The sequence below is a fragment of the Cohnella rhizoplanae genome (genome assembly GCF_948329515.1).
Lineage (GTDB): Bacteria > Bacillota > Bacilli > Paenibacillales > Paenibacillaceae > Cohnella > Cohnella rhizoplanae.
The window spans coordinates 1-54,734 of the sequence record NZ_CAOJCN010000009.1; the positions used below are offsets into that span (position 1 = coordinate 1).

The 54,734-nt window shown below is 60.7% G+C and carries 62 protein-coding genes; 17 read left to right on the plus strand and 45 right to left on the minus strand.

From position 1 onward, the window contains the following. Window positions 1-363 precede the first annotated feature (363 nt). Both PQG80_RS14650 and PQG80_RS14655 read right to left on the minus strand, forming a co-directional pair. On the minus strand, window positions 364-1,029 hold the full coding sequence (locus tag PQG80_RS14650) for a hypothetical protein (protein ID WP_271752127.1): 666 nt from the start codon (window positions 1,027-1,029) through the stop codon (window positions 364-366). Between the two features lie 346 nt (window positions 1,030-1,375). Then, window positions 1,376-2,275, minus strand: coding sequence for a nucleotidyltransferase-like protein (locus PQG80_RS14655; protein ID WP_271752128.1), 900 nt, complete (start codon window positions 2,273-2,275; stop codon window positions 1,376-1,378). A gap of 163 nt (window positions 2,276-2,438) precedes the next feature. Here PQG80_RS14655 and PQG80_RS14660 point away from each other — a divergent pair, with 163 nt between their 5' ends. After that, a complete protein-coding gene (locus PQG80_RS14660; RefSeq protein WP_271752129.1) occupies window positions 2,439-2,813 on the plus strand; it encodes a DUF2614 family zinc ribbon-containing protein in 375 nt (124 codons plus the stop codon). 59 nt (window positions 2,814-2,872) lie between these two features. On the opposite strand, the gene PQG80_RS14665 is transcribed toward PQG80_RS14660, so the two are convergent. The 8 genes from PQG80_RS14665 to gatC form a co-directional block, all read right to left on the minus strand. Further along, a complete protein-coding gene (locus PQG80_RS14665; protein ID WP_271752130.1) occupies window positions 2,873-4,465 on the minus strand; it encodes a glycosyl hydrolase family 18 protein in 1,593 nt (530 codons plus the stop codon). Window positions 4,466-4,759: 294 nt separating this feature from the next. Further along, window positions 4,760-5,191, minus strand: a complete 432-nt coding sequence (locus PQG80_RS14670; protein WP_271752313.1) for a Fur family transcriptional regulator — start codon at window positions 5,189-5,191, stop codon at window positions 4,760-4,762. A 101-nt stretch (window positions 5,192-5,292) separates the two neighbouring features. Continuing rightward, complete coding sequence (locus PQG80_RS14675) at window positions 5,293-5,952, minus strand: hypothetical protein (RefSeq protein WP_271752131.1); 660 nt, start codon at window positions 5,950-5,952, stop codon at window positions 5,293-5,295. Window positions 5,953-5,982: 30 nt separating this feature from the next. Next, window positions 5,983-6,681 (minus strand): MgtC/SapB family protein, encoded by a 699-nt coding sequence (locus tag PQG80_RS14680; protein ID WP_271752132.1) that lies wholly within the window; start codon window positions 6,679-6,681, stop codon window positions 5,983-5,985. A gap of 83 nt (window positions 6,682-6,764) precedes the next feature. Then, on the minus strand, window positions 6,765-7,232 hold the full coding sequence (locus tag PQG80_RS14685; protein WP_271752133.1) for a GNAT family N-acetyltransferase: 468 nt from the start codon (window positions 7,230-7,232) through the stop codon (window positions 6,765-6,767). Between the two features lie 75 nt (window positions 7,233-7,307). After that, window positions 7,308-8,753: an Asp-tRNA(Asn)/Glu-tRNA(Gln) amidotransferase subunit GatB gene (gatB, locus tag PQG80_RS14690; RefSeq protein ID WP_271752134.1), complete on the minus strand. Its 1,446-nt coding sequence runs from the start codon at window positions 8,751-8,753 to the stop codon at window positions 7,308-7,310. A gap of 18 nt (window positions 8,754-8,771) precedes the next feature. Next, complete coding sequence (gene gatA, locus PQG80_RS14695) at window positions 8,772-10,223, minus strand: Asp-tRNA(Asn)/Glu-tRNA(Gln) amidotransferase subunit GatA (RefSeq protein WP_271752135.1); 1,452 nt, start codon at window positions 10,221-10,223, stop codon at window positions 8,772-8,774. A 24-nt stretch (window positions 10,224-10,247) separates the two neighbouring features. Beyond that, complete coding sequence (gatC, locus tag PQG80_RS14700) at window positions 10,248-10,535, minus strand: Asp-tRNA(Asn)/Glu-tRNA(Gln) amidotransferase subunit GatC (protein ID WP_271752136.1); 288 nt, start codon at window positions 10,533-10,535, stop codon at window positions 10,248-10,250. Window positions 10,536-10,718: 183 nt separating this feature from the next. Here gatC and PQG80_RS14705 point away from each other — a divergent pair, with 183 nt between their 5' ends. Both PQG80_RS14705 and PQG80_RS14710 read left to right on the plus strand, forming a co-directional pair. Next, window positions 10,719-11,816: an EAL domain-containing protein gene (locus PQG80_RS14705; protein WP_271752137.1), complete on the plus strand. Its 1,098-nt coding sequence runs from the start codon at window positions 10,719-10,721 to the stop codon at window positions 11,814-11,816. Between the two features lie 28 nt (window positions 11,817-11,844). Next, the gene (locus PQG80_RS14710) at window positions 11,845-12,264 is read left to right on the plus strand and encodes an organic hydroperoxide resistance protein (protein WP_271752138.1); all 420 of its coding nucleotides are present in this window, start codon (window positions 11,845-11,847) and stop codon (window positions 12,262-12,264) included. 81 nt (window positions 12,265-12,345) lie between these two features. On the opposite strand, the gene PQG80_RS14715 is transcribed toward PQG80_RS14710, so the two are convergent. The 14 genes from PQG80_RS14715 to uptA form a co-directional block, all read right to left on the minus strand. Continuing rightward, window positions 12,346-12,723, minus strand: coding sequence for an ATPase (locus PQG80_RS14715; protein WP_271752139.1), 378 nt, complete (start codon window positions 12,721-12,723; stop codon window positions 12,346-12,348). 100 nt (window positions 12,724-12,823) lie between these two features. Next, a complete protein-coding gene (locus PQG80_RS14720; RefSeq protein WP_271752140.1) occupies window positions 12,824-14,038 on the minus strand; it encodes a M24 family metallopeptidase in 1,215 nt (404 codons plus the stop codon). A 108-nt stretch (window positions 14,039-14,146) separates the two neighbouring features. After that, on the minus strand, window positions 14,147-14,632 hold the full coding sequence (locus tag PQG80_RS14725; RefSeq protein WP_271752141.1) for a hypothetical protein: 486 nt from the start codon (window positions 14,630-14,632) through the stop codon (window positions 14,147-14,149). Window positions 14,633-14,649: 17 nt separating this feature from the next. Continuing rightward, the gene (locus PQG80_RS14730; protein WP_271752142.1) at window positions 14,650-15,075 is read right to left on the minus strand and encodes a hypothetical protein; all 426 of its coding nucleotides are present in this window, start codon (window positions 15,073-15,075) and stop codon (window positions 14,650-14,652) included. After that, window positions 15,072-15,218, minus strand: coding sequence for a hypothetical protein (locus PQG80_RS14735; RefSeq protein WP_271752143.1), 147 nt, complete (start codon window positions 15,216-15,218; stop codon window positions 15,072-15,074). The genes PQG80_RS14730 and PQG80_RS14735 overlap by 4 nt, the downstream gene beginning before the upstream one ends. A gap of 26 nt (window positions 15,219-15,244) precedes the next feature. Further along, window positions 15,245-15,394, minus strand: a complete 150-nt coding sequence (locus PQG80_RS14740; protein WP_271752144.1) for a hypothetical protein — start codon at window positions 15,392-15,394, stop codon at window positions 15,245-15,247. Between the two features lie 68 nt (window positions 15,395-15,462). Continuing rightward, window positions 15,463-16,356, minus strand: coding sequence for a hypothetical protein (locus PQG80_RS14745; protein WP_271752145.1), 894 nt, complete (start codon window positions 16,354-16,356; stop codon window positions 15,463-15,465). A 62-nt stretch (window positions 16,357-16,418) separates the two neighbouring features. Further along, window positions 16,419-17,381: a hypothetical protein gene (locus tag PQG80_RS14750; protein WP_271752146.1), complete on the minus strand. Its 963-nt coding sequence runs from the start codon at window positions 17,379-17,381 to the stop codon at window positions 16,419-16,421. Further along, window positions 17,342-18,802 carry an ATPase, T2SS/T4P/T4SS family gene (locus tag PQG80_RS14755; protein ID WP_271752147.1) on the minus strand — a complete coding sequence of 487 codons (1,461 nt, stop codon included), beginning with the start codon at window positions 18,800-18,802 and terminating at the stop codon, window positions 17,342-17,344. The genes PQG80_RS14750 and PQG80_RS14755 overlap by 40 nt, the downstream gene beginning before the upstream one ends. After that, on the minus strand, window positions 18,799-19,644 hold the full coding sequence (locus PQG80_RS14760; RefSeq protein ID WP_271752148.1) for a CpaE/TadZ family protein: 846 nt from the start codon (window positions 19,642-19,644) through the stop codon (window positions 18,799-18,801). The genes PQG80_RS14755 and PQG80_RS14760 overlap by 4 nt, the downstream gene beginning before the upstream one ends. Beyond that, entirely contained in the window at window positions 19,641-20,357 is a 717-nt protein-coding gene (locus tag PQG80_RS14765; RefSeq protein ID WP_271752149.1) for an SAF domain-containing protein, read from the minus strand. The genes PQG80_RS14760 and PQG80_RS14765 overlap by 4 nt, the downstream gene beginning before the upstream one ends. 200 nt (window positions 20,358-20,557) lie before the next feature. Next, window positions 20,558-21,187: an MBL fold metallo-hydrolase gene (locus PQG80_RS14770; protein ID WP_271752150.1), complete on the minus strand. Its 630-nt coding sequence runs from the start codon at window positions 21,185-21,187 to the stop codon at window positions 20,558-20,560. Between the two features lie 10 nt (window positions 21,188-21,197). Further along, a complete protein-coding gene (locus tag PQG80_RS14775) occupies window positions 21,198-21,764 on the minus strand; it encodes a thioredoxin family protein (RefSeq protein ID WP_271752151.1) in 567 nt (188 codons plus the stop codon). Between the two features lie 103 nt (window positions 21,765-21,867). Then, window positions 21,868-22,476 (minus strand): undecaprenyl phosphate transporter UptA, encoded by a 609-nt coding sequence (gene uptA, locus PQG80_RS14780; protein WP_271752314.1) that lies wholly within the window; start codon window positions 22,474-22,476, stop codon window positions 21,868-21,870. 209 nt (window positions 22,477-22,685) lie between these two features. On the opposite strand from uptA, the gene PQG80_RS14785 reads away from it, so the two are divergent. Continuing rightward, entirely contained in the window at window positions 22,686-23,135 is a 450-nt protein-coding gene (locus PQG80_RS14785; RefSeq protein ID WP_271752152.1) for a cupredoxin domain-containing protein, read from the plus strand. 86 nt (window positions 23,136-23,221) lie between these two features. After that, entirely contained in the window at window positions 23,222-23,533 is a 312-nt protein-coding gene (locus PQG80_RS14790; protein ID WP_271752153.1) for a dehydrogenase, read from the plus strand. Between the two features lie 75 nt (window positions 23,534-23,608). Here PQG80_RS14790 and PQG80_RS14795 read toward each other — a convergent pair whose 3' ends face one another. The 7 genes from PQG80_RS14795 to yyaC form a co-directional block, all read right to left on the minus strand. Next, a complete protein-coding gene (locus PQG80_RS14795; protein ID WP_271752154.1) occupies window positions 23,609-25,783 on the minus strand; it encodes an O-antigen ligase family protein in 2,175 nt (724 codons plus the stop codon). A 244-nt stretch (window positions 25,784-26,027) separates the two neighbouring features. Further along, window positions 26,028-26,714, minus strand: coding sequence for a GGDEF domain-containing protein (locus PQG80_RS14800; RefSeq protein ID WP_271752155.1), 687 nt, complete (start codon window positions 26,712-26,714; stop codon window positions 26,028-26,030). A 36-nt stretch (window positions 26,715-26,750) separates the two neighbouring features. Continuing rightward, the gene (locus PQG80_RS14805) at window positions 26,751-28,433 is read right to left on the minus strand and encodes a histidine kinase N-terminal 7TM domain-containing diguanylate cyclase (RefSeq protein ID WP_271752156.1); all 1,683 of its coding nucleotides are present in this window, start codon (window positions 28,431-28,433) and stop codon (window positions 26,751-26,753) included. Between the two features lie 137 nt (window positions 28,434-28,570). Further along, window positions 28,571-29,791, minus strand: coding sequence for a class I SAM-dependent methyltransferase (locus tag PQG80_RS14810; RefSeq protein ID WP_432432759.1), 1,221 nt, complete (start codon window positions 29,789-29,791; stop codon window positions 28,571-28,573). After that, window positions 29,758-30,420, minus strand: coding sequence for a DUF6483 family protein (locus tag PQG80_RS14815; RefSeq protein WP_271752157.1), 663 nt, complete (start codon window positions 30,418-30,420; stop codon window positions 29,758-29,760). Before PQG80_RS14815 ends, PQG80_RS14810 begins: the two co-directional genes overlap by 34 nt. Then, on the minus strand, window positions 30,413-31,237 hold the full coding sequence (locus PQG80_RS14820) for an alpha/beta fold hydrolase (RefSeq protein ID WP_271752158.1): 825 nt from the start codon (window positions 31,235-31,237) through the stop codon (window positions 30,413-30,415). The genes PQG80_RS14815 and PQG80_RS14820 overlap by 8 nt, the downstream gene beginning before the upstream one ends. Window positions 31,238-31,354: 117 nt before the next feature. Then, a complete protein-coding gene (yyaC, locus tag PQG80_RS14825; RefSeq protein WP_271752159.1) occupies window positions 31,355-31,897 on the minus strand; it encodes a spore protease YyaC in 543 nt (180 codons plus the stop codon). A 131-nt stretch (window positions 31,898-32,028) separates the two neighbouring features. Here yyaC and PQG80_RS14830 point away from each other — a divergent pair, with 131 nt between their 5' ends. Next, window positions 32,029-32,250 carry a DUF1128 domain-containing protein gene (locus PQG80_RS14830; RefSeq protein ID WP_271752160.1) on the plus strand — a complete coding sequence of 74 codons (222 nt, stop codon included), beginning with the start codon at window positions 32,029-32,031 and terminating at the stop codon, window positions 32,248-32,250. Between the two features lie 405 nt (window positions 32,251-32,655). Here PQG80_RS14830 and PQG80_RS14835 read toward each other — a convergent pair whose 3' ends face one another. The 3 genes from PQG80_RS14835 to PQG80_RS14845 all read right to left on the minus strand — a co-directional run bounded on the left by PQG80_RS14835 (window position 32,656) and on the right by PQG80_RS14845 (window position 36,582). After that, window positions 32,656-34,263, minus strand: coding sequence for a UDP-glucose--hexose-1-phosphate uridylyltransferase (locus tag PQG80_RS14835; RefSeq protein ID WP_271752161.1), 1,608 nt, complete (start codon window positions 34,261-34,263; stop codon window positions 32,656-32,658). Window positions 34,264-34,412: 149 nt separating this feature from the next. Beyond that, entirely contained in the window at window positions 34,413-35,399 is a 987-nt protein-coding gene (gene galE, locus PQG80_RS14840; protein WP_271752162.1) for a UDP-glucose 4-epimerase GalE, read from the minus strand. Between the two features lies 1 nt (window position 35,400). Continuing rightward, on the minus strand, window positions 35,401-36,582 hold the full coding sequence (locus tag PQG80_RS14845) for a galactokinase (protein WP_271752163.1): 1,182 nt from the start codon (window positions 36,580-36,582) through the stop codon (window positions 35,401-35,403). A 153-nt stretch (window positions 36,583-36,735) separates the two neighbouring features. On the opposite strand from PQG80_RS14845, the gene PQG80_RS14850 reads away from it, so the two are divergent. The 3 genes from PQG80_RS14850 (at window position 36,736) to PQG80_RS14860 (ending at window position 38,865) form a co-directional block, all read left to right on the plus strand. Next, window positions 36,736-37,593 (plus strand): AraC family transcriptional regulator, encoded by an 858-nt coding sequence (locus tag PQG80_RS14850; protein WP_271752164.1) that lies wholly within the window; start codon window positions 36,736-36,738, stop codon window positions 37,591-37,593. Window positions 37,594-37,758: 165 nt separating this feature from the next. Continuing rightward, a complete protein-coding gene (locus tag PQG80_RS14855) occupies window positions 37,759-37,926 on the plus strand; it encodes a hypothetical protein (protein ID WP_271752165.1) in 168 nt (55 codons plus the stop codon). Window positions 37,927-37,953: 27 nt separating this feature from the next. Further along, window positions 37,954-38,865, plus strand: a complete 912-nt coding sequence (locus PQG80_RS14860) for a LysR family transcriptional regulator (protein ID WP_271752166.1) — start codon at window positions 37,954-37,956, stop codon at window positions 38,863-38,865. A 55-nt stretch (window positions 38,866-38,920) separates the two neighbouring features. Here the strand turns inward: PQG80_RS14860 and PQG80_RS14865 are convergent, their stop codons facing one another. Further along, window positions 38,921-39,916: a glycosyltransferase family 2 protein gene (locus tag PQG80_RS14865; protein ID WP_271752167.1), complete on the minus strand. Its 996-nt coding sequence runs from the start codon at window positions 39,914-39,916 to the stop codon at window positions 38,921-38,923. Window positions 39,917-39,960: 44 nt separating this feature from the next. Beyond that, entirely contained in the window at window positions 39,961-41,754 is a 1,794-nt protein-coding gene (locus PQG80_RS14870; protein ID WP_271752168.1) for a glycosyltransferase family 39 protein, read from the minus strand. Between the two features lie 163 nt (window positions 41,755-41,917). Here PQG80_RS14870 and PQG80_RS14875 point away from each other — a divergent pair, with 163 nt between their 5' ends. Continuing rightward, a complete protein-coding gene (locus tag PQG80_RS14875; RefSeq protein ID WP_271752169.1) occupies window positions 41,918-42,229 on the plus strand; it encodes a YtxH domain-containing protein in 312 nt (103 codons plus the stop codon). An 80-nt stretch (window positions 42,230-42,309) separates the two neighbouring features. Then, window positions 42,310-42,564, plus strand: a complete 255-nt coding sequence (locus PQG80_RS14880) for a hypothetical protein (protein WP_271752170.1) — start codon at window positions 42,310-42,312, stop codon at window positions 42,562-42,564. A gap of 52 nt (window positions 42,565-42,616) precedes the next feature. On the opposite strand, the gene PQG80_RS14885 is transcribed toward PQG80_RS14880, so the two are convergent. The 4 genes from PQG80_RS14885 to PQG80_RS14900 form a co-directional block, all read right to left on the minus strand. Continuing rightward, window positions 42,617-42,967, minus strand: coding sequence for a hypothetical protein (locus PQG80_RS14885; protein WP_271752171.1), 351 nt, complete (start codon window positions 42,965-42,967; stop codon window positions 42,617-42,619). Between the two features lie 86 nt (window positions 42,968-43,053). Next, window positions 43,054-43,833 carry a sigma-70 family RNA polymerase sigma factor gene (locus tag PQG80_RS14890; protein ID WP_271752172.1) on the minus strand — a complete coding sequence of 260 codons (780 nt, stop codon included), beginning with the start codon at window positions 43,831-43,833 and terminating at the stop codon, window positions 43,054-43,056. Further along, window positions 43,830-44,273 carry an anti-sigma B factor RsbW gene (rsbW, locus tag PQG80_RS14895; RefSeq protein WP_271752173.1) on the minus strand — a complete coding sequence of 148 codons (444 nt, stop codon included), beginning with the start codon at window positions 44,271-44,273 and terminating at the stop codon, window positions 43,830-43,832. Before rsbW ends, PQG80_RS14890 begins: the two co-directional genes overlap by 4 nt. 46 nt (window positions 44,274-44,319) lie before the next feature. Beyond that, entirely contained in the window at window positions 44,320-44,646 is a 327-nt protein-coding gene (locus PQG80_RS14900) for an STAS domain-containing protein (RefSeq protein ID WP_271752174.1), read from the minus strand. A gap of 156 nt (window positions 44,647-44,802) precedes the next feature. On the opposite strand from PQG80_RS14900, the gene PQG80_RS14905 reads away from it, so the two are divergent. Further along, on the plus strand, window positions 44,803-44,955 hold the full coding sequence (locus PQG80_RS14905; RefSeq protein ID WP_271752175.1) for a hypothetical protein: 153 nt from the start codon (window positions 44,803-44,805) through the stop codon (window positions 44,953-44,955). Between the two features lie 55 nt (window positions 44,956-45,010). Beyond that, window positions 45,011-46,240 (plus strand): NAD(P)/FAD-dependent oxidoreductase, encoded by a 1,230-nt coding sequence (locus PQG80_RS14910; RefSeq protein ID WP_271752176.1) that lies wholly within the window; start codon window positions 45,011-45,013, stop codon window positions 46,238-46,240. Between the two features lie 40 nt (window positions 46,241-46,280). Here the strand turns inward: PQG80_RS14910 and PQG80_RS14915 are convergent, their stop codons facing one another. The 5 genes from PQG80_RS14915 to PQG80_RS14935 form a co-directional block, all read right to left on the minus strand. Next, entirely contained in the window at window positions 46,281-46,829 is a 549-nt protein-coding gene (locus PQG80_RS14915) for a hypothetical protein (protein WP_271752177.1), read from the minus strand. 101 nt (window positions 46,830-46,930) lie between these two features. Continuing rightward, window positions 46,931-47,779, minus strand: a complete 849-nt coding sequence (locus PQG80_RS14920) for a CheR family methyltransferase (protein ID WP_271752178.1) — start codon at window positions 47,777-47,779, stop codon at window positions 46,931-46,933. Between the two features lie 113 nt (window positions 47,780-47,892). Beyond that, on the minus strand, window positions 47,893-49,041 hold the full coding sequence (locus PQG80_RS14925) for a PP2C family protein-serine/threonine phosphatase (protein WP_271752179.1): 1,149 nt from the start codon (window positions 49,039-49,041) through the stop codon (window positions 47,893-47,895). Window positions 49,042-49,210: 169 nt separating this feature from the next. Then, entirely contained in the window at window positions 49,211-49,537 is a 327-nt protein-coding gene (locus PQG80_RS14930; RefSeq protein WP_271752180.1) for a YflT domain-containing protein, read from the minus strand. 67 nt (window positions 49,538-49,604) lie between these two features. Then, window positions 49,605-50,183, minus strand: a complete 579-nt coding sequence (locus tag PQG80_RS14935) for a DUF948 domain-containing protein (protein WP_271752181.1) — start codon at window positions 50,181-50,183, stop codon at window positions 49,605-49,607. Window positions 50,184-50,550: 367 nt separating this feature from the next. On the opposite strand from PQG80_RS14935, the gene PQG80_RS14940 reads away from it, so the two are divergent. The 4 genes from PQG80_RS14940 to PQG80_RS14955 all read left to right on the plus strand — a co-directional run bounded on the left by PQG80_RS14940 (window position 50,551) and on the right by PQG80_RS14955 (window position 54,596). Further along, entirely contained in the window at window positions 50,551-50,715 is a 165-nt protein-coding gene (locus PQG80_RS14940) for a DUF1328 domain-containing protein (protein ID WP_090108542.1), read from the plus strand. Window positions 50,716-51,007: 292 nt separating this feature from the next. Then, window positions 51,008-52,036, plus strand: a complete 1,029-nt coding sequence (locus PQG80_RS14945) for a nucleotidyltransferase family protein (RefSeq protein ID WP_271752183.1) — start codon at window positions 51,008-51,010, stop codon at window positions 52,034-52,036. Continuing rightward, a complete protein-coding gene (locus PQG80_RS14950) occupies window positions 52,037-53,218 on the plus strand; it encodes a glycosyltransferase family 4 protein (protein WP_271752184.1) in 1,182 nt (393 codons plus the stop codon). A gap of 46 nt (window positions 53,219-53,264) precedes the next feature. Beyond that, window positions 53,265-54,596, plus strand: a complete 1,332-nt coding sequence (locus PQG80_RS14955) for a hypothetical protein (protein WP_271752185.1) — start codon at window positions 53,265-53,267, stop codon at window positions 54,594-54,596. Window positions 54,597-54,734: the final 138 nt, after the last annotated feature.

Genomic DNA, 54,734 nt, shown 5'->3' on the forward strand with positions numbered 1-54,734 from the left:
TTTCGTTAGAAACGACGAAAGTCAAAATGCACAGGTGGTAGTTCGACTTGCTCATTTCATTGCTGGTATAACTTTTGCTTCCGCCTCGAAAGGCTTCAGCGTCCGTTTGTTTTAACGCTCGATGTTCAGTTTTCAAGGAGCAATCTCGTCTTCGCTCTCGGCCTCTTGCTCGGCGGCCTCTCAGCGGCGACTTGAATAATATATCACAGCAGCCCAGTTCAATGCAAGCTTTTTTTTCGACCGCTCGGCATTTCCTTTTTCGCTGCCGTTCGCCGTACCCTTCTGTCGAAGGCGGCGAGAACTAATTTATCACAGATGTACAAGCTGCGTCAACACTAAATGTCGATTAATTTCGCGATTATTTTAGCTCCACGGGATCGTCTGGATGCCTTCGCTCAGCGTGGCCAAATGCAACTGTCCGTCGATCAGTTCCAGGTCGGTCACGGGACATCCAAGCGTCACGGACACGAACGACAACTGCCCGCGTAGCTTCGCCGCTCTATAGAGTCCCCGATCCGTGCAAAAGTGCAGGCTATGTCCGGAACGAACGGCGTTAAATACGAAGATCCCCGGCATGCGCAGCCGATTGAATCCGCCCCGCCCATCCCCCAATACGACCTCGCCGTCCTCGGTAATGCCTAAAAGCGCTCCGTCGAAGGCGGTCAGGCGCACGATAGCCGTCTTCATCGGGAACTGCTCCCACGTGCAGGTCAAACGATCGTACATCGCGATTCCCCAGGGTAGGGCCAGATATATGAACTGCGGGGTGATGAGCAGGTCGTAAACCGCGTTGCCGGTGGAAGCGATCGATTTCCAACCCTTCGGCGTATGGCACCACAAGCCGCGTTCGGTAGCAGCGAAGCCGATGTTGCCCTGTTCCCTGTACGCGTAACAGACGAGCGGCAATTGCATATCCGACCAGCGGTCATGACTAAGCCCGAATAAACCGTGATTCGTGCACGCGAATATGCGCCTTTCGGCGCCTTGCTCCAGACGGTTCACGTGGACCTTGGCCGGGATTCCTTCCATAAAGGCTTCCCAACCGCCTCCTTCTGCCGATCTCCAGAGGCCGCGCCCCGCAGGAGAGATCAATAGCCGGCGCTCATCCAGCGCACATACCGCAGAATGGTGGAATAGCAAATGATCCGTTCGGAAAGGCTGCAGCGACATAAGTAATCTCTCCTTTTCGATAATGATAATCGTTATCATTAAATTGATTATAGCGTTTCGTAGCGGTCTCACGCAAGTTGTCGTCTTCCTTTGAACAATATAAATCCCGCAGCCCTCCCATGGACATAACGCTATTCCGCAGCATTAACAAAAAGAGTCCTCCACAGAGGACTCCGGTTAAACTATAACTGTATCTGTATCTGTATCATTCTAAGCCAGCGGCGGTGTATCGCAGATCGAGCAAATGAAGGCCGTGCTCCCGGACTCCCCTCGTAATCTCCGCCACGTATCCTCGGTGCGCGAGCTTGCGCAGCAACGGGGACAACTCGAGATGAAGATCCGCCAGATCCGGATGGTGCTGCAGCTCGGAGAGGCTCCAAGGCTCGGAACGGCTCTGCAGGATGCGGAGCAGCAATGACGAGGACGACTTCATCTTGGTCAAAACGGCGAATTCAACCGCGAGAATCACGAGATTCACCCGCTGCTCCATCGTTTCCCCGCTCGAGGTCAACTCGTCGTACAATTTGAATATGCCCGGGTTAACGCGCCGCACCTGTTCCCAAACGCTTGGTTCGGGATGCTGCGTTTCTTCTATAATAACAATATGGGCCCAATGATTGAGCGCGGACAGAATATTCGAATAAGCGTCCAAGACATGCCGGTCCTTCAGGCTCTGCTTGGCTTGCAGGTAATCGCTCAGAAAACGCGAATATTCGGCAATCAGGCGCCTCTCGCGAAGCGGTACCGGCCATCGCCCGAGCAACTCGCGCGTTCTGGACAAATATCCGTCCCTGTCGAGCAGCACTTCGCCGAAGTCCATCCATTGCATGAATGGCTGCGCCCGCTCGCCGCCAGCGATCCAGGCGTTCAATCGCTCAGGCGTAGACCTGCGCACCATGATCGTCATATCGCTCCATTTCCAATGCTCCAAAAGGGCTTTGCCCTCGATATGTCCCTCGTCGTACAAAGCCAGAATCATACGGTCCATCCCGTCGATCAAGGAAGGAGACCCTTCGAGGTTCTTCACGAGCAGCAAGCCGCTGAGTCGCTCGTCCGGTCCGAACATCGCCGTATAAAATAGATTCGTGTCTTCGAGACGCTTCATGAAAATTCACCACCTAGTCAGGCATTGAAGTGGCTTGCCCGCTATTTGTAGGCTATAATGAGATATCTCTATTCGAGGAAAGCTCGACAGTTTATTTTAATTCTACGCCGGGCGCAAGTTTCCTGCCGACGGGCGAATTAAGATCATGGGGGCAATCAGGCAAATGAAAATGAAGGCCAGCAAAATATCGACGATGCGCACCTGGGGCCTGCTGCTGGTGCTCGGCGGCATGGGTCTGATGATACTCGGGACAAGCGGCATCATCCTTTTCGGTGAAGTCGGAAAGATCATCGCCGCGATCTTCATGGTCATTGGCATCTTGACCTGCGGAGCGAGCATGTTCATCTACTTCTGGGTCGGCATGCTCTCGACCAGCGCGCCTGTCATTGAATGTCCCGAGTGCGGCAAACGGACGAAAATGCTCGGCAAAACCGACCGCTGCATGTACTGCCACACGATTCTGACCTGGGATCCTTCGCAGGCGACGAAGTCGGGCATCGCGCAAGACAGCGAACCACCCGCAACAACGACCGTATAATGCAAAAGGGCGCTTCGCCGCATTCGTGCGGCAAGCGCCCTTTTCTATACGCGTGTAGCTTAAGGATAACTCTGCAGCGCCTTATCCAGAACGCTCCATATACTCTCCGCCGCAAACGCCCGATTCCAGGATGCGACGCCGGCCAGCTTGTACTTTTTCACAAGCTGCACCCGCGCTTGAACCGAACTCTCGTTTTCGAACCAGATGCGCTGGATCGTACCGTTTTCTTTGAACTCTGCGTAATGTTGGCCCGATTCGTCGGTAAGCGCCGGCTTCAGCTTTTTTTCTTCGATCAGCTTCCGAGCGGCGTCCATGCCGATTGCTTTGGACGATACTTCGACCTTCCCTTGAGCATCCGTTTTTTCCGTCCATACTCGGGTATAGAAGGGGATGCCCAAGATCAGCTTTTCTGGCGCTACGCCGTCTTCCTTGAGAATCTTGGACACCGCGTTCTCCGTCCATGGCAGCGACGCCACCGAACCCGACACCGGACTGGCAGCCCAGTGCTCGTCGTAAGCCATCAGGATCAGGTAATCTAGCGCCGCGGCAAGTCTGCCCCGATCCAAATAAGCCGACCACATCTCGCTGTTGGATTTCGGCGTGACATCGATCGAGACCGAGACGCCCTGCTCGTGCATGATCGGCGTAAGCTCGCGGACGAACTGGATCAAGTTGTCCTTGTCTTTGGTATACACGTTTTCGAAATCGAGATTGATGCCCTGCACCCTGAAGGTTCGCGCGTACGCGATCAACTGCTGAATCATCGTATTGCGGGAAGCGTACGAAGCAAGCGCTTCGTGCGTGCGGTCGGGCTCGAACGAATTGCTGAACATCGCCCACACCTGCATGCCTTTGTTCCTCGCCCATGCGGCATATGCCGCGTCCGCCTTGCTCTGAATGTTGCCCTTGCCGTCCGTAAGCGAGAACCAGCTGGGACTGACGACGTTGACGCCGCTCCAGTCGCCGATCTTCGCCGGGTCCGGCAGCACGTTATATATCGCGTCCCAGGTCAGATTGATGCGCTTGCCTGTCACCTTCCACGGAACGTAAGGCTCGTTCTGCTCGGTGACGGCACCCGAAGGGATTTCTTCGATTCCGCGAAGCGCGACATCCTTTTTGCTCATGTAACCCAGATGGCCTTCCGTCGACTGCACGCGGTACCAGCCTTTGTCTTCTCCCCATACGACGACCGTCGCCCCCGCCTTCAGATCCTGAACGATCGGCTGGGACTTGCCCGAACCTTGGCGCAGCTTGGCGCCTTTGTCGCCGGACGACACTTCGCCGCTCTGAATGGCAGTACCCGGCTTCAGCAAGCTGACGATGCCGGTCCCGGCATCCGTACGAGCCGCCAGGCCAAACAACTGCTGAATCGGAGCGAACGGCAGATACAAGGTCCCGTCCTCGGTCTTCTTCGCACCGAAGCTCATGTTAAAGGGTTTGCTGTTCAGCGTGGCGCTGAGCTTGCCCGTCTTAAAATGCATCACGCTCGTGTCCGAAGTCAAAATGACGGACTCCGTCGCAGCTTCGTATCGCACGCCGTCCCCGATCAGTTCCTTGGCGAGCGGCAGCGGTATCCACAACCCTTCGCCTTCGCCCAGCGCATAATCGCCCGTCCATTCCCCTTTTTCCATGATCGGGTGCGCATTTGCCATATACTCCGGCTCCACGTGATTTCTGTTAGGCTGCGAGGACCACCATGCGAAGGCGGCTGCTGCGGCGGAAAGACAGAACAACAGCAATAGGCCTAAATAAGGCGCCATTCTCCTGCGCTTCTTGCCGCGCCCGCCAATCATCGTCGTCTGCAATCTCTCACTCTCCCCTATCTATTCTATAAAAGGACGATGTAAACGCCCCATAGGTTTCGCCCAAAATTACCCGCGATAAAACAAACGCGCCGGGTTCTCCGGCGCGAGGCTAGCTGCTATTAAAAAGCGCGATATCCGTAGCTATGAAGTAAGCGTGCGGCATACAGGACATAAACCGTAGATCTCCATCCGATGCCCCTGCACAAGGAACCCCGTACGCTGGGCAGCCGCGCGTTCGACCTCCACGACGGGCTCGTGCTCGAAGTCGACCATTGCGCCGCAACCGGTGCAGATCGCATGATAATGGTCCGACAGATCCGCGTCAAAACGGCTGGAATCGTCGCCGTAGGTCAGCTCCCGGATTAATCCGGCATCTACGAACAGCTTTAGGTTGTTGTAGACGGTAGCCACGCTCAAGCTGGGATACGCCGGGGATAACGACTTGAAAATGTCGTCGGCCGTCGGGTGCGAAGTGGACTCCATCAGATACTTCAGGATCGCGTATCGCTGCGGCGTCATCCGGACGCCTCCGGATTTGAGCTGGTCCACGGCATGATAGATCCGGGTTTCCATGCTCCTCACAGCCTTTCCTTCGGGTTAAACTATATTTTAAGCGTTTTAAAAAGGCGCTGTCAATGGCAAAGGCCGCCCAGCTCGGCGGCCCTTCGGCATCATTAAGATTTGCGGCCCTGCTGGCCCCGATTCTCCCACAGCCAGAGCGCGACGCCCGCCCCGATCAGCACGAGCGCGCCGATCATCGCCCCCGCCGAGTGGAACAGCCAGCGGATGTTGGAGGAGCCGAGCAGAATGGCCGCTCCGGCTGCGAGCAGGACGATGCTGAGCGCAGGGACCGCGCGGGGATCGCTCTCGCTGCGGGTAGCCGGACGTCCGTCCCAGCCGTAAGGCGGCTGGCGGTAGTAGTATCCGCCCGATGCGATCCGATCGTTAACGGCATCGGCGCTCTGCAGCGTATCGAACAGGTTGTACAGATACAAGATAGGTAGAAGCAAGCTGACGAGCACGACGGTAAGCACGTTGCCGTCCATCTCTTGAACGACGAACACGACGCCGCAGATGTTAAGCGCGAGGAGCAGCATCATCATGACGCCCTTGCCCATGAGCCCCAGGTACATATAGCCCGAGCCCGGGAAGATAAAGGAGAGAAGTCCCGCGAGCCATTTGCTCTTCTTCTTGCGCGCGGACGCCGCTGCGCCCGGATCGTAGCCCGGCGGATACGGCAGCGTGCCTGCGTTCGTCCATACCGTCTCTCCCGAGGGGCCCTGCGCGGCTTCGGTTGGCTGTCCCTGCTGCCACTCGTTGTTTTCGTTGTTCATCGTTCATCCCCCGACCTTCAAATTTGGCTTCTACTCCGCGGATACGGCCCGTATGCCATCGAGCTTGCGCAGTTGCTCCGCGAGCGCGACCGCCAGCAGGGGATCGGGGAGCCGGATCGTCAGCCGGATCCGTATACCGCCTTCTCCCTTGGTTTCAAGCGCACTCTCATCGAATTGCACCTTGATCAGCTTGGCCTCCTTCGCCTCCAGCAGCATGCGGATCGGCTCCGTCACTTCGCGGTCGGCCCGGGCAGCTACGGTGAAGACGAATTCGCGCGGATGGGCCACGTATCGCTTTTCGACCACGTTCAAGCCCCACAGCACCGCTAGCGCCAGAAATACGGTGAACGACGCGCCTACGTAAAAGCCCGCGCCCACCGCAAGCCCGATCGCCATGACGACCCACAGCGACGCCGCCGTCGTCAGGCCTTTGATCGATTTGCCGGTGAAAAGAATGGTGCCTGCGCCCAGAAAACCGATGCCCGTAATCGCCTGGGCGGCCAGACGGGCCGGATCCCGATTGACGCCGTACTGTCCTACGAATTCGGAAAAGCCATAGATGGAAAGCACCATAATGAGGCAGGAACCCAAACTCACTAACGTATGCGTCCGCAAACCCGCGGCATGGTTCTTGCGCTCCCGTTCGTAGCCGATCAGGGCCCCGAGCAGGACGGATAGCAGAAGTCGAAGCATCAGATGCCAATCGTCGATTACCCATGGATTGTCCAAGTCAGTATCACGCCTTATAAGTCACATTGTAATTGCGAATCGATGCGGGCGGCAACGGCTTCCCGTCGGGGCAAATACCCGACTTAGGTCGTGGGCGGCCGCCTCATAGTAATCATTGTAATATCCTCTCGGGGGTGGAAGGTTTCTTCCGCCGCGAACCCGTGGCGCTCGTAAAGCGCGATCGCGGGCAGGTTGCGCGCTTCGGCCGTGACCTCCCATACCGAGACCTCGGGCCACGCTTGCATCATATGCGCGATCAGCGCGCCTGCGATTCCTCTGCGAAAGTAATCGGGATGCACCATCATCCTGCTGATAACGCCGGAACCGTCCTTGGCGCGCTCCGCCGCGATCGCGCCTGCAAGTTCGCCGTCGTCCATATACCCCCAGAACGTCTCTTCGGACGCCTGCAGCGATTCGATCGTATCGTGGAGCGGGGGCAGGTCGGGGACGCCGATCAGCTCCGCTTCGATCCGGTACGCGGCATGCTGCAGCCGCCAGAGCTCGCCTGCGTTATCCTTGCTGGTCAGGTCCAGCCGCTCGATCGTTGGCATACGCGCCCGCTCCTCTTGAACATCTTAAAAAAGGCGGCTCTCCCTGACTGCCGGGTATGCCGCCTCTCACCATTCTTATGAATTCTTCAGACGATCCATGAGCAGTTTGTTAACCAAGCCCGGATTGGCCTTGCCCTTGGTCTCCTTCATGATCTGGCCGACGAGGAAGCCTATCGCCTTGTCCTTGCCGCCGCGGAAATCCTCGACCGACTGCGGGTTGGCCTCGACGATCCGGTCGACGATGGCCAGGATGGCGCCTTCGTCGCTGATCTGTACGAGTCCCTGCTCCTCGACGATCTGCTGCGGCAGCTTGCCGGACTCCAGCATCGCCTTGAACACGGTCTTGGCGATCTTGGAGCTGATCGTACCCTTGGCGATGAGTTGGATCATCTCGCCAAGTGCCTGTCCCGTAATCGGCACCTGCTGGATCTCTAAGTTGTTCGCGTTCAAGTAGCCAAGCAGATCGCCCATGATCCAGTTCGCCGAAGCCTTGGCGTCTTCGGTATACTTGAGCGATTCTTCGAAGAAATCGGCGAGCTTCATCGACGACGTGATGACGCCCGCGTCGTAGGACGGCAAGCCGTATTCCTGCGTATACCGCGCCTGTCGCGCATCCGGAAGCTCGGGAATCGAGGCGCGAACGCGTTCTTTCCACTCGGCGCTGATCTCCACCCGAACCAGGTCCGGATCCGGGAAGTAGCGGTAATCATGCGCTTCTTCCTTGGAGCGCATGCTGAACGTCTTGCCTTGGGACTCGTCCCAACGGCGCGTCTCCTGCACGACCTTGCCGCCGCCGTCCAGCACGTCGGACTGGCGCATGACCTCGTACTCGAGGCCGCGCTGCACGCCGCGGAAGGAGTTCATGTTCTTCAGCTCGGTGCGCGTGCCGAACTTCTCCTGACCCCAGGGACGAATGCTGACATTGGCGTCGCAGCGCAGGCTGCCTTCCTCCATCTTGACGTCGGATACGTCGCAATATTGCATGATGGCCTTCAGCTTCTCGAGATAGGCCTTAGCCTCTTCGGGAGAGCGGATATCCGGCTCGGAGACGATCTCGACGAGCGGCGTGCCGACGCGGTTGAGATCGACGAGCGAGCCGAGGCCCCCGTCCATATGCGTCAGCTTGCCCGCGTCTTCCTCGAGATGAAGACGCGTGATGCCGATGCGCTTGGTCTGGCCGTTCACTTCGATGTCGATCCAGCCGTTCGAGCCGATCGGCTCGTCGTACTGCGAGATCTGGTATGCCTTCGGCGAATCGGGATAAAAATAGTTTTTGCGGTCGAACTTGCACCAGTCGGCGATCTCGCAGTTGATGGCCATGGCGGCCTTCATCGCGTATTCGACGGCCTGGCGGTTCAGGACGGGCAGTACGCCCGGATGGCCGAGACATACGGGGCAAGTATGGCTGTTGGGCGACGCCCCGAACGAGGTCTCGCAGCCGCAGAAGATCTTCGTCTTCGTGTGCAGCTCCACGTGCACCTCGAGGCCGACGACCGTCTCGTATGGGGATACGGTGGACATGAGTGGTTGTTCCTCCTATTAGAGCGCCGGGCGCAGCTTGTGGAATTCGGTCATGCCTTCGAAGGCATGGGCCGCGCGGAGCACGGTCGATTCGTCGAACGGTTTGCCTATGATCTGCAGGCCGACCGGCAATCCGTCCGCGAGCCCGCAGGGCACGCTGATCGCCGGCACGCCGGCCAGGCTCACCGGGATGGTGCAGATGTCGTTGAGATACATCGTAAGCGGATCGCCGACCTGCTCGCCGATGCGGAACGCCGTCGTCGGCGCCGTAGGTCCCACGATGAGGTCGAAGCGCTCGAACGCCTGGTCGAAGTCGCGCTTGATGAGCGTACGGACCTGCTGCGCCTTCTTATAATAAGCGTCATAGTAGCCGGAGCTGAGCGCGTACGTGCCCAGCATGATCCGCCGCTTGACCTCGGGGCCGAAGCCCTCGCTGCGGGACCTCTTGTACAGGTCCAGCAGGTTGGCCGGGTCCTCCGCGCGCACGCCGTAGCGGACGCCGTCGAACCTCGCCAGGTTCGAGGATGCTTCGGACGAAGCGAGCAGATAATAAGTGGCGATCGCATAATCGGTATGCGGCAGGGACACTTCTTCCCAAACCGCGCCGAGGGATTCGAAGGTCTTAAGCGCCTCCATCACGCGCGCTTTGACCTGAGGATCGATGCCCTCGCCAAGGTATTCCTTGGCTACTCCGATGCGCAGGCCCTTGATGTCGCCGGTCAGCGAAGCCGTATAGTCGGGAATCTCGACGTTCGCGGACGTCGTGTCGCGCTTGTCGTGGCCGGCGATCGCCTGAAGGACGTAAGCCGAGTCCTCCACGTTCTTGGTCAACGGTCCGATCTGGTCGAGCGACGAAGCGAAGGCGACTAGGCCGTAGCGGGACACGAGGCCGTAAGTCGGCTTCAGGCCGACGATCCCGCAGTAAGCGGCGGGCTGGCGAATCGAGCCGCCGGTGTCCGAACCGAGGGAGAAATAAACCTGTCCGGCCGCAACGGAAGCCGCCGAGCCGCCGCTGGAGCCGCCTGGCACGCGATCGGTGTCCCACGGGTTGCGGGTGAGCTGATACGCGGAGTTCTCGTTGGAGCCGCCCATGGCGAACTCGTCCATGTTGAGCTTGCCCATCGTGACGGACTGGGCCGTTTTTAGCTTCTCGACGACCGTCGCATCGTAAATGGGATCGTAATTGGCCAGAAATCGGCTCGCGCAAGTCGTGCGGAGCCCTTCGGTGACGATATTGTCCTTGATGCCGGCCGGGAGACCGTACAGCAGTCCCCGCTCCGCTGCGCCCGACGCGTCCATCGCGCTCGCCTGGGCGAGCGCGCCTTCTTCGTTCAAAGCCAGGAACGCGCCGATCTTGCCGTCGGTCTCGGCGATGCGGGCGGCCGAAGCTTCCACGAGTTCCCGAACCGACAAATCTTTATGATGAAGCCTATCGTGCACTTCGGATAATCTCAGGTTAAACAGCGACAATGCAGCTTCCTCCTCGGAGTTGTTCTATTCCAATACGGCCGGTACTTTGAATTGATCGTCCTCGGCCTCCGGCGCATTGCGAAGCACCTTCTCGATCGGCAGCGAGGACCGCGGCGCGTCCTCTCGCATGACGTTGGACATCGGCAGCACATGGCTGGTCGGCTCGACGCCCGTCGTATCGAGTCCGTTCAGTTTTTCGGCGTATTTAAGAATGGCGTTCAGTTGGCCGGTGAACTGCTCTTTTTCTTCGTCTGTCAGCGTCAGCCGCGCCAGGTTGGCGACGTGCTCGACGTCTTTTGCGGTAATGCTCATTGGACCGTATCTCTCCTTTTGCTTCAATACCCTTTCAATTCTCATTATTATATCGGACATGCCGGGGGAACTCAATCCGCGCGCGGCTTCCGCGATGTTTCATAAACGAGGATATTGGGGAAATAATTAGATCGAATTGTCGGACGTCAATGTCATCATCATATATAGGGGAGGTTGTCTTTCATGTCGACTCGTCAATCACTCCAAAAACAAGCGCCGCTGCGGGACAGCGGCTATGTAGAATTCCAGGTCGAGCGGGATTCGGATGCCGCGCAGATGTTGGCCGAACTGCTGGGGCCGCGCGGAGAAAACGGGCAGTGGAGTATCAGGTACGACAACTACCAGCAGCTGCTTCAGATGCTGAACGCCGTCGACCGCAAGCTGACGGATAACCAGAAGGAATCGCTCTGGTGCAGAATCGCTTATGAAAAGCAACCTGCGTCGGAAGCGGAAGAAAGCGACGGTTGGGTCCGCGCGACGCGGCTGTTGACCGGGTTCGGCCCTCACCGCGTTGTCGACTATATCGCGAACAGACGGTTTTCCAGCCATATGCAGCCTATCGTGCAATTGAGCGGCGCGCCGATCGGTTACGAGCTGCTGCTGCGGCCGCTGCCCGAGCAGCCGCCGTTCCGGCCGTCGGAGTTGTTCGCGGCGGCGCGCGAAGCGGGGCTTCATTCGTTCCTGGACCGCGAGGCGCGGAGCAGCGCCATTCGTGTCGCTTCGCGGCAGCTGCCCGCCGGCGTCAAGAAGTTCATCAACTTCCTGCCGTCGTCGATCTACAGTCCCGAAGAATGCCTCCAGCAGACCTTCGAGCGCATCATCATGAGCGGGATGGATCCGGCCGACTTCGTGTTCGAGGTCGTGGAGACGGAGCGGCTGGACGACGTGAAGCATTTGAACAAAGTGTTCTCGACCTACCGCAACATGGGCATACGTCTCGCGATGGACGATCTCGGCGACGAGTTCGCCACCGTGGAAGTCATGGAGCAGCTCAAACCGGATTACGTCAAGCTGGATCGTAAATGGATCTCGGGCTGCGACGCCGACGCAGACAAGCAGCGCCGGATCGAAGACGTGCTCGAGCGGGCTTCGCGCTTCCACGGCGTCGTGCTGGCGGAGGGCGTCGAGCGCGAGGAAGAATGGCGCTATCTGCGTCAGGCGGGCGTACCGCTCATGCAGGGTTATCTGTTCGGCCGCCCCGCTCCCGTACCGATGCCTATACAGTTCGGTCAATCGGCTTCGAATTCGAAGTCGGCATCCACGTCGGCTGTCCGGAACTAAATATAAGCATGCCAAAGGAGCTTAGAAGATGAATAAGATTTATACCGCGCAAGTCACTTCCAAAGGCGGCCGGGAGGGTTTCGTCAAGTCGTCGGACGGCAAGCTGAACATGAAGCTGTCCCAGCCTTCTGCATCGGCAGACAGCGCGACGAACCCTGAGCAGCTTTTTGCAGCCGGCTTTGCAGCGTGCTTCCACAGCGCCCTGAAGTTAATCGCCAAAAATAAGGGCATCGAGACGGAAGGATCGGAGGTCGTCGCCGAAGTTTCTCTTTTCAAAGGAGACGGTGCGGATTTCCGACTGTCCGTCGTGCTTAACGTGAACGTGCCCGGCCTCGACGCAGGACAAGCTCAATCGCTCGCCGAGGAAGCGCATCAAGTATGCCCGTACTCCAGGGCGACCCGCGGCGATATCGACGTGGAAGTGAAGGCGGCTGCCTCCCAGCGCTGATCTCTGCTCGAATGCAAAAAAAGAAGCTTCCTGTCCGCATTGTCGCGGATGGGGAAGCTTCTTTCTTTTTCCGAAGGACGGTTAAATCCAAGCCTTGAGATTCACGAGCCGGATGAACTCCTCGCGGCTCTGCGTCTCGCGCGGTGACTCTTCCTCCGCATCGTCGAGTTCGCCGTTCATGATTCGCTTGAACAATTCCTCGTTATGCGTCGCCAAGGCGTAGTCGATCAGCGCCTCTCGGCCGATACGCTCCGCCTCCAGCTCGAGAAGGACTTCCTCCATCTCGATGTCTGACGCGGGCACGTAATATTGACGGTTCGCGTTGGGAACCCGGATGATATAGTCGAAGGCGCTGTCGTTGTTGCGGTCATAGGCGATGACATAGCCGTATTCGCCGACGGGCATATTCTGCTCGAAACGGTCGTTTACGATGATGATCTTCTCCCCCAGCTTCAGCATGCCGTTTCTCCCTCCCCTGATCAAGCGGACATGAATCCTAGCTACTTATCCTACTATCCTACTAGATAACGCGAAAATTGTCCAAGCCGTATCTCGTTTGCTAGGATCCGGATGGAAGGATATACAGCCGCTCGGGCGAGGCGGTCAGCGTGCGGAAGCCGCCGGCCGTGATCGCGTACGTATTCTCGATGCCCACCACTCCGCGGCCGGGAAACGTAAACTTGGGCTCAATGGCCAGTACGACGCCCGGCTCGAGCGGCTCGGAGAAGCCTCGCGCGAGTACCGGCCACTCGTCGATCTCGAGGCCGATGCCGTGGCCCAGAAACTTGACCTGGTCCGCGCCGAAGCCCATGAAATGCCCGGCTAATCCGGCCTCGTCCGCAAGCCGGACCGCCTCCGCATACAGCGCCTCCGGCGACGCGCCCGGCCGCAGCAGCGACTCGACGTGCCGGAGGATGCGCACGGCGGCATCGTACGCCCGCATCAGCTCAGCGTCCAGCTCGCCGATGACGGCGGTGCGGGTCTGATCGATCGTGTACCCGTCGATGCAGCAGCCGATATCCAGCAGGATCGGCTCGCCCGCGGCGATCGGCCTGCGGCTCGCGCTCTGGGGCGCGGCTGGCGTAAGCCCTCTGCCTCCGGCAGGTCCATCGAAATAAGAGGGCTCCGCCGCCGCCTCGCCCGCCGCGACCATGCCGGTCATGATCTCCTGGTTGTACCCCCGCATGCGCATGAGTCCGATATGCCCCATTCGCCGCATCTCGCTCTCTAGGATCGTCATGACCTCAAGCTCCGTCATGCCGGCGCGAATGCGCCCGAGCGCCACGTCGAGGGCTGCCGCTGCAGCCGCTGCGGCGGTCTCGATCCGTGCGATCTCGTAAGCCGACTTGACCGAACGGACCTGCCTCATGATTGCAGACCCGTCGCGCAGCATCAGATTCGGCGCCGCCTCCTGCAGCCTCAAATAGAGCTGGGCGGGCAATACGTCGAGATCCGCGCCGACCGCCGGGCGACCGCCTTTCTCGAACAACTCGGGGTAATCCGCGGCGAGCTTAGAACCGAAATCGCGGAACGACCCGAGGGGCACGGTCCTGACCGACGATTCCGCAACGGCGCGGCTCAAGCTCCGGCGAACATAATAAGTAGCTTCACCCTGCACCGGAATGAACAGATAACCTGTCTGCATCGAGCCGGCCCAGTAGTACAATCCGACGTTTTGCGTGATCAGGCAAGCTTGCATGCCGCTGTTCGCCATCCGGCGCCGAAGCCGGCTTCGCCTCTCTTCAAGCTCTTCTGCCTTTAACGTTTCATTCAATCGGCTGACCCCCAACCTTTGGCTTTTTGCTATTTTATCATGCATGCAAAAAAAGCGCTGTCCCCCTCCGCGGGAAACTGCGCTAATAAGACTAGAGTATGGCGTTGCTCAAGCGAACACAAGCTCTGCCGAGCCTTTTAAATCCCACTCGATCGGATCGATCATCCCGAATACGCGCGGACAAGCAAGATGCACGATCATGACGATGCCCGGCCTGAGCAGCGTAACCTCATAATCGTAGTCGGCATTGCGATAGGTATAAGGAAAAGCGAATTGTTCATTAATGATGGCAAATTCGACGATCTCCGGCGCCGTCTCCAGCCACTCTCCCTCGAGCGGGGACAGGTCGGGATCAAGCCTAAGGTTGGCAGCGAGATAGGCGCGCGCAGCCGCTCGGGCGGCTGTAGGATCGATGGAGAGCGTCCCCTCCTCCAGCTTGGTCCGATCCAGCTGTTGAGCCGCCGCATGAACGGCTCTGTCCACCGCCCGCTTGCCTTCGTGCAAGGTGCCCAGCGCCGTCTCCTCCTCGAGCTGCATGGCATGCAGCATCCACCAGACGACGATCATGAGCAAGCTGAAGAGGAGCTTATGCAAAAGTGAATTCCCTCCCTTTACGGCACGTATTCGCTCATCTTCATGCCGGCGGCCGCCAGTCTGGCCTCGCCGGGAGGCGGATCGACGCCGATCAGTCTATCGATATCCATCAGTCCGTCGTACGGATACCGGATGACAAGCCGCAGTCCGCTTCCCCGTTCGAGAGGCGCGGCCGGGTCCGTCCCCGCAAGACCGCTGGTCGTCGTCACCTCGTACTCGAGCAGCGCCGGCCTGAAGCCGTATTCGGACAGTCTCGCCCGAGAGTCCGCGACCATCGTATCGTCGATATAACCGTAGCGCCCGCTCGCTCCAATCTCCAGCATATAATCCGCCTCTTGTTGCAGCAGCGCTTGGCGAAGCACGACGACATGCTTGTATACCGGAGAGAACATCAACCAGCAGAACAGGGTCGCGAATAGCACGAACACAAGCAGCTGTTTCATGGGCTGATTCGGGCGATCGCGCCTGCCATCCCCTCGCCGGAATCACGCATCCTCGCCTTCGTGCCCTCTTCTCCTCCCGCAACATTGATAAAGATGAGAGCGACGGTCAACAAGAGCATCACGGTCATCAGCAGCTGTCTCATGCCGTTCCTCCTTCGCGATTGATCGGTTAAGGCTCCATGCTTCCGAGCGTCGTATTGGTCGTCGTGCCGTGCGTCTCGATACGTGCCCTCGTCCCGGTCGTGTCGTTCGCTACGATCCCGTTGAACATGAGGGCGACAACGATTAGCATCATCACAGTAATTAAAATATTGCGCATATGAAGCACCTCCTTTCCTATTGGCGTCAAGTCTTCCGACAGAATGAAAATCGTGAAAGAATTAACGACTACGGCTTCAGTACCTCGAACAGCTTCTGCGACTCACGCACCCACGGGTATAGAAAAATTTGAAACGTGTAGAGGATCGGAAGCCCCGCCAATGCGAACAGCGCATATGAAGCCGTCTCTTTTCTTCCTGCCTTGGCGAGCTCGATGCTGGCCTTGTATTCGGCCAATACGTCCCTCAGCATCCGGTAAACCTCGTCGCTCTCGTGCATCCGCATGGAACGCATCGTCTCGGCGAAGCTATAACCCTCCGAAGTGCCCAGCCTTTCCTTGAAACGCAGGAGCGCCTTGTCAGCGTCGTAATACCACTCGTTGAGCAGCAATTGGAGATCGGCCCTGATGATCCTGGTGTAAGCTAGACAGCGCACAAGCTTGCCGTGAAGATGCAGCCGGGAGCCCATATAATAGATCAACTGGTTCATGACGGCGATCAACTCGCGTCGGATCCGGTCGCTCCGGTACCTCCTGTAGGAATCGAGAAGGGTCTTGTCGAGCAGGGCGACGATGCCAGGCAGCATAATCACAGGCGCGACCGGCCATCTCATGCTCTCCGGAAGCGCGCGGTAGGCAACGCCGACGCAGAGAGCGGCTACGCTGAAAACGCATATGAAAATCACGCTTCTCCTCGCGGCCAAATAAACGGCCGGTTCGACCCGGATCCCGCAGCCGGCGAGCAGCAAGCGCCGCGCCTGCAGAGCGGTGCTCTCCGCTCCGCAGCCCATTGCCCGAAGCCACCAGAGCGGAGGCCCGCGCTTGCGCCAATTGGCGATCGACACCCGCCACCGCGGTCGCCGGTAAGTGACCGCGTGCAATAGAAACGCGACGCCGATCGCGCCGAACATGAATTGAACGAGCCACAATACGGCTTCATACACGCTTTGTCCCATATTCGCCAATCGCGTTCGCCTCCGTATTTCGCAATCGCCAACTTCAGCGCTGTGCTTATTCGATCTATCCCTTACATCCTGCGCCTGGATAAATACAAGCCCATCAAAAAGGACCCGAAGATGAGCACTAGCGCGTTCAACAGCATGCTTCGCCCTCCTGGATCGGACAAATAGTACAGCGAGCTGGCCTCCGCATTCAGCCTGAAGTTGATGGCCAAGAACAAGCCCAGGAAAAAAACGGGCGTAAAATTCGCCAAGCGAATCTCGAGCAGCCTATGGCGTTCCGCGTGGTCGTCCATCCGCGCCTTTCGCATATCGTCGATGAGCTCCCGAAGGTTGTCGGCGATATTATTGCCCTCGCTTAAGGCGACGCCGAGCAGACTGGAAAAATAATCTGCCCATAGATGGCCGATGGACAGCGCAAATCTCCTCAGCGTGCGCTCGTCGTCGTGATGGATGCTGAGCTGCCGGTACAGCTGCTCGAAGATCGCCTGCGTCTCGCCAGGCAGCTGCCGTTCCTCGACCATCCGATGCAGCGCGGTGCGGACATGCCGGGAGCCGTTCACCAGATAGCACTGGTAAAAGAGCTCGGCTGCCGGCAAAAAATTGAGCCGGGCCGACAGTTGTCGATTGATCAGCGACATCCGCAAAAAACTGTACGGCATCGCGGCGAGCATGGCGGCCAGGAGCGCCATGGAACGCAAGGATTGAAACAGCAGCGCGCCACATGCGAGCCCCGCAAGTCCGAGGCACAACGCCAGCGACCAAAACGCGCTCGGCTTCATACGCCAGCCGGATGCCGAGAGCACGTCCTCCAGATGAGCGTACAGCGGCTTCAGCCAAGCGATCCGCACCTCCTTGGCGGCCTCTTCGGATTCGCCTTGACCAAGCCGCCTCCTGCGGCTGTGACGATCCTCCGCCAATGCGAACAGCGCCCTGAGCGCCGCGAAAACGAGCACAAACAACAAGCAGCCCGCTGCCGCAAGACCCGCGGTCAGCATGTCGCACCGGCCCCGCGCAAGCCACGAAGCCACACGCAGCTCTCCGAATCGAATCTTCCAACACGCTCCCATGCCCGCTCGGACAGATTCGCGGGGAGCAGCCACGTGTCCCGTCCTTCGTCGTAACGCGCCCAATCCCGCACCTCGACCGCATCGCCCCGGCAGTCGTATTCGCCGATCCGAACCAGCTTCCGGCTGCCGCCGACCATCCGCATCTCGAAGCCGATCTGCGTGACATGCTCCGCGATCCGACGGGTCAGCCTGACCGCGTTCATCGCGCGGCCGTCAAGCATGCACATGTCGGTGATCGCATCCGGCACGTCCTCCAGGCTGTTCGCGTGGACGGACGTAATGCTGCCTTCGTGCCCCCGCGTGCACGCCCTCACGTAAATGTTGGCGTCGGCGTCGCGAATCTCGGCGTGGCAGATCCGCTGCGGCGACTGACGCAGCGCCAGCTTGAACGCCTGCTGCGGACCGTGCAGCGGATCGTCCTCGTCTGCCTCGTACTCGATCACGTTTTTGCCGGGGAAATCGCGCTGCAATCTCAGCTCGAATCTGCCCTCGATCGTCACGATCCGTTCCTCGTCGGGCATCGCAGCAATCAGTGCCTTGATCAAGTGAGTCTTGCCGGTATTCGTCGGGCCGATCACCACCATATTGAAACGGGACTTCACGATGCAGAGAAGGAGCCTGTGCACCGATTCGTCGATCGATCGATAGTCGGGCTTCAGCAGCGTCTGAAGATCGAATCGTCTCACCGTGTAGAAGCGAATCGTCAGCGACGGCTGCGCCGTAAAGCCGAAGCCCGTCATGGTCACCCGGGAGCCGTCCTGCAGCAGCACCTCCGCCCAGCGCTTGCGGGGGCTGATCGCATCGTCGTTGAACAGCACCAGATTCTGCTGGATCCGCTCCACCTGCGCGATCGAGCCGAAGCTGTAAGCGGAACGTACGGCCTTGCCGTCTCTCACCTCGAAAATGCGCGTCCCGACCACCTGTACCTCTTCAAGCCCTTCCTTATCCTTCAGCACGAGCTCGAGTACGTTAAGCCCGATCACCTCCGCGAACAACGCCTCTGCAAGAGACCCGTACGGCAGCGGGCCGAAGCTCACATGCTGCAGCCGCTTTTTGATAATCCAATCCGACAAAATCGCCAGCATCTCGTGGCGTTCCTGCGGAAATCCGATCACGGCCCGGTTGAGCTTCTCGGCGTAGCGCCTGCGGTCCTCTTCGCTAAATCCCCGTGGCGCCGCAAGCATGTGACGCGCCTCCTCGGTCAGCGTTCCAAGATCCTGTGCGCCGGACTCTGCTCGCCCTGCCTCCGTGCCGCCGAACGACGCGTCTACCTGCTGGTCCTCCTGGAGACGCGCCGCGTATGCGGCTGCGGAGAATCGGGTCGCCGTCGACGTCACCGGCTCCGCGGGGCTCGTCCCGTCTTGACGTGCAGCGGGCTTCATCGTCCCCTGCCCCGATGCTGCAGCAGTCTTCGAATCCATGGACGCTCCGTGCGCTTGAGCCGCTGCTCCCAGTTCAACTGCCGCAGCAGCGTCCCTGCGACCGGATCGAATGCGGAGGCATGCCGCTCGTCGGCTGCCAGCCATTCGTCGAGACGACCACTGTCTAGCTGCAGGTGCACGCTCTCCGCGAGTTGAAGCTCGGACAGCGAGATACATCCCGTTTCCTTGCGAATTTCCTTCATTCCAAACCCTCCCGCGTGCCTGTATTTGCTCTGCATCAGCACCAGATGATAATTCGCCAGCGAGAGCCCGAACTGCGATCCGACTTGACCCGTCCATCGGTTCACGTCCTCCTGGAAGTGCGTCAGACTGCCGGTCGTCACCAGACATCGATGATCGGCCGACCGCATGGCGCATACCGTGGCGGCATTGTCCCAATAAGCGCTCACGTCCGCCACCGTCACCTCGAACGCGTCGCGCGCCGCGTCGAGCAGCGTGTCCATCTGTTCAGGCTCATAGTACTCGGCCTGATCCCGCGCCATATTCCCGAATAATACGTGCAGTCCGTCGAGCCGGGATGGCGCGAACGCGTACTGTCTAAGCCGCGCTCCGGTCAGCGTGCCGGATTTCAGCTCAGGCCGCATGCCGCTAAGCGTGATCTCGGGCTTGTCGATGCCCAGGTACAGATGCGTCTTGGCGCTCTTCAGGTTCAGGCATAAGTAACCGACGCGCTTGCCTGTCACCGAGGCGATCCGGTAGGCGGTGCCGAACGCCGCCAGCGATGTGCCGATGTTGGGCGTCGATCCGGCGAACGCAATCAGCGAACCCTGTTGCCCGCTCATGACTTAGGCGCCTCCCCGGTCTCGAACGAAGAAGCGTCAAAAGCGACGACGAGCTTGGACGTCCCGTCCTTGCACGCATTGTCCAGCTCCAGCCACTGCGCTTCCGTCAAGTTCAAATTGACGGCATCGATACTGCCGTTCGCATCCCGCCGCGAGGCATACATCCGTTCCTTGTCCCCCTCGGCCATGGACAGCAGATTCGAGCTCTTCGGATTGTCGATCTCCTGGTTGGAAGCCGTCTTGACCGCCGCCACGACGATCGGATCTTCGAACAGCCTTCGCGAAGCGCCTCCCTCGGACGACAGATACACGATGGCCCGGTCGCCGGCGCGAATGCCGCTGGAAATGGACTTCACGTAGTCGCGCGGCACCTGGAACGTCGCCTCGCCGGCCCGCGGCATCAGCCTGAACTTGTCCAGCTTCCAACGCAGCAGCGGCTCGCCTCCGCCGAGCGGCGCCGAGGACTCGAGCCCGTCCGCCTCGTCCATATCGGTGATCATCTCGTCGGTCACCGCGCCGCTCGGCAGTCGAAGCTTGGTCAGCATCTCCTTGCCGAGCGAGGTACCGGCCGGCACGAACTGCCTCGGCACGACGACCTCCGCCGTCTCCGTCAGCCTGATCTGCCGGAGCTGCAGCAGGTAGACGCCGTATACGAGCAAGCCCGACAATACGGCTGCCGATACGCTGATCCGAAACTGTCTTCCTCGATTCATGCGACTTCCCTCCCTTGAAGACGGCAAACAAAAAAACGCAGGCGCAAGAGAGCCGAGCTCTCTGTCGCCTGCGTTCTTCGCAGCCGTAACTATACGATATCTTCGTAACGCCAATATAGCAGAGCGAAGAGGAACTTGTAAACCCCTTTTTTACCAAGGTTCGACAATTTCCCGCGAATCCCCGCTTCGGCACCCTTAGCTTATGCCGGGACGTACGGATTTTCGCGTTTTTCTTCGCCGATCGTCGTCTCCGGCCCGTGGCCGGGCAGCACGAGCGTGTCGTCGGGGAGCGCGTAAAGCTTGGTCCGGATGGACTTCGCCAGCGTATCCTGGTTGCCGCCGGGCAGATCCGTGCGGCCGACGGACCGGCGGAACAGCGCGTCGCCGGCGAACAGCAAATCGCCGCATAGTAGGCTCACGCTGCCGGGCGAATGCCCCGGCGTATGCAGCACCTCGAACGTCTCGCCGAGCAGCTGCAGCTTCTGCCCGTCCTCGAGGCTCAGGTCGGGCGGGCCGCTCTTGACCGGCGCCGTCACGTCGCTCCACCGGGCCGACCCGTTCTTGGCCGGATCGGTCAGCCAGTCCTTCTCCAGCGCATGCAGATACACCGGACAGCCGAACTTGGCCCGGAGCTCGTCCACGCCGCCGATATGGTCGAAGTGCGCGTGCGTGAGCAGAATCGCCTCGACCTGAAGGCCCGCAACCTTGCGCAGGAGAGCGGCGTCAGCCGTGCCCGGATCGATGATGACCGCCCTCGTACGCGCCGCGTCGACCACCACGTATGCGTTGGTCTGCAGCGGACCGAGCGGAAAGCCTTGGAATGTCAGCATGGCGGCTCCCTTAGACGCGCTCGAGCACGTCCTGCAGCTCCCACAGGATGACAGGCGTGTACTCGGAGGCATCGCCGTATTGCTTCCCGATCTCCTTGCGGGCGACGGACAGGTTGTCCTGGTAGTCAGGCGCCTGGTTATCCGGATTCGCTTCCTTGAACGCGATCATGACGTCTTGCACGTGCTGCGGACGCGGGCCCCACTTGCCCAGCAGATGGCCGCCGGTATCCGTGACGAGCACGATCGGGATCGAGCGGCCGCCCAGTGTCAGATGCTCGTCGATCAGATCGTAGTGCTGCTCGATGATCATAACCTCTGTTGGAATGCCGGCGGTCTCGAACGCGCGGAACACGGCGGGCACGCTGCGCAGCGCGTCGCCGCACCAGTCCGCGGTGATGATCATGGCGCGCAGGTCGTCGCGGTTGTTCAAGGATTCGAAAAACTCGCGGCTCTTGTCGTCCGGCCATGCGAAGCTGTCGTAATTGGCGCCGAACGCTTCTTTGTTCTTCTCCATCCCGTCCATGAACGCGCGCGGCGAGATGCCTTGATTAAGCTTGTTAGCGAGCAGTTGGCTCATCCTATTCCCTCGTTTCGACAATCGTGTGTGAACTTGTTCCTATTGTAGCAATCCCGGCGCAAAAAGGAAAACAATTCAGATGCAAAAAGAAGGCAAATCCGGCTTAAATGGATTTGCCCCGCTTGCGTAGGTAGATATAAACGAAATAAACGATCAGTGCGGCCAGCGCGATCAGGATGATCGGACGAACGTAAGGAGCGGCCTTCTCGTCGATCTGCTCCCAATTGTCGCCGAGGGACTTGCCCAGCCAGACGAACAGAATCGACCATGGAATGGACGCGAGCAGCGTCAAGCCGCTGAACAGCGCGAGATTCATCCTGGCCATGCCGGCCGGAATCGAGATGACCTGGCGCATAACGGGAACGAACCGCGCCGTGAATACGATGATGGGCCCGTATTTCTGGAACCACTGCTCCGACTTGTCGACATGCTTGGGCTTCAGATGCAGGAATTTGCCGTAGCGGTCCACGATCGGTCTGCCGCCGTAACGGCCGATCGCATACAGAATCCACTGTTGGATCAGCGCCCCGATCACGCCGCAGACGACGGCGCCCCAGAAGTTGACGTCGCCCTTCCAGACCAGATACCCGCCGTAGCCGAGCACGATCTCGCTGGGAATGACCTCGATGGCAAGCCCGATAATGATGCCGAAGTAGCCGAGACTCTCAATCCAGTGCAGCAGCTGGTTAAGCCATTCGTGGATCGTGTCCATCATAAACGTATGTACCTGCTCTCTTCATCGTATTTGCGTCGTAGGACAAACGCGATATAAGTAGGGGCCGGAACCTTTACTATTCTAGCATATCCCGGAGCCCCGATTCTACTTGGTACGGTCCGCGCTAGAAATGGTGTCATGGCGGGACGGGCCCGCGCATACAATTCCAATATCGATAGGACAAAGCCGAAGAGGAGCGAACGGATATGAGCAGAGTGATGTTCATCAGCAAAAAGAGGATTCAGTGGTATATCGCCGCCATGGCGATCATCGTACTAGGCGCGGCATACGCGGGCTGGCATCGCACGCAGGCCGCCTCCGCGCCTCCCCCCGCGGACGTGCAGGTCCGCTATATCGTGACTTCGGAGGTGACTTCGACGACGGACGGCGGGCAACAAATCGAAGCGTACCGCTGGGATCCGGGCACGATTCCGGTCAAAAAGGGACAACCGGTCGAACTGCGCATCACTGGCGTAAACGGGCAGTCTCACCCCTTCACGATTGAGGGGCTCGGCGTGAAGGCGACGGTGAACAAGGGGAAAACGACGATCGTGCGCTTCACGCCGAAAGAAGCCGGCACCTACGCGATCGTCTGCGAGACGCACAGCGATCCCAAGGACGGCGTTCCGATGGTCGGCTATCTCGTCGTTCAGTGAAGCAGCGGCTCTAGGCATGCTCAAAAGGCAGACGTAACCCGGCGCTCCTCTACCGCATAGATTAACGCGGAGAGGAGCGTTTTCTCATGAAAAACGAATTGGGCAAGCATGCAGGCTCGCTGCCGACCGCACGAACGATCCGGCGCGCGTGCGGCAACGAGCTGTACCGTACCGTTAAACGGCTTAAAGCGTACGTCCCCGAAGCCAAAGTAAAGGAAGCGGAGGAACTCTACGTACGCAAGGTTATGATGAATCTGCTGTGGATCCACGAACACCGCAGCGACCGCAAAAAACTCGCCGACTGGTGGGACGCCGAAGTCGCCTCCGGCATCGCGGCGCTCTGGGAGGTCGAGCAGGACCGACTGTCGCGGGCGTTCCGGGATGCGTTCGGCGGTTGACCTCCAGTAGAAAAAGCCCGGCAGCGCCGCATCGGTTGTAAGGATGCGGACGCCGTCGGGCTTATTTGCGGCGGCTCATTGGCCGCCTTCGTCCGTCAGCAGCGCCGCAGCCTCCCGCTGCCAGTCCGAGTCGCCGTCCCGCAGGACCTCACGGAGCCAGGGCTCCGCCTCGTCGCGGCGGCCCGCCAGGATCGCGCTTCTCGCGGCGTTAACCTTCGCGGACACGAACAGGTCCGTTCCCGTCCACGGGTTGGACTTGCCCTCGTACTGGAGCGCATACAGCTCGCGGTACCTTTCGAAAAATCCGATGCCGGCTAATCCCGCCCGCCTTGCTCCCTCCCGGTCCCCCTCCTCCTGCAGCCGCTGCGCGATCTCCGCGAATCTCGCGATTACCGCGTTCTGAGAATCGCGGTCGAAGCGTGCGAGGCGCAGCGCCTCCCGCAGATGCGACTCGGCCCCGTCCACGTCGCCGGTATCGGCATAAGCCATGCCAACCGCATAGTGCACGGTCGGGGAAAATGGCTCGTAGCGCAGCCCCTCCGACAGCCATGCGACCCGTTCGTCCGCCGGCAGCAGCGCTGCCGCTTCGAGCCGCGGCCGGTTCCAGGGCGGATTGTCGCGCAGGGCCTCGCGCAGCAGCGCGAGCCGCGCCGCGTCGCCACGCGCAGTCTGCGCGGACGCGTAGGCGCCGGCCGCGGCCTGGTAGCGAAGAGCCGGCGGCACGGCGGCGATGGCCACCGCGAGCAGCAGCAGCGCCGGCGCGGCCATCCGAGCAGTACGCGGGAGTGCGCTGCCGGGCCGCTCGAGCGGTCGCGTCGGCGACGGCGCGGGCGACGGGAGCGACAAATGCAGGGCGAGCCACAGGAGCAGCAGCAGCCATATCAAAGCGTAGGACCAGTCGAAATCGACCGCCGCATGCAGAAGCAGTACCGCAGCCGGCCCCCAAGCGGCGGAAGCCCGCACGCGCCACAGCCTTGCCGCGAAGCCGGCCAGCATGACGAGCAGCGCGGCGAACCCAAGCCCGCCGGTGTCGATGAGCACCTCGAGGTAGCCGCTGTGAACCTCGTTGCCGATATACGGCCCGCTCTGATACAAGCCTACCTGCATGCGCCAAGCTTCCCCTCCCGCGCCCAACAGCGGACGGTCCGCGAACATGCGCAGCGCGTCCGCGTAATAGAGCGCTCTCGCCCCGGCCGTGTCGAGATTCCCGCCCGCGCGGCCGACTGACGCGTCGCCACCCGTAGCCAGCAGCAGGTACGCGGCGACGAGACTGACCACGAACACGGCGCTGCCGCCCCAGGCGCCGGTCAACAGAAGCCTCGCGCGCGCGCCGAGAACAGGCACGGTCGGCGACGCCGTGTCCGGCCGCCGCAGCAGCAGCGCAGCCGCCATAAACGCGCCCGTCGATGCCGCCAGCGTCCAGGCGCCGTCGCCGGGCGAGCCGGCCTCCATCGCGCCGAACGCGGACTTGGCCGCGAAGGCGGCGCAGACTGCGGCGAGTCCCGCGGCCGCGAGGCCGTAGCCGCGGCGGCCCCGGCGAAGCGCCGACGCCAGCGACACGAGCCCGCCGGCCGCGAGGGCCAGCATGGCGCCGCGCGACTCGGCAAGCAGAAGCGCCGTCAGCGCCGGCACCAGCGAGACGGCCGCGAACCAGCGCACCGCCCGCTGCGGGCGATCCAGCAGCTGCCACAGCGCCAGCGCGAAAAACGCGGCGACTGCGCCGAAGGCGTTGGGGTACTGCAAAAAGCCGGCCAGGCGCGCGCCGGTCATCGACAATGCGGCATCGGACGAGCGGTAGACGATGTCCGGATACGAGATCCAGCCGTACCAGCCCGCTAGGCCGCCCCATACGAAGTACAGACCTGCCGCATGCATGGCGGCATGCGCTGCGACTCTGCGGACGCGCCGAGCAGCGAACAAGGCGGCCAGCGCAAGCCAGGCGCCGTAGGCGCACCAGCGAAGCAGGCTGTCCGCCGTCCCTTTGACGGAGGCCGCACCTGCCAGCCAGGCGCAGGCATAAGCGGCCGCAAGGCCGAGCGGCGCGAGCGCCCACCAGGGCAGGCTGCGCCTTCCGGCGGCTGCCGTCGCTATGCCGGCGACCGCCGCCGCGGCGAACAGCGTCGCTTCGGCGCCGTAAAGGTCCGCGTCATAGAACAACCCCTGCTTGTAGGCGGCCCAGCCGAGGAAGACCGCGATTAGCAAGCCGCCCGCAGCAGCGGCCGGCAGTCGTGTCCAAAAGTTTCGTTTCATGCGCTTACCTGCTTCGCTCCGAGTGATATCTCTAGCGTAGCGGCTTTGCCGCCAGGCCGCAAGCGAAGCCGTGTTCCCTCCCATACCTGCAACTTGCAACAACAGCAACAACAAATAAAGCAACAAAAACCCTCATCCAGGGCGCCTGCGAACGAAGCGCTTCGAATAGGGTCGATGAAAGGTATTCATTTACGCGAATAAAAACGCGGTCCGGTCGTGCCTCTCCGGCAAGCCGCCTCCAGGCTCACGCCTCAAGTCTGCGCGGCTCCGGCTGAAGCTTGCTCGCCCGCTTGCTCTCGTACAGGCGCCGATCCGCCGCGGCCGTCAACTCGGACAGCGTCGCGCCGTCCTCGGGATAGAACGCATAGCCGCAGGAGGCCGACAAACGGTACCCGCCATGCAGGGATAAGCCCTCCATCCGTCCGTCGATCGCGCGCTTCAACGACTCTGCCTCGTGCCGCTCCGCATAGGGACACAGCAGGAGAAATTCGTCGCCGCCCCAGCGGCAGACGATCTCGCCACGCTCGGCGGAGGACGCGAGCGCAGCAGCCGCCATCGCGATCGCCCTATCTCCCTCGGCGTGACCGAGCCCGTCGTTGATCAGCTTAAAGTCGTTGAGGTCGATGAGCATGACGGCCAAACGCTTGCGCCTCGCGGCCGCCTGCTTCAGGAGGCCGACGACGCAATCGCACGCGAAGCTGCGGTTCCAGAGGCCGGTCAAACCGTCGCGGTCCGCACGCTGCTTCAATCGGTCGTAACGCCGGCCGATCAGGGCGAAGGCGGGGAACAGGACGAGCGCGAAGCCGACCGCCTCCCACCATGCATATCTCCCGGCGAACGCCAGATAACGTTCCGCCCACCCGGCGGCGCCTACGGCACCGCTGACGAGCGCGGCCGCTGCCAGCCCGGTCATGACTCCGCGATTGTTCATCGTTAACCTCAAGCTCCTTCCTCGTTCGCCTCCGGATCAATGCGAGACGATGACCCGATTGCGTCCTTCGTTCTTGGCCTGGTACAGCGCCACGTCCGCCTTGGAGAACAGTTCGTGCAAAATGCTGCCGGAGTCGTCCGAGCCTTGGTCCTCGGCTGCGGCCGCCGCCCATTCGCTCTCGCCTTCCGTGACGATTCCCATGCTGATCGTGACGCGGATCGTATGTCCGGATACGCGGACCTCGTTGTTCGACACTGCCGACATCACGCGATCTGCCGCCGCCTGCGCATCGGACCGGGTCGTCTGCGGCATGAATACCGTGAACTCCTCGCCGCCGTACCGCGCCAGCAGATCGACGCCACGCAGCGCCGCCCGTACGGCGACAGCCGTGGCGCGGAGCACCTCGTCCCCGGCGAGATGGCCGTACTGGTCGTTGATCTGCTTGAAGTGGTCGATATCGAAAAGCAAGACGGAAAACGGAATGTTGCGCTGCCTGCACAAGAACGCTTCGTGCTCGACGTATTGCTGGAAGAAGGTCCGGTTGAAGCAGCCGGTGAGCCCGTCCGTAACGGCTGCCTGCTCCAGCTTCTGATTCGCGCGGTAGAGCTCGTCCTGCATCGCGATCAGCTCCAGGTTCCGTTCGTGAAGCGCCTCGTTCTTCAGGTTCATCTCATCGATCAGCTTGCGCTGCTCCGTGACGTCGTGGAAGGCCACGATCCGCCCCTGCAGGCTCTTGAACCGGTCCAGCAGGGGCGATACTTGCAGCGAGACCGATCGGTACGCGCCGACCGTGAGCAGAATTTCCGTGCGGATCTTATCGGCTGGACGATGTCTGTACCGGAACAAGAAATCGCTTACGTCATTGGCAGGCTGACCGGATAGCAGGAACCGCTCGAGGTCGAAGCTCTCCCCCTTCGCGAGCAGCATGAATCCGATCGCGCCGCGATTGAAATCCATCACCTTGCCCGCCTCGTCGATCACGACGATCCCCGTCTCCACCTGTTCGAAAATCCGGTCTTTGGCCGTATCCAGCAGATCGAAAACGCCGTATCGGTAAATGGCGAAAACGAAGCAGATGTCGGACAGCACGATGCCGGCCGAGGTCAAGCCTTGCACGACGCCTAGCCATGGGGACAGCACGACGTTGAACAACAGGTCCAGCACCGCAAACACGGTCAGCACGAACATGCCGAGCAAGGACGTCGCCAGCTGCTTGCGTTCGTTGAGCGACCGGACGGTCCGGTGGGCTTGGAACATATGGATGAGCGCGATGAAAAAGTACGTAAACTCGACGAACGTCATAATCCAGAACAGCGGGCCGTACTCCCGATCTCCGTACTGGCCCTGCTCCGGCTTCAAGAACTGGCCGAAGGGATTGAAGACCGCGGACGCCGCGCATAACGCAGCCGGCAGCACGAACGCCGCCAAGCGGGAGGGCCTGCGTAAATAGTGCGTCCGCCGGGTCAGGAAAAGGACGAACGCAAGCCAACCGGGACCGAGCAGGCTGAGCGCGACGAAGGACATGGTGAGGTAGAAATGCTGGTAGGATGGAATGTCCGTGGAGCGCACGCCGACCTGTCCGAGGGGCCAGAGCATCATGATCAAATGAAAGGAAAGATACACCTTGTGCGTACGCGTAATCGGATTCAAAGCAACGAAAAGGCCGAACAGAACAAACAGACAAACGAACATCAGAAAGTCTGGCCGTAGAAATTCCAATCGGCTCACCTTTTCATGGGAGGACTAACCCTTCGCTACCCGGGGCAATTGATTTATTCTAACATAGCCTCGAATTTGCCGACAAGAACAATGGCAAACTTTGTAAAAATAAATCTTAAATTTATCTAATTAATTACTTAAAATCCCATATTTCGTTCCATATAGGGCAGGATGGACAAGAAATCCCGGAACTTCTCGTAATCTTGTCTAACATTATCGGGCACCGGCGCCCCGCTGCGTACGGCGCGAATGAGCAAATTTTTGGGCGTATGCTCCAGATCGATGAACTCCAGCAATTGTACGCGGTAGCCTGCCAGCTCCAGCAGTTGGGCGCGGGCGGCGTCGGTGACGAGCGCGGAGAACCGCTCTTTCAGGATACCGTGACGCAGCAGCGGCTTCAGCAGCGGCTGCTCGATCTGGCGCATGAGCTCATGCTGGCAGCAAGGCACCGACAGAATCACCGACGCTTCCCAGCCGACTGCCTTGAGCAGGGCCGCGTCCGTCGCCGTATCGCAAGCGTGCAGCGTCACGACCATGTCCACCCGGTCGGCATCCGCATAATCCGCGATGTCGCCCACCGCGAACCGCAGTCGATCCCAGCCCAGCCGGTCCGCGAGCTTGGCGCAATCGGCGATGACGTCGGCCTTCAGGTCGAGTCCGATGATGCGCACCGGCAGCCTCTCCCGGATCGCGAGCAGGTGATAGAGGGCGAACGTTAGATAGGACTTGCCGCATCCGAAGTCGACGATCGTCAATTCCTTGCCGGTCGGCAGATGCGGAACGACGTCGGCCACCATTTCCAGGAACCGGTTGATCTGCCTATACTTATCGTACTTCGCCTTAAGCACGCGGCCCTCGGCCGTCATGACGCCCAGCGCCTCCAGGAAGGGAACGGGCTCTCCCTCCGGCAAAATGTACGACTTGGACCGGTTGTGCGAAGGCGCGGGTGCCGCTGTGCCTCCGCCTGCCGCCGCCTTGGCCGTAGGCGCGCCGCGAACGATCGCAGCTTTTCCTTTTTTGCTGACGAGAATCTGAATATCGCTCGCCGGCGTCTTCAACAGCGCCTGGCGGTAATCGCGTTCGACGAGACGCAGCAGCTCGTCCGCCGCCTCGGCGGGCGCCATATTCTGATGGAGCGCCTTCGTGCCGGCGAACCGTTCGAACTGATACCGGAGCTCTCCCCTCAGCAGCACGGGACGAATCGCGATCTTGCGCGTCTCCTCGCTCTTGCTGCGCGGCTGGCTGACGGTCGCCTGGATCAAATGGCCATCCATCACGGCGCTTCGGACAAGCGCCTGCAACTCCTCGGTCTTGGGTTCCGTGCTCATGATGCCGTCTCCTTCGTCAGATTGTTCCATTGCCGGACGCCTTCCCGCAGTTCCTCTTGGGAGAGGCCGCCGCGGCCCAACTCGTGATCGGTTAACGCATGCATGCGTTGGTAAAAAGCGAGGCCTTCCACAGGCTCCGCTTCGCCGGCGCCAAAAAGCTCGTAAAGGCTGTTCTCCGCGTCCGCGTACCGCCCGGCGAATTCCTGCCACTCCCACGCGGCGCGCAGCGTCTGGGCGGAGCCCTCCGCGAGCGCGGGTCCCGCCGCCAGCCGTTCCATCCGCCTCTCCAGGTCGAGGCCCTCGACCGGCCCGTGCGTGCGCAGCACGTAGCCGATCAGACGCAGCGCCTTTTCCAGCCGCGGCAGGCTATCCGCATGCCGGCCCATATCGGCCAGCACGTCGCCCTCCTCCTGCAGAAACGCGCCGATCGCCCCGATCGCCTCCGCGTCCGAGCGGCCGCCGCCGCCGAACATCTGGATCAGATCGGCATCCGACAGACCGAGCGCCAGACGCGCGCGCATGCGCAGCTCCTTGCTCATGAACTCGTCGATCAGCAGCAAGGCTTCCTCGTGCTTGCCCTGCTGCTTGAGCCCCATGAGCGCGCCGAAGGCGACGGACATCTGATTGATCATGCGCATGAAGTAGTCGCGGTCAAACATCGGCGCCCCCGCCTTCCCGTTCTTCGGCTTGGCGCACGAAGTCCAGGATCGCCTCCGCGAACGCGTCGGGACGCTCCATCATGCCCATATGTCCGGCGCCTTCGAGCAGGCGATGCGTGATGTTCGGGCCGGCGACCGGGAAACGCTTGTCCGGCCCGATTACGCGGTCGGACTCACCCGCGAGCAGCAGGATCGGCGCCTCGAGCGACTCAAGGACGCCGCGCCGGTCTGGCCGCGCCTTCATGCCGAGCGCAGCGCCGATTCCGCCTGCGGCGGAGGTATCGAAGCCGATCGCGAGCGCCCGGTCGACCTGCGCCTTCATCGGCTCCAGATTGTCCGGCGAGAATAGCTTCGGCACGAGATCCGCTATATGTCCCCGCATGCCCTCGCTAGCGATGCGCTCGGCCACTTTGTCCCGGTTCGCCTTGCCGTTGTCGTCGTCAGGATAGGTCGTGGAATGCAGCAGTCCGAGTCCGAGCAAGCGGTCCGGCGCGCGCTCGGCCAGCGCCAGCGCCGCGTAACCGCCCATCGAGTGGCCCAGCACGAACGCCTGCCGGATATTCAGCGCGTCCAGCAGCTGCAGGGCATCCTCGGCGAGCAGTTCCATCGCGTACGTCCCTTCGGTCGCCGCGGTCTCTCCATGGCCTCGCGCGTCGGGAGCGATGACCCTGGCGTGCGCCGACAATAAGGGCAGCACGTCTGTCCAGTATCCGCCGCTCCCGCAGTAGCCGTGCAGCAGCAGCAAAGGTACGCCTTGCCCCTCTTCCATACACGAGACTTCGAGCCCGTTGTTCAATGTTAGCCGGTTGCGAGCCATGCCGAGCACTTCCTTTCGCGTTTTATTTTCATTTTATCGAACTGTCATCCTCGAACTCAAACCCGGGCAGGACTATGGCTTGTTCCCGGCCGGCCGACACTCCTGTGCGGGGACCGGTCATTCGGAGCGGAGGCCGCCAAGCGCAGCCGCCGCGGCATCCGCGATGCGCTTGGCCATGTCCATGACGGCGTACAGCGACGTCGTCTGCAGCGTGATGTACGGCTTGGGTCCGTATTCTCCCACGACCCCGGCCACGCTGTAATGTCCGACCGGGGGCAGCGCCGCGCCGACCGAACGCGCCGGCTGCAGTGGACCTTCGCCGAGCAATACGCGCCCGACGTTCTCAGGCCGCCCGAGGCAGGCGTCGATCGCGATCACGACCGCATCCGAAGGCAGCGCAGGCGCCACGAGGCTCAGGCGGTCCGCATCGCAGGGCTCGCGGAGCGTGCCGATCACGCGGGTCACGCCGCGCTCCTCCAGCATCGTGCCGACCAGCGGACCGAGGGAGTCGCCGGTGGAACGGTCCGTGCCGATGCATAGAAACAGGATCCGCTCGGCCGGATGCCGGTCGAACGCGCCGCGAAAAAACCGCCGGAGCTCCTCCGCGCCGGAGGCGGCGAAAAATATAGGGCTTGCGCCGGGAGTGCGGCTTGCGGTCATCGGCCCGCTCCTTTCCGATAAGCGTATATGGGTTCAAGCGTATCATGCGCGGTCCGGTAACGCCAGCGCGAACGAAAGCGTCCGCTGTGATACAATGGGAGAAGTTTATATCGAGAGAGGATGCTGCGAGAATGGATCTGTCCAAGCCGACACAAGAGAACGTGGAATATATGATCGAAGCGATCAAGACCAAGCTGCGGATGGCGTCCGGGGCGGCGATGCAGGCGTCGCACTTCAACGCGGAGCGCTATGAGGACTTGAAGGATATCTACGACATGATCGCGTCCAAGGACCGGTTCAGTATTAGCGAGGTCGAGGCGCTCGTATCGGAGCTTGGCAAGCTGCGGGGATAACGAGTGGCGGTAATCCGCCGCGATGGATGTGTGCGCGGCGGAATAGCGATGTGCGACATCGTTATTCCGCGGGAGAACGGTGAATCTGGCGGTATAGCGATGCGCCCATTCTTATTCGGCGGGAGATCGGTGAATCTGACGGAATAGCAATGCGCCATATCATTATTTGGCGGCGTTTCGTTCCTTCCGGGCGAATAAGAATGTCCCATATCCCTATTCGGTGGGAGAACGTTGAATCTGGCGATATAGCGATGCGCCATATCCCTATTCGACTGCGATCCAGTATGCTGGGCGAATAGCGATGTGCCGCACTTGCATGACGCACAAATTGCCTCGCAAAAAAACGCCTCCGCTGCCGTCAGGCAACGAAGGCGTTTTTTTGCGCTGTCCGGCGCGCGGCCAGCCTTATACAGCCCCCGGCTCGAAGCCCGCGGCCGCCAGGAACCGGCCGAACGCGGACCGGCCCGCCGCGTCCTGCTTGAACACGCCGGCGTCCCGCAGCACGGCGTGGAACTTGTCGCCCACGGCCGCCTGCAGCGACGCCTTCGCGGCCTCCGGCGCAAGCGCCGTGCCGTGCGCGGCGACCAGCTCCGCGATCCAGTCCGCATGCTTCGCGAGCGGATGTCCCTGCGCGCCGACGGCGGCCGGCTCGTAAGCCGTCTCGCCTGTCAGCAGCCGCGCGACCTCGCCGAGCTCTGCGTCGAGCCGCCCGGGCAGCACGGCAAGACCCATCACTTCGATCAGGCCGATGTTTTCCTTCTTAATATGGTGCAGCTCCCAGTGCGGATGGAAGATGCCGTCCGGATGCTCGTCGCTCGTGCGATTGTTGCGCAGCACGAGGTCGAGCTCGTATTCGCCGCCCTCCGTCAGACGGGCGATCGGCGTGATCGTGTTGTGCGGCACGTCGCCGCTCGCCGCGTAGACCTTGGCGGCCTCGTCGCTGTATGCCCGCCAGTCGGCCAGCACCCTCGCCGCCACGCGGAGCAGCGCCGACCGGTCGCGGCTGCGAAGACGCAGCGCCGACATCGGCCATTGCACGATTCCCCCGCGCACCGCGGGTTCCTCGCCGTGGATCGCCCAAGCCGGGACGCCCGCCTTTTCCATCGGGAATACGTGCCTGCCCGCCTGGAAATGGTCGTGGTTCAGAATCGAACCGCCCACGATCGGCAGGTCCGCGTTGGAGCCGATAAAGTAGTGCGGATAAGCGTCGACGAAGTCCAGCAGCCGCTCGAACGTCTCCGGCAAGATCCGCATCGGCACGTGTTCGCCGCGCAGCACGATGCTGTGCTCGTTGTAGTACACGTAAGGCGAATATTGGAAGAACCATCGCTCGCCGCGCAGGGTCAGCGGCAAGATCCGCAGGTTCTGCCTGGCCGGGTGGTCGGGTCTGCCCGCGTAGCCGACGTTCTCGCGGCAGAGCAGACACTTCGGATATTCGGCCTTTGTCTGCGGCAGGCTGCGCAGCAGCGCGATCTCGCGCGGATCCTTCTCCGGCTTGGACAGGTTGACCGTGATCTCCAGCTCGCCGTCGGCCGTCGGATGCAGCCAATAGCTGTTCTTGGAGATCCGGTCCATCCGGATGTAGTTGGAGTCGATGTTCAGCCGGTAGAACCAGTCCGTCGCCGCGAGCACGCTCTCCTCCGACGACAGCCTGTCGAAGGCGGCGGCCGTCTCCGAAGGCCTGGGCATCAGGAGTCCCATGATCCGGGCGTCGAACAAATCGCGCTGCGTGGTCGTATCGTCCGGGATCAGCCCTAGCGACGCGGCCGCGTCCAGCAGCGGCTCCAATACGGGAACCGGACTGTCCAGGGTCTCATCCGGCAGCGGCCCGCCGGCCGGCGCGGACAACCCGTACAGGTCCAGCAGCGCATTGTGCGCGTAGTCCTCGTCGAGCGCGCCGATCATGCCGCGCTGCAGCGCGAACCGCACGAGCCTGCGGATCAGCAGGCCGGCCTCGTCCCTGCGCGCCTCCGTCCATCCGCTGCCTGCCGCGTCCTCTCCGTTGTTGCTCATCTCGCGTCATCCCTTCCGTCTGCTATCACTGCGTCGTAATGCACGAAATTCCGGGACCGCGGCATCCCCGCCGCACGCAGCCCTGCCTCACGCATCCTTGCGTACGCATCCTTGCGTACGCGTTCATGCCGGTCCCTTCTCGATCACTCTTACTTTCCGTAGCCGTTCGGATGCGCCGAATGCCAGGCCCAGGCGCTCTCGACGATCGGGCGCAGGTCGGCGAACCTCGGCGTCCAGCCGAGCTCGGCGCGCGCGCGCTCCGAAGACGCGATCAGGACGGCCGGATCTCCGGCGCGCCGCGGGACGATTTTCGCCGGAATGGCATGTCCCGTCACCTCGCGGGAGACGTCGATGACCTGCTTGACGGAGAAGCCCGTTCCGTTGCCCAGATTGTAGATCGCGCTCTCGCCGCCGCCGCGCAGACGGTCAAGCGCCCGCATGTGCGCGTCCGCCAGATCGCTGACGTGGATATAGTCGCGGATGCAGGAGCCGTCCTCGGTCGGATAATCGTCGCCGAATACCGAGATGAACTCGCGCTGGCCTAGCGCGACCTGCAGCACGAGCGGGAGCAGATGAGATTCGGGCGTGTGGTCTTCGCCGATCCGGCCGCTCTCGTGCGCCCCCGCCGCGTTGAAGTAGCGGAGCGAGACGTACTTGATGCCGTGCGCGACGTCGAACCAGGAGATCATCTTCTCCATGGCCAGCTTCGTCTCGCCGTAGGCGTTGGTCGGCTTGGTGCGGTCGTACTCGTCGATCGGCACCTTCTCCGGTTCGCCGTAGGTCGCCGCGGTCGAGGAGAAGACGATGCGCGAGACACCCGCCTTTTTCATCGCTTCAAGCAGCACGAGCGTGCCGTATACGTTGTTATGGTAATATTTTCCCGGATTCGTCATGCTCTCGCCCACCAGCGAGTTGGCCGCGAAGTGGATGACGCCGTCGATCTCGTTCTCGGAGAAAATCCGGTCCAGCAGCGCTTCGTCGCGCAGATCGCCCTCGTACAGCTTGCCGCCGAGCAGCGCTTCCTTGTGCCCTTGGTACAGGTTGTCGAGCACGACGACCTCTTCGCCCTTGTCTAAGAGGGCCGCTACCGTATGGGAGCCGATGTAGCCCGCTCCGCCCGTTACCAATACCGCCATTCTAGTTCTCCTCCTTCACTTCGTGAACGCCGTCGCCGATGTCGCATACGTAGAAATCCGCCGTCAGCCCCGTTGCCGCCTTATACTTGTCGCCTACCTCTGCGATGAACCGCTCCGCCTGATCCTTGTGAACGAGCGAGATCGTGCAGCCGCCGAATCCCGCGCCCGTCATGCGGGAACCGAGCACGCCCGGCACCTCGCGCGCCGCGGCCACCATTGCGTCGAGCTCCGCGCCAGTCACCTCGTACAGGTCGCGCAGCGAATCGTGCGACGCGTTCATCAGCTGTCCGAATGCGGCCAGATCGCCCTGGCGCAGTACCTCCACGGAGCGCCCGACGCGGTCGATCTCCTCGACCACGTGGCGCGCGCGCTTGCGGACGATCTCGTCCGCGATCAGATGCGCATGCGCTTCGAACTGGGCGAGCGTGAGCTGCCCCAGCAGGGTCAGCTCGGGGAACGCCGCGCGCAGATCGCCCACGGCGGCCTCGCACTGGGCCCTGCGCTCGTTGTACGCGGAGTCCACGAGTCCGCGGCGTTTGTTCGTGTTGCCGATGACGAGCTTGTAGTCGCCCGACTCGAATGGGACGAGCTCGTACTTCAAAGTGTCGCAGTCGAGCAGGATCGCGTGATCCTTGCGGCCGTTGGCGACGGCGAACTGGTCCATGATGCCGCACTTGACGCCTACGAACTCGTTCTCCGCGTGCTGGGACCACAGCGCGATCTCGACCGTGTCGGCCGGGCGGCCTTCCATGGCCAGCAGCGCGTACGCCGTGACGACCTCGATCGACGCCGACGAGGACAGTCCCGCGCCGTTCGGAATCTCGCCGTGGTACAGAATGTCGTAGCCCTGCTCCAGCCGGATGCCGCGCTGGGCGAGCTCCCAGACGACGCCTTTCGGATAGTTGGTCCAATCGTCTTCCTCGGAGAAGACGAGATCGTCGGCGGGGACGAGGCGCGATTGCGGGAAATTCGTCGAGGCCAGGTGCAGCTGACGGTCGGCGCGCGGTCGGATCAGCAGCGTCGTGCCGAAGGTCAGCGCGGCCGGGAATACGGCGCCGCCGTTGTAGTCGGTGTGTTCGCCGATCAGGTTCACGCGGCCGGGCGCCGCGAAGACGCGAATGTCGGCCTCGCCCTCGCCGAGGCGGGAGATGAATTGCTCGCGAAGCGTCGGATAATGAGGCATGATGGGATTCCTCCTGAATTAGGGCTGCGATTTACTATCAGTATAACGCCGGAACGCGCGGACGGGAAATGGCTTGAAATGCGCTCTCTATGGAGAAATGTGACTTGGTGAGGTACAATCGCGAGTAGAAGCATGCCAAGGAGAGGCTCATCCATGAACAAAACGCCCACTTATCGCGTGGCCTCCAATCCCGCGCGCACGCTGCCCCAGAGTCTCGCCGTGCTGTTCGCCGGGGAGAGCCAGACCCGGCCTGCCCACAGAGTAGGCCCGAAGGTCGTCGATTATTACTTGCTTCACCATGTGATTTCGGGCCGCGGCGTGTTCGAGTCGGACGGTCTCGCGCAGCCGCTCGGCCCCGGCCATACGTTCCTGATTCGCCCCAAGCGGCTGTTCAGCTACGCCTCGGATGCGGGCGAGCCTTGGCGCTACCGGTGGGTCGCCTTTTCAGGCGACCGGGTCGACGCGCTGCTCGCCGAAGCCGGACTCGGCGCGGACCGACTGGTCGTCGACACCGGCGCGGCGCGCGCGCCCGGCGACCGGTGCCGGGACATCTACGATGCCTTTCGCGCGCGAGCGCCCTCCGCGTCGCTCGAAGCCGCGGGCCAGCTGCATCTCCTGCTCGCCGCCTTGACGGCGGCCGGCGCGGACCGCGCCGAGCAGCCGCCGAAGCCCGACACGCACGGCGAAGAGCTCGTCCGCCAGGTGATCGGCTACCTCTCCACGCAATATGCCGAGCCGCTGACGATCGAAGCGATGGCGGAGACGCTCGGCTACAATCGGGCCTATCTGTCCCGCTTGTTCAAGCGCCATGCCGGCGTGACGCCGATCGCCTTCCTGACGCGCATCCGGATCGACCGCGCCAAGCGGCTGCTGCGCGAGCGTCCGGAGCTGACGGTCGAACAGGTCGCCTCCTCGGTCGGATTCCAGGACTCCTTGTACTTCTCCAAGCAGTTCAGGCGGGCCTTCGGCGCGACCCCGACGGGCTATCGGGCGGACGCCCTTCGTTCCTGAACGGTCCGCGCGTCATCATCTGAATAGCTCGCCGTACGCCGCCTTCTTCCGATGATGGCGTTTCCATCGATTTTATCGATAACCGGCATGCAAATCGCTCGATAACCCCCGCCCGGAGACGGATGTTAAGATATTCCTCAACATACCGACAAGGGGGCGATTTAGTTGTTGATCCAGGATCATACGGCTTATAAAATATGGGAGAGCGCGGTGAAAGAAAACGAGCGCCGATGGGCGTTCGAACGCCAGCTCCGGGAGACGAAGCGTCCACGTGCGCAGCTGCCGGCGACCTGGCTCGCGCTGATTCTGCTCGGTTCGCTGTACAGACCCTGATCCGCCCTCAGACAGGTGGTGTTTAACTTGGATTTTATCTGCATCCGATCCTTTATAGAGGTCGCGCGCTGCCACAGCTTCACCAAGGCCGCGGAGAACCTCGGCTATGTCCAGTCCAGCGTGACGACGCATATCCAGAAGCTGGAGCAGGAATACGGCGTTATCCTATTCGAGCGATTCGGCAGATCGATGCGGCTCACCTCCGCTGGAGAGCAGCTGCGCGATACGTTCGAGCAGATCCTGGCGTTGTACGAGAGCTCCAAGCAGCTGATCTCCAGATCTGCCAAGGGGCATCTCGACATCGGCACGATCGAATCGCTGTTCTCCTTTTTCCTGCCTCCCGTCTTCCATCAGTTCCGCCGCGGCTACCCCGAGATCAACCTTCAGGTACATCCGATCACGGAGACCCAGATTCTGCAGCTCATCCGAGCCGGAGAGATCGACATGGGGGTCGTGCTCGACCAGCCGATCCAGGAGGAAGACATCGAAGCCATCAAGCTCCGCGAAGAGGAGCTGGTGCTGGTCGCGAGCCCCGGGCATAGCCTGCAGCACGCCGTGCAGATCTGCGCCGCCGACCTGAACGGTCAGTCCTACATCGCGACCGAGCATACGTGCACGTACCGTCATGCGTTCGAGAGGCTGCTCGGCCGCCACGGCGTCGAATACGACGTGCACCACGAGTTCGGCAGCATCGAGGCGATTAAGCAATGCGTCTCTTACGGCCTTGGCATCGGCTTGCTGCCGCGGATCGCGGTCGTGCGCGAGCTGTCGGAGGGGAGGCTGATCCGTCTGCCGTTCTCGCATCCGGACATTACCTTCTACACGCAAATCGTCATTCATCGCAAAAAATGGCGCGATCCCGCGATCCGGCATCTCATCGAGTTCCTCCACGAGGCGGCCGGGCGGGACGACGAAGGCGCGATTCCGAGAGCGCAATAGGGGATAAAAAACGGGACATGGCAGAGCGGATCGCTCTTGCCATGTCCCTTATCTGTTATCTCCTCATCGCGAGCGGCACGTTGTCCCTTCGTTCGCGCGAGTCGTCCTCCGGCCCTTCGAAGTTGAGCTTGTCCGCCACTAGATAGAGCGGACGCCGCTTGGACTCTTCGTAGATGCGCCCGATATACTCGCCCAGCACGCCCAGCAGGGACAGCGTGATCCCGTGGAAAAACAGGCTGATGACGATCAGGGACGTCCAGCCCGCGGTCGTCGTGTCGGTGAAGATGCGCTGGCAGATGACGACGATCAAGTAGACGAATCCAGCGGCCGACAGCAGGAAGCCGAGGATGCCCGCGAGCTTGAGAGGCTTGGTCGAGAAGGAGGTGATCGCGTCCAGCGACAGCCGCACCATCTTGCGCAGCGGATACTTGGTCTCGCCCGCGAAGCGCTCCTCGCGCGCGTATTCGAGACCGATCTGGCGGTACCCCGCCCAGGCCACCATGCCGCGGATAAATCGGCTTCGCTCGCGCATGCCGCTGAGCGCGTCGCATACCTTGCGGTCCATGAGCCTGAAGTCGCCCGTATCGACGGGAATATTCACGGACGTTAAGGCGCCCAGCGTACGATAGAACCATTTGGCGGTCGTCTTCTTGAACCAGGTCTCTCCCTGCCTGGAGATCCGCTTGCCGTACACGACGTCGTATCCTTCCCGCCACAGGGCCAACATCTGCGGGATGAGTCCCGGCGGGTCCTGCAGGTCGGCGTCGATGAGCACCACGGCTCGGCCCGACGCATGGTCCATCCCCGCCGTCACCGCGATCTGATGTCCGAAGTTGCGGGCGAAGTCGAGCAGCTTGACCTTCGGATCGCGGCCGCAGATGCCCCGCACGATGGAGGCCGTCCTGTCGCGGCTGCCGTCGTTGACGAAAACCAGCTCGTAGCTCTCGCCAGTCGCCTCCAGCACCTCCGTCAATTTCGCATAGGTGGTCTCAATGACCTCTTCCTCATTGTACATCGGGACGACGACGGACAGCGTCACCACTGCAGCCATGCGGCTTCCTCCTCAACTTGCCTCAACTTCAGCATTCATATCGATCAGAATCCCCAGCTCGGCAGCCAGCGTATGCCGAAGTTCATCCACTCGCGGCTGATGGTCATGCCGGTCATGACGGGATAGAACCAGACGAACAGAACGACCGCGCCTGCCAAGACGATGCCGGTGAACGTTCTGCCGTAATACCATCGCTGCTCCAGCCACCGCAGCATCCATACGATGGACAGAATCAGCAGCGGCACCATCGGGAAGTAATGGTACAGGAACGTGATGCTGCGCGGCGAGACCATCCACGGTACGTAGAAGGACAAATACATGACCGCGATGGTCAGCACCGCCTTGTCTCTGTTGCGCGCGCCCAGCCACCAGGAGAGCAGCATAGCCGCGAGACCGCCCCACCAGACCAGCGGGTTGCCGATGGCCGCGATGCTCTGCGCGTCTCCCTTCGCCAGATCCTTGCCGCCGTAGTACCATACCGGCCGCAGCATCTCGGGCCACGTATACCATTTGGACGAGTACGGATGCTTTTCCTTGACGCCTTTATGATAGTTGTATATGTCCTTCTGATATCGCGGCAGATCCTTCAGCCCATCGTCAGCCTTCGTCGCCTTTTCATAAGGGATGTAGGATGCGGCATAGATGCCTGCAGGCACGGCCACGAACAGAACGAGGCACGAGAGCAGCGTCAGCGCGAGCTTCTTGAAGTACGCGCCGCCGTAGTCCCAGCGGGACTCGCGCCAGCGCCTGTAGAGCGCGAGGAACAGCAGCACGGCCAGTCCGGCCCCTCCGTACATATAATTCCACTTCACCGCGGCGGCGCAGCCGAAGAAGATGCCCGACAACGCCAGATAGACGAAGCTGCCGCCGAATCCGCCGTTGGTCCACTTTCTCTCTCCGTACTTGTACATAAACGTATACATCAGAATCGTGAAGGTCACGCCGAAGACGTCGACGTTGGCCATCCGGGAATGGACCAGATGGAAGCCCTCCAGCACGAGCAGCAGCGCCGCGATGAACGCGTAGCGCGTGCTGCGGAGCATCGCCCGCGCGGCGCCGTAGAACACGGGCACCATCAGCGTGCCGAACACGGCGGCCATAAATCTCCAGCCGTACGGCGTCATGTCGAACAGACGGATGCCGAATGTGAGCAGCCACTTGCCGAGCGGCGGATGCGTCCATTCGTAAGGCTGGATCTGATGAATGAATTCGTATGCCGTGCGTCCGTGATAGATCTCGTCGAAATACATGCTGTTGCGATAATCCGGCCGGTAAGGCGCCTCGTCCTGCTCATCGAACACCTGCTCGCCGCCGCCCGCCGAGGTCTCGCCCTTGGCGCCCGAAGGCGCGATGCTCGCGATGGCCAGGCGCGCCTTGGTGCCCGCCTCGAAGAAACCGGCCTCGTAGAGGCTGTATCCCGTACGCTTGGCCGTAAACTTCATATACCGGGCACTGACGGGCTTGTCCTCCGCCATCCAGGTGAAGACGCGTCCCGTCTTGTGCTCGACCGTCAGATACGGCGCCCAGTTCACGCCGTCGGCGGACGATTCGATCTGCGTCTCTCCGGCAGCCCCCGGGCCCTCGTATAAGCTAATGCGGCCGACCTCGCGCGTCTCGCCGAAGTCCAAGGTGAAGCCTTCGCCCGATACATCGGGCCGCCAAAAGGTCTGGGGCGCATGCCTGTCGCCCAGATCGTGGAGGGACAGCCAGGCCGACACCAGCATCAGGACCCCGATCAGAATAAAGTCGATGCGGCCCCAGGGCCGCCTCTCCCGATCCGAATCGCGTCGGCCCCAGCCGTACGAAGACAGGCTGCCGCCGTATTCTTGTGATTCCATGAACGTCCTCGCCCTCTTTGATCATCTGCTACCTATTGTAGTCTAAAGCTGCCCCTGCGGAAAGTCCGTAATGATTCAGCACTTACCCCGCAGGGTAAAAATGTTCATGCAAGACGATAACACTTATAACAAAATGGCAAAGCCATTACAAGGAGGAATTCACATGGCAGGGATGGTAAAAGGTGTTGTTATCGGCGGCGTAGTAGGCGCAGCGGCAGCGCTGCTGCTGGCTCCGAAGCCGGGACGCGAGACGCGCCAAGATCTGGTGACGGCCTACAACAAGTCCATGGATAAGTCGAAGCAATGGGCTTCCGATGCAGGCTCGAAGACTTCGGAGCTCGCCTCCAAGGTCGGCCAGCATGCTTCGGATCTGATCAGCCAGACGCGATCGGCCGTATCCAGCGCGAAGGACGGCGTGAACTCCGCGAAGGACGACATTACAGGCTCCCTTCAAGAATCCGTGAAGCCTAACTAAAGAACTCCCAAAAGCCAACCCCGGGCCCCGCTCGGGATTGGCTTTTGTCTGTGCGAAAATCACGCAAAGGGGCGACGAGCATGAACGATCCCAAACAATCCGGAGACCTCGCAGCGTCAACCGAAGCCGAGTACCTCCCCGATGCGGACAGCAAGCCGTCCGGTCCCATCCCTACCCGCCAGGTCGAGGATGCGATGAACGGCTCCATGGTTCAGGACTTCGAGGATCTCAAGCGGCTCGGGCGCGATATGGAGCGCGTCAAGACCGGCAGCGAGCTGAGCGACGAAGGTCTGGTCAGCGATCCGATTCAGGAAAAGCCCGAAAGCCACTCCTAGACCACACAAAAAGGGCCTCCGAAGAGGCCCCTTTTATATACTGCAACCGGTTTCAACCTGTCTCCTGAATGCCGTGCTTGATGGCTTCCCTATTGAGAAGCGACTTCAGATCGGATACGTCGAGTTCCTGGCTGAGCAGCGATACGACTTCAATGGAAGGTACGCCGTCCCTCACGAATTCTCCTCCGGAAAGATGGTAGCCGAATTCCCTCGCAATCGTGTACGTCTGGCAGAGTTGATCCGCCGCGTGTACCGCTTCTTGCTCGGATTTATATTCGGCTAACCGGTTGCCGTTGCCAAGTGGCGTTTTGCGGGATTGGATGCTGAGTGTATGGGCCTCGTCTTTTTGCCTGACCACGATGTCGCATTCGAAGCATTCGATTCGATACTTGACTGTCATCATGTCCACCGCCTTCGGCGAAGTGAATGGTGTAGCTTACCGATTATTACCCGGCGGGAGGACGGTAGAAACAGTCGATCGAACTGGATTTATTCGGAATCGTCGTCGTCGGGTTCGGTGAGCCAGCCTTTCAGCTTCTCGATGGCGCGCCGCTGAATCCGCGAGATGCTCATCTGCGACACCTGCAGCCGGTCCGCCGCGCTCCGCTGGGACAGCCCCTCTTCGTACAAGAGCAGGAGCACCTGGCGTTCCTCGGGCTTCAGCTTCATCATCGCTTCCTGCAGATCGATCCTGCGGTCAACGCCTGCGAAGTCGTCGGCGGTAGAGCCGATCAATTCGCCGAGCGTGGCCGTATTCTCTTCCTGGGATACCGGCGTGTCGAGCGAGACGTAGTGATGCAGCTCGCGTCCCGCCAATACCTCGAGCGTATCCTCCACGCTCATCTCGAGGAACTCGGCGATCTCCTCGACGCTCGGGGAGCGCTCGAGGCGTACGGTCATCTCGTCGATCGCTTGCTGCACGACGAGTCCCTTTTCCTTGATACGACGAGGCACTTGAATGTACCAAGACTTATCGCGGAGATAGTTTTTCATCTGACCGACGATGCTCTTCATCGCGTAGGGCTCGAAGGGCATGCCGAGATCGGGATCGAATTGCTTGAGCAATCTGAACAGCGTCATGCGTCCGACCTGGAACAGATCCTCTTGCAGACTAAGATGGCTGCGCGACATTTTGTGCGCGGCCATGCGAACGAGCGGCTCATAGTGCCGGATAAGCTCCTCGGCCAGCTCGTTACGCAGCGTTTTTTGGTATTCCAACAGCTTCAAGATCGCGTCGTCGGGCAGACGGGCGCTCGATTGAAGGCTCATACCGTTTCTTGCGCCAGCCGCCGTTTTGTTAGGATGACGCTCGTTCCCTGGTTGCTGCGGATCTCTACTTCGTCCATCAGCGCCTGCATCAGATAAAGTCCCAATCCGCCCGACTGGATTTCATCGATGGACTTACCGTGCAAGGTGGACGTGGTGCGATCGCTCACTTGCTCGAAGCTGACGCCATAATCGCTCACCGCGATCTGGAGACGGTCTTCGTTCATGATGGTGAAGGACACCTCGATCTGTCCCGGCTGAGAATGATCGTAGGCATGCAAAACGGCGTTGTTGCAGGCCTCCGATACGGCAACCTTCATATCCTCGATCTCTTCGAACGAAAACTTCATCTTGGCGGCTATGCCGTACAGAGTCAATCGGATAATATCAACGAACTCGGCTTTGGCGGGTACCGTCAGCGTCACTGTCCCATCGTTTCTCATTGTTGTTTCGTCCTCGTTCCCTTCGGATTGTAATTGCGCGCTCGCATTAAGCATTCGGAGAAGCGGCCAAGAACGGGGTGATCCCCGTCATGTCGAATAACTTCTGAATCGTCAAAGGCACTTCTTCTACTCCGAAAGGGGCGTTGCGAGAATGACGGGCCTTCACGATGCTGATCAGAATGCCGATGCCGGTGCTATCGATGTATTTGAGGTCCCTGAGATTAAGTACGAGCTTGCGATCGGACAATTCCACCAGCGGCTCCATAACGGAGCGCATCTGCGAAGCCACCTCCAGGTCAAGCTCGCCCGCGATTCGTACGACGGTCAAGCCGTCCAGATTTTCTGTTTGAAAAGTCAATTTTTCGTTCTGCATACGAAACCCCTCTCCGTTATTCATAAATTTTATTACACTCGTCTTCGTCTTTTGAATCAACTTGCCTGTAAAAACGCGTTGTTTCGAGCCTGCCGTCCACCGGGTAAAGAAGCCTAACCCAGCACTGGATAAAATTACACGAAGGAGCTGAGCATCATGGACAAGAACGTCGACATCGAAAGGCACGAGGTGCACGAAAAGTCGGATTCCAGCCTGGTGTGGTCGACCTTCATCAAGTATGCCGCATATTTGATTATTTTCTTCGGCGTACTGTACCTGATTATCTACTACCTGCTGCCGCTCGTCTAACGGACGCCCGATTCGGACATACTGGGACGAATCCACACAAGACGGAGGCATCCCATTGCACTCGCTATACTATGGTTCCCTGCTCTGGCCGTCAGCCGGCGGCGAGCCCGCCCGGTATCCGCCCCTCTCCGGCGACGCCGAGCGCTGCGACGTCCTCATCGTGGGCGGAGGCTTGACAGGCACCCTCACGGCCCATGCCCTGCTCGCCGCGGGGCTGTCCGTCTGTCTGATCGAAGCGGATCGCATCGGACGCGGCAGCTCGGCGGCCAGTACGGGATTGCTTCAATACTCCAATGATATCATGCTCACAGACCTATTGTCCCAGCTGGGCGAGGACAGGGCCGTGTATTTTTACCGGGCCTGCAAGGATGCCGTCGAGCGCCTCTGCCATTTGGCGGAGCTGCTCCCGGAAGACATCGCCTTCAAGAGGCGCAGCAGTCTGTATTATGCGAGCGTACCCGCCGACGTACCCAAGCTCAGGAAGGAATACGAGACGCTGCGCGCGCACGGCTTCAGCGTGGACTGGCGGGACGAGGCCGACATCCGAGCCGATTTTCCGTTCCGCAAGCCCGCAGCTCTGATAACCAACGGGGACGGCGAGATGAACCCGTACCGGATGGCGGTGCGCCTCGCGGAGCAGGCGGGCGTCCAAGGCATGCGAATATATGAACGGACCGCCCTGCAATCCGTCAAAGGATCGAAGGGCGATTTGTCGTGTCATACTACGGGCGGCATCATTAAAACCGCGGCGGTCGTGTATGCGGTCGGCTACCGTCCGGAGATGGCCGGCTCCGACAGGATCGCCGTTAAGCTTGGCCGTACGAGCGTGATCGCTACGCGTATCGTGCCGTCGCTGGCGGATTGGCATCAAAGGTGGCTGCTCTGGGAAACGGCAAGGCCTTATTTGTATGCCCGGACGACCCAGGATGGACGCATCGTGATCGGCGGACTCGACGAGGACATCCGTCATCCGGTCCGCTCGAAGGATGAACTCGCGCCCTATGCGGCCGGCTTGCTTGAACAAGCGCGACAATTGTTTCCCGGCCTGCATCTGGAAGCTGAGTTCGCTTGGAATGCCGCATTCGGCGAATCCAAGGACCAGCTGCCGTGGATCGGGGAGGATCCGGATCGTCCGGGCCGATATCTGGCGCTCGGTTACGGCGGCAACGGCGCCGTATACAGCATGCTCGCCAGCATGGTGCTGCTCGACGCGGTGCAAGGCAGGGCGAATCCGCTTGACGGTATCGTCGGCCTGGGCAATCGAAGAACCGGTCCGCTTAAGTAGCGTGGACCGGTTCTTGCCGTATGCATTTGCGTGCCGTCAATCAGTTTAACACTTCGACGGCCCCTGCCTGACTCAGCAGGCTGCCCGCTTGGTCCTCGTCCCGCCCGCCTACAACGACGAGGTAGCGGCCGTCGTTGATCTCGCCGGCCAGCCGTTCCGCGTCGCGGTCGGGCAGACCCAGCTCCGAGAGCAGGTCGTCGGTATGCGGTCCGTCGCCGTCCAAGTTGAGCAATCCACCGCCTCGCGTCGTTAAACCTGCCGCCGCGATGCCGGCCGCCGGCACGACGCCGCCGACGTAGCCGCCCGCCCCGCTGACCCCAGGCGTCGCCAGGAGGCCGGCCGCCGGAAGCGGAAGCACGCCTTCGTCTCCCCACGAACCGCCTCCCTCGCCGGAGGAATTATCCCTGGCCTCCTGGATTCCGGTAATGCTCTCGACCTGGACAGCGTCGCTGGCGGACAGCAGCGGCACATTCTCCTCGCTCTTGACGATAACGCGGACATCCTCGGCATGCGCGCCGTTCGCGCGAAGAAGCTCCACGGCGTCCAGGACGCGCTGTTCGCTTTCAAAAATACCGATCGTGATTCCCATGGCCATTCCCTCCTTGTAGGCGGCAAACCGATCGCTCGCCTTTTTGTAATTTTACCCGAGGGAGGCGCCTTTGAACCGCAGCAGGCGCGCCTGGCGCCGCTTCAGCGCAGCTTGCGGTAGATCCGGTACTCGTCGTTCCAAGTCTCGTAGCGCCCCGCGAAGCTCGTGAACGCGACCGACTCCTTGTTGCCCAGCACGAGAAATCCGCCCGGCGACAAGCTGTCGTACAACAGGCCGTGAACCCGTTCGCGGAGCGCGGTATCGAAGTATATCATCACGTTTCGGCAGAAAATAATCTGAAACTCGTTAAAGGATCGGTCCGTCACCAGGTTGTGCTCGGCGAATACGATGCGCTCGAGATATCTCGGATTCAGCATCGCCTGGCCGTGATTCGTCTCGTAGAACGAAGCGAATGGCTCCGAGCCGCCGGACAGCTCGTAGTTATGCGCATACAAAGTCATGCGATCCTGGGAAATGATGCCTTGCCTCGCGCGCTGCAGGCTCGCTTCGCTGATATCCGTCGCGTAGATTCTTGATTTGTTCAGCATCTGGATCTGATCGAGCAGAATGGCCATTGAATAGGCCTCCTCGCCCGTCGCGCAGCCGGCATGCCAGACGCGGACGAACGACGATTGCTTCAGGATCGGCATCACGCGTTCCCTGAGCGCTTTGAAAAGGCCGGGGTCCCGGAACATCTCCGTGACCGGTATGACGAGATCCGCCAGCAGCCGCTCGAACGCTTCGCGGTCGTGCAGCACGAGATTCTGCAGCATGGATACGGTCTCCAGCTGCTCGATCAAGGCGCGATGCCAGATCCTGCGGCGCAGGGACGGATACGCGTAATTCCGGAAATCATAACCGTAGCGCTTGAAGACGGCTTCGAGAAGTCCCTCGATCTCGATTTTCTCCAAGCGCTCGTCATAGGGGCTACTATCTAAAAATTCGGACATTGCACATCCACACCTTTAACGGAAAGAAAAGCCGTTCGCCTGATGGCGGCTTCGCATATTTTAAAATCCGGACAATCATCGTTATGTAAGTCGGCTGCTATCGCCACGCGTTATCAGCGCAGATTGTGCTTGACTTCGACCCTAACCAGGCAACGGTCGTCCGGCCGACGGTCGAGCGACTCCCGGACCAGCAGGTCTTCGAGCGCCTTGGAGTCGCCTGCGGACTCCACGATCGTGCCCGTGAGCTGCTCGATGCGCTGCTCCATGTCGCCGGGGAACAGATCGAGCAGTCCGTCCGTGAACAGATGCAGGACGTCTCCGGCGCGGATGTCGGCCGTCTGCATCTGCACGTCCATCTGTTCGAACATGCCGATCGGCGGAGCCGTCGCGCCTAGCTGCTGCGTGCCCCCGTCGCCTCTCGTAATGAGTCCCGGCGGATGCCCGGCATTGACGTATTCGATGATGCCGTTCTCCAGATCGATCCATGCGCAGATGCCGGTGCAATAGTACTGTACCATCTCGTTCTCGTATTGCAGCTGCAGGAGCCGGCGATTCAGCTCGTTGACGATCCGCTTGGGCGTCACGGTCGTACGCATCGCCTCGTGCAGTACGGACGCCGTAAACATGCTGATGAGGGAGGAAGAAATGCCGTGCCCCATCGCATCCATGATGGCGATCAAGTAATGGCGGGAGTCGAGCGCGTGCCAGGCGTACAGATCTCCCGCCAGTCCCTCCGAGGCCCGGAAAAACGCCCGCATCCGAAGGTTCTCGCCGTCGATGTCGTTAGGCATGACAGCCTCCTGAACCTGCCGCGCGAGACTCAGCTCTTCGTGCAGGCGGCGATCCCGCTCCTTGTGCCAGTCGAGCTCGGTCTTAAGACGCAGCGCCGACCTGATCCGCGCCAGGAGCTCGATCTTGTTGATCGGCTTGGTCACATAGTCCGTCGCCCCGGCATCCAGCGCCTCGGCCAGCTTGCGCGAGTCCCCGATCGCGGTCACCATGATGACGGGAATATCGCGCAAATGCTCATCCTTCTGGAGCATGCCGCACGCCTCGATGCCGTCCGTGCCCGGCATCATCAGGTCGAGCAGAATCAGGTTGACGGGCGTCGGCGCTTGAGGGCCGCGCGCGTCCGATCTCAGTATGTTAAACATCTCGTCAGCCGAATAAGCGATTTGCACGTCTTCGTATCCCGACCGGTTCAGCATCTCCCGGACCACCATCACGTTCATCGGATTATCGTCTACGACCAAAATGCTCATAATGTTCAGTTCTCCTCGTCTCAATCTTACGTTTAAGGTATCGCAGCCGATGACCGCTGTAAAGCAAAGCCGGCAAACGGGAATAAGGAATGAGCAGGCGCGTCGCCTCTCATTCCTTATTCCCGTCAGCCAGCTCCCTTAGTCCGGAAGCCGATCCGTCTTCCCTTCGTCAATGCTTGGCCAGGACCAGCACCTTGCCCCGGTCGAGTTCCGCCTCGTACTGTTCGGCTTCGCCCGCGTCGAACCCGAGCGCCTTGATCTTCGCCCTCAGCTCGTCGCCGCGGTCGCGGAACAAATTGGCCACGGACTGGAGCACGCCTTCTTCGGACGCCCCGATCGTGTTGGCGTTCGCCACGTCGGCGATGCGGTCCGTACGGCCCTCGCCGTGGGCCAGCACGTAGATTTCCTCTTCGCGGTAGCCTTGGCGGTGAAGGTCTTTAACGGTATCGAACGCTTCAAGACCATTATTCACCAGCTTCGCGTACGCTCTTTCCATGTCGGATTCCTCCTTAATGTATAGGCGTTCGTATCGTGAAAGGGATTGTGGTTCCGTTTAAAATAGCTCAGTTATGACTGTGTCCGTTATATACCCGGTGCGCGCTCGGTTGAAACGGTTCCGGAACATAGGCGGCGCTGTCGTACAGCCGCGGCTCTTCGACCGGCGCCTCGGCAGCCGCGCGGATCGCTTTCTCTTCCTTGCCCTGCTGCTTGGCGCTGCGGACGGCGGATACGACGTTCATGCCGATCTTGAACCATTCGGTCCAAGTCTTCTTGTGCTCCGGACCGGGTTCTAGCGCGGCTACCTGCTGCCGTACCGCGCGGGACAAGGTCGACGAGATATCCCTTACGGCGCCCGTCGTCTCCTTCAGCGTCGAACCGGCATTGCGAGCGGCCTGGAAGAAATCGTCGGTAGACCGGATCTTGTTTTTCACGTCCTCGGAGATTACCTTGACGTTGTTGGTCAGATCCTCCACTTTCGTATGCAGCATGCCTACCGTCTGGTTCGCTTCCTTAATCGTGCCTTGCACGGAGACCAGCGTCTCGCGGGCCGCTTTCAGCGTTACGATCAGATATACGCAGAGGGCGGCGAAGCTGACCGCGACGACAACGACGCTCCAAGCCATCAATGCCTGGTTGCTCATGCGTATCACCTTCCTTTCTTGGGAATATCGTTTGTTCTTGCATATCGTCAATTACCCCTGCCTTCGGGCCCCGAAACGACGTTTCGGCCACCGCGCGGATGGAAGACAGGACCGTTCCTCGCGATTTTTCATTAAGTTAATGTAGGATTAATTTGGCGCCTTCCGCAGGTGATTCAGCGAGCTGGGCCAGTGGTAAGGATGCAGCAAGATCATACCGATGCATGAAACTAGCGGGGCGAAACGGGCAAGCGGAATATCCGCTATACCGATTCGAGAGGCGGTCGGGCAGAATCATCCGATAGCTCGCGCAAGCCGAACCCGCCATGTCCCGCAGGGTATGACCATCATCTTTCTAGGAGGCGTTCTTATGTTATACTGGGCATTTATTTTCTTGCTGGTGGCGATCGTCGCGGCGATCTTCGGATTCGGCGGCATCGTCGGCGCTGCTGTAGGCGTAGCGAAGTTCCTGTTCTTCCTCTTCCTGATCTTGTTCGTAGTCTCCCTCATCTTCGGCCGTCGCCGCAATCTATAACGCGAGACCGACTATAACGCGAGACTGAAGATTTATCGTTCGCGACCGCGACAATAGCGTCGCAAGCAGTAAAAACGGCAATCGGCTGCGGAATTTCCGCAACGGTTGCCGTTTCCGTTTTTACGTAGCTTTCCATTTTCTCGCGGCCTGTCGTTTTTCGTTCGGAAAAAGCGCTTCGCGGGAACGTTTTTCTGACAATTCCTGTTTCAGCGACGGCAAAATGCGTTAATTAAGAACATGCCGCCTGCGCCGCATAAGCGATGGCAATCACGTAACGGAGGTAGATGCGTCCATGCAAGCATTGTTACTCGGCGCGGAACCGGCAGACGGCGATTCCTTGGGATGGACGACTGCCGTCGGCAACCGCCCTTGGATCGAGCACTTGATCTTGCATGCCCGCGAGCAAGGCGTCCGCGACTTCGTCGTCGCAATCGGACGGCAGGACGGACCGGAAATCCGTAAGCTGCTGGGAGAAGGCGACAAACTCGGCGTGCGAATCGCATACCTGACCGGTTGGGAACCGCTGGGTACGGCCGGTACGGTCAAGCTGGCTGAGCCGCTGCTTAAGGACCGATTAATCGTCATGCATGCGAATGTCGTTCACGCGCTGCGTCTGGACGACCTCATGTCCTATCATGAGGATCGGTTCGCGCTTGCTACGTTATGTTTGAAGCAGTCCGGACGCGATTCCCCATACGGCGTAGCTTCGGTGGGGCCAGACGGCCGCGTAGTTGCGCTTCGGGAAGAGGCAAGCAATCAGATTGCGCCGACTAATCTTACCAATGCGGGCGTATATATGTTGAGTAAATCCGCGCTGTCGCGGATCCCGGAGGGACGCAGCGTCTCTCTGGAAAAGGAACTATTTCCTCTTCTGATCGGTAATGGAAGCGGCGTTGTCGGCTATATTCCGAAAGGATACTGCAGGATAGCGGCTACGCCGGAGAGCTATGCGCAGATTCACTGGGATCTGCTCGACCGCAAGCTTCCGCTCTCGATCAGCGGTACGGAAATGAACGAAAAGGGAATCTGGATCGGCAAGGACGCGAAAATCGGGAAAGGCGTGCTGCTGGTGCCGCCCGTCGCGATCGGCGATTACGCGAGGATCGGCGACAAAGCGATCGTAGGTCCTTATTCGGTCATCGGTTCTTATTGCCATATCGGCGAAGGTTCCCGGATATCCAGGTCGGTACTCCCGGCCCGATTCGTCGTCGGCGAATCTTCACGGCTTAACGGCTGTGTACTCAGCTCCGGCCCCCCTATCGCCGAAGCTTCTCTATGGCGTGAACAGATTATCGACAACAAGCTGGAGGTGCGACATTAAATGAGTCCAAAAACCTTTCAAATCGCCTATGTGAGCACCTACGTACCGAAGAAATGCGGTTTGGCCACGTATACGCACCATCTTCGGGAAGCGGTCCGCGAGGCGCATAACGGTATTTTTCCCGACCCGGTCGTTGCCATGTGCAACGAAGACGAGCTCGAGCTTTATAACGAGAGCTGGCACTATCCCCTCCTTAAAGACGACAGGGAGGAATATCGCAAACTGGCGGATCACTTGAACCGGAGCGCGGTGGATATCGTGTCTCTTCAGCACGAATTCGGCATTTTCGGCGGAGAAGCCGGTTCATACGCTTTGGAGCTGCTGAACAGGCTGAATAAACCCGTCGTAACCACGTTCCACACGGTATTCGAGAATCCCCAGGAGCCCTATGCGTCGGTCCAGGCCGAGATCGCGAAGCGAAGCGACCGCATTCACGTCATGAACCGCAAGGCGATCGGCTATCTGAACGACAACTTCGGCATTCCGCTGGAGAAGATCTCCTTCATTCCCCACGGAACCCCCGTACCGAGCAAGGCGGACCGCATCCGCACCCGCAGCGAATACGGTTGGGAGCAGCGCAAGGTCGTCTTCCAATTCGGCCTGCTTAGCCGCAGCAAAGGCGTAGAGCTCATCCTCCGCTCGATGGCCGCGGCCGTCAAGGCCGTGCCGGAGCTGCTGTACGTGCTCGCCGGTCAGACGCATCCCGAAGTGCGCAAGCACGAAGGCGAAGCCTACCGCGAAGAGCTGAACACGCTGATCAAGGAGCTCGGTTTGGAACACCACGTGCGCATGATCGACAGCTACATTCCTGAAGAAGAGCTCACCAACCTGCTGCAGGCTTGCGACCTGTACGTCACCCCTTACCCAGGCATGCAGCAGATCACGAGCGGCACGCTGGCGTATGCGGTCGGCCTCGGACGGCCCGTGCTCAGCACCCCTTATATTTATGCGAAAGACCTGCTCCAAGGCAGCGAGGAGTTTCTGCTTCCGTACGGCGACGTCGAGGCTTGGGGCGTGAAGCTGATCGAGCTGTTCTCCTACCCGGAGAAGCTCAAGCTGTGCGAATTGAAGGCTGCCGAGATCGGAAAAAGCATGCAATGGCCGGTCGTAGGCCAAGAATACCTGCAGCTGCTCGAACGGACGGCTGCGGAGAAGCGTTGGAGGATGGCCGATGTTATATAATCCGAAGGGGCGGAGCTTTCCGCCCTCTTTTACCCATTTGCGGCGAATGACGGACGATACGGGACTGCTCGAGCATGCGCTCGGGCGGACGCCCCGCAGGCTGGAAGGCTATACGACGGACGACAACGCGCGGTCCCTATGGGCCGTCACCGAATGGCTGCGCGACGTGCCAGGCTCCGAAGTCGGCGACGAGGACCGCCGGACGCTGCTCGATCTGGCGTCCATCTATCTATCCTTTATGCTATGGCAGCAAAAAGAAGACGGCTGGTGGCATAACAACGTTGCCTACGACCGGTCGCCTGAAGCAGAATCGGTCTCGTACGATTGCCAAGGACGCTCCATATGGGCATGCGTAGATGCCTGGGTCGGACTGCCCGATTCGCACAAGGATGCGGCCAAAGCGATGTTCGAATGCGCGCTGCCGACGATCGGCAGCCTCGACTCGCTGCGCGGCAAGTGCTATGCGCTATCGGCATGCGCGCACGCGCTCGAATCCGAACGGCTCGGCCTCATCTCGTTCAAGCCGGGCTGGCGCGAACAGTTAAAGGCGCACGTGCAGCGCTTACAGGACGAATTAATCGGCCGGTTCAAGAAGAATTCGGACGAGGCTTGGCGTTGGTTCGAGCCGCAGATGAGCTACGGCAACGGGGTGATGCCCTGGGCGCTCCTGCGGGCCTATCGGGTGACGCACGCGCCGGAAGCGCTCGAGATCGGGCTTGACAGCCTGTCCTCCCTGCAGGCGGCGATGACCGCGGAGGAGGGCTGGTTCCGCCCGATCGGCAACGCCGGCTGGCACTCGCGGAAGGTCAGCAGCAAGTGGGACCAGCAGCCGCTGGAGATCTTCAAGCTGGCGCTGGCGCTAGAGGAAGGCGCATTGGCACTAGAGGAGGCGGCTAAGCAGGGCGTCGCCCTGCTGCTCGCCTACGAGCAAGGCTCGGATCCGCGCCGGGGCGCAGGCGATGCCCGCTCGCAGGGCGGCGACCGCGGTGCAGGCGGATATCGCGGCGCAGGCGCCATCCGGGCGCCGGAAGTCGGGATCGCGCTCGCCGTCCGCACCGAGACGGAGGAGCGGCAGACCGACGATCGCGGCCGGCGGACGGACGACAGCGCTAACGCCGGCTCCGACACCCGCGGCGGCGCCAAGGAGAAGCTTCCGGCGGAAGCGCATGCGATCGAGGTCGCCGACTACGCCGCGCAGCTGCGGGCGGCGCGCAATCGCTGCCTGCAATGGTTCTACGGCGACAACGATCACGGCGCCATGATGGCGGACGCCAGCGACGGCAGCGGCTGCGACGGCCTCCAGGAAGACGGCCCCAACGTCAACTGCGGCGCCGAATCCACCATCTCCTATCTCATGACCTCGGCGCTTTGCCGCTGATTTTTTCCGGACTTATGATGATCCCCCGCGGTTTGCGGGGGATTTTTTAATAACTAACGGTCAAGCCACTCCCACCCTATCTCTCAGCCGTCTTTGCCAATGTGCTTCCCATCGACAGTACTCTGCCGCTTGTGCCGC

What these genes read in the sequence shown, in the direction of transcription:
- PQG80_RS14790 (WP_271752153.1), top strand. Translation starts at nt 23,222, where the DNA reads ATGAAAAACGAATTGGGCAAGCATGCAGGCTCGCTGCCGACCGCACGA.
- PQG80_RS14900 (WP_271752174.1), bottom strand. Translation starts at nt 44,646, where the DNA reads ATGCAGAACGAAAAATTGACTTTTCAAACAGAAAATCTGGACGGCTTG.
- PQG80_RS14880 (WP_271752170.1), top strand. Translation starts at nt 42,310, where the DNA reads ATGAACGATCCCAAACAATCCGGAGACCTCGCAGCGTCAACCGAAGCC.
- PQG80_RS14660 (WP_271752129.1), top strand. Translation starts at nt 2,439, where the DNA reads ATGAAAATGAAGGCCAGCAAAATATCGACGATGCGCACCTGGGGCCTG.
- PQG80_RS14785 (WP_271752152.1), top strand. Translation starts at nt 22,686, where the DNA reads ATGAGCAGAGTGATGTTCATCAGCAAAAAGAGGATTCAGTGGTATATC.
- PQG80_RS14845 (WP_271752163.1), bottom strand. Translation starts at nt 36,582, where the DNA reads ATGCCTCATTATCCGACGCTTCGCGAGCAATTCATCTCCCGCCTCGGC.
- PQG80_RS14820 (WP_271752158.1), bottom strand. Translation starts at nt 31,237, where the DNA reads ATGGCTCGCAACCGGCTAACATTGAACAACGGGCTCGAAGTCTCGTGT.
- PQG80_RS14775 (WP_271752151.1), bottom strand. Translation starts at nt 21,764, where the DNA reads ATGAGCCAACTGCTCGCTAACAAGCTTAATCAAGGCATCTCGCCGCGC.
- PQG80_RS14920 (WP_271752178.1), bottom strand. Translation starts at nt 47,779, where the DNA reads ATGTCCGAATTTTTAGATAGTAGCCCCTATGACGAGCGCTTGGAGAAA.
- gatB (WP_271752134.1), bottom strand. Translation starts at nt 8,753, where the DNA reads ATGTCCACCGTATCCCCATACGAGACGGTCGTCGGCCTCGAGGTGCAC.
- PQG80_RS14710 (WP_271752138.1), top strand. Translation starts at nt 11,845, where the DNA reads ATGAATAAGATTTATACCGCGCAAGTCACTTCCAAAGGCGGCCGGGAG.
- yyaC (WP_271752159.1), bottom strand. Translation starts at nt 31,897, where the DNA reads ATGACCGCAAGCCGCACTCCCGGCGCAAGCCCTATATTTTTCGCCGCC.
- PQG80_RS14925 (WP_271752179.1), bottom strand. Translation starts at nt 49,041, where the DNA reads ATGAGCATTTTGGTCGTAGACGATAATCCGATGAACGTGATGGTGGTC.
- PQG80_RS14875 (WP_271752169.1), top strand. Translation starts at nt 41,918, where the DNA reads ATGGCAGGGATGGTAAAAGGTGTTGTTATCGGCGGCGTAGTAGGCGCA.
- PQG80_RS14850 (WP_271752164.1), top strand. Translation starts at nt 36,736, where the DNA reads ATGAACAAAACGCCCACTTATCGCGTGGCCTCCAATCCCGCGCGCACG.
- PQG80_RS14685 (WP_271752133.1), bottom strand. Translation starts at nt 7,232, where the DNA reads ATGCCAACGATCGAGCGGCTGGACCTGACCAGCAAGGATAACGCAGGC.
- PQG80_RS14810 (WP_432432759.1), bottom strand. Translation starts at nt 29,791, where the DNA reads ATGGAACAATCTGACGAAGGAGACGGCATCATGAGCACGGAACCCAAG.
- PQG80_RS14955 (WP_271752185.1), top strand. Translation starts at nt 53,265, where the DNA reads ATGACGGACGATACGGGACTGCTCGAGCATGCGCTCGGGCGGACGCCC.
- PQG80_RS14730 (WP_271752142.1), bottom strand. Translation starts at nt 15,075, where the DNA reads ATGAAACAGCTGCTTGTGTTCGTGCTATTCGCGACCCTGTTCTGCTGG.
- PQG80_RS14940 (WP_090108542.1), top strand. Translation starts at nt 50,551, where the DNA reads ATGTTATACTGGGCATTTATTTTCTTGCTGGTGGCGATCGTCGCGGCG.
- PQG80_RS14885 (WP_271752171.1), bottom strand. Translation starts at nt 42,967, where the DNA reads ATGATGACAGTCAAGTATCGAATCGAATGCTTCGAATGCGACATCGTG.
- PQG80_RS14815 (WP_271752157.1), bottom strand. Translation starts at nt 30,420, where the DNA reads ATGTTTGACCGCGACTACTTCATGCGCATGATCAATCAGATGTCCGTC.
- PQG80_RS14655 (WP_271752128.1), bottom strand. Translation starts at nt 2,275, where the DNA reads ATGAAGCGTCTCGAAGACACGAATCTATTTTATACGGCGATGTTCGGA.
- PQG80_RS14870 (WP_271752168.1), bottom strand. Translation starts at nt 41,754, where the DNA reads ATGGAATCACAAGAATACGGCGGCAGCCTGTCTTCGTACGGCTGGGGC.
- PQG80_RS14735 (WP_271752143.1), bottom strand. Translation starts at nt 15,218, where the DNA reads ATGAGACAGCTGCTGATGACCGTGATGCTCTTGTTGACCGTCGCTCTC.
- PQG80_RS14950 (WP_271752184.1), top strand. Translation starts at nt 52,037, where the DNA reads ATGAGTCCAAAAACCTTTCAAATCGCCTATGTGAGCACCTACGTACCG.
- galE (WP_271752162.1), bottom strand. Translation starts at nt 35,399, where the DNA reads ATGGCGGTATTGGTAACGGGCGGAGCGGGCTACATCGGCTCCCATACG.
- PQG80_RS14650 (WP_271752127.1), bottom strand. Translation starts at nt 1,029, where the DNA reads ATGGAAGGAATCCCGGCCAAGGTCCACGTGAACCGTCTGGAGCAAGGC.
- PQG80_RS14670 (WP_271752313.1), bottom strand. Translation starts at nt 5,191, where the DNA reads ATGGAAACCCGGATCTATCATGCCGTGGACCAGCTCAAATCCGGAGGC.
- PQG80_RS14755 (WP_271752147.1), bottom strand. Translation starts at nt 18,802, where the DNA reads ATGAAGCCCGCTGCACGTCAAGACGGGACGAGCCCCGCGGAGCCGGTG.
- PQG80_RS14830 (WP_271752160.1), top strand. Translation starts at nt 32,029, where the DNA reads ATGGATCTGTCCAAGCCGACACAAGAGAACGTGGAATATATGATCGAA.
- PQG80_RS14800 (WP_271752155.1), bottom strand. Translation starts at nt 26,714, where the DNA reads ATGAACAATCGCGGAGTCATGACCGGGCTGGCAGCGGCCGCGCTCGTC.
- PQG80_RS14905 (WP_271752175.1), top strand. Translation starts at nt 44,803, where the DNA reads ATGGACAAGAACGTCGACATCGAAAGGCACGAGGTGCACGAAAAGTCG.
- rsbW (WP_271752173.1), bottom strand. Translation starts at nt 44,273, where the DNA reads ATGAGAAACGATGGGACAGTGACGCTGACGGTACCCGCCAAAGCCGAG.
- PQG80_RS14935 (WP_271752181.1), bottom strand. Translation starts at nt 50,183, where the DNA reads ATGAGCAACCAGGCATTGATGGCTTGGAGCGTCGTTGTCGTCGCGGTC.
- PQG80_RS14795 (WP_271752154.1), bottom strand. Translation starts at nt 25,783, where the DNA reads ATGAAACGAAACTTTTGGACACGACTGCCGGCCGCTGCTGCGGGCGGC.
- gatC (WP_271752136.1), bottom strand. Translation starts at nt 10,535, where the DNA reads ATGAGCATTACCGCAAAAGACGTCGAGCACGTCGCCAACCTGGCGCGG.
- PQG80_RS14890 (WP_271752172.1), bottom strand. Translation starts at nt 43,833, where the DNA reads ATGAGCCTTCAATCGAGCGCCCGTCTGCCCGACGACGCGATCTTGAAG.
- PQG80_RS14665 (WP_271752130.1), bottom strand. Translation starts at nt 4,465, where the DNA reads ATGGCAAATGCGCACCCGATCATGGAAAAAGGGGAATGGACGGGCGAT.
- PQG80_RS14770 (WP_271752150.1), bottom strand. Translation starts at nt 21,187, where the DNA reads ATGCTGACATTCCAAGGCTTTCCGCTCGGTCCGCTGCAGACCAACGCA.
- PQG80_RS14715 (WP_271752139.1), bottom strand. Translation starts at nt 12,723, where the DNA reads ATGCTGAAGCTGGGGGAGAAGATCATCATCGTAAACGACCGTTTCGAG.
- PQG80_RS14765 (WP_271752149.1), bottom strand. Translation starts at nt 20,357, where the DNA reads ATGAATCGAGGAAGACAGTTTCGGATCAGCGTATCGGCAGCCGTATTG.
- PQG80_RS14835 (WP_271752161.1), bottom strand. Translation starts at nt 34,263, where the DNA reads ATGAGCAACAACGGAGAGGACGCGGCAGGCAGCGGATGGACGGAGGCG.
- PQG80_RS14675 (WP_271752131.1), bottom strand. Translation starts at nt 5,952, where the DNA reads ATGAACAACGAAAACAACGAGTGGCAGCAGGGACAGCCAACCGAAGCC.
- PQG80_RS14945 (WP_271752183.1), top strand. Translation starts at nt 51,008, where the DNA reads ATGCAAGCATTGTTACTCGGCGCGGAACCGGCAGACGGCGATTCCTTG.
- PQG80_RS14760 (WP_271752148.1), bottom strand. Translation starts at nt 19,644, where the DNA reads ATGAGCGGGCAACAGGGTTCGCTGATTGCGTTCGCCGGATCGACGCCC.
- PQG80_RS14705 (WP_271752137.1), top strand. Translation starts at nt 10,719, where the DNA reads ATGTCGACTCGTCAATCACTCCAAAAACAAGCGCCGCTGCGGGACAGC.
- PQG80_RS14865 (WP_271752167.1), bottom strand. Translation starts at nt 39,916, where the DNA reads ATGGCTGCAGTGGTGACGCTGTCCGTCGTCGTCCCGATGTACAATGAG.
- PQG80_RS14740 (WP_271752144.1), bottom strand. Translation starts at nt 15,394, where the DNA reads ATGCGCAATATTTTAATTACTGTGATGATGCTAATCGTTGTCGCCCTC.
- PQG80_RS14930 (WP_271752180.1), bottom strand. Translation starts at nt 49,537, where the DNA reads ATGGAAAGAGCGTACGCGAAGCTGGTGAATAATGGTCTTGAAGCGTTC.
- PQG80_RS14915 (WP_271752177.1), bottom strand. Translation starts at nt 46,829, where the DNA reads ATGGGAATCACGATCGGTATTTTTGAAAGCGAACAGCGCGTCCTGGAC.
- uptA (WP_271752314.1), bottom strand. Translation starts at nt 22,476, where the DNA reads ATGGACACGATCCACGAATGGCTTAACCAGCTGCTGCACTGGATTGAG.